Annotated in this window: 60 protein-coding genes and 1 tRNA gene; 21 read left to right on the top strand and 40 right to left on the bottom strand. The window is 52.2% G+C overall.

What is annotated here, in order from left to right:
* Positions 1–11: 11 nt before the first annotated feature.
* Both BLP53_RS09410 and BLP53_RS09405 read right to left on the bottom strand, forming a co-directional pair.
* The gene (locus BLP53_RS09410; protein WP_091471882.1) at positions 12–257 is read right to left on the bottom strand and encodes a hypothetical protein; all 246 of its coding nucleotides are present in this window, start codon (positions 255–257) and stop codon (positions 12–14) included.
* Positions 258–306: 49 nt separating this feature from the next.
* Positions 307–927: a ParA family protein gene (locus BLP53_RS09405; protein WP_091471881.1), complete on the bottom strand. Its 621-nt coding sequence runs from the start codon at positions 925–927 to the stop codon at positions 307–309.
* A 142-nt stretch (positions 928–1,069) separates the two neighbouring features.
* Here BLP53_RS09405 and BLP53_RS09400 point away from each other — a divergent pair, with 142 nt between their 5' ends.
* Positions 1,070–1,510, top strand: coding sequence for a hypothetical protein (locus BLP53_RS09400; protein ID WP_091471880.1), 441 nt, complete (start codon positions 1,070–1,072; stop codon positions 1,508–1,510).
* Between the two features lie 75 nt (positions 1,511–1,585).
* On the opposite strand, the gene BLP53_RS09395 is transcribed toward BLP53_RS09400, so the two are convergent.
* The 6 genes from BLP53_RS09395 to BLP53_RS09370 form a co-directional block, all read right to left on the bottom strand.
* A complete protein-coding gene (locus tag BLP53_RS09395; protein ID WP_091471879.1) occupies positions 1,586–2,050 on the bottom strand; it encodes a SixA phosphatase family protein in 465 nt (154 codons plus the stop codon).
* 8 nt (positions 2,051–2,058) lie between these two features.
* Positions 2,059–4,104: a polyphosphate kinase 1 gene (ppk1, locus tag BLP53_RS09390; RefSeq protein WP_091471878.1), complete on the bottom strand. Its 2,046-nt coding sequence runs from the start codon at positions 4,102–4,104 to the stop codon at positions 2,059–2,061.
* A 93-nt stretch (positions 4,105–4,197) separates the two neighbouring features.
* A complete protein-coding gene (tpiA, locus tag BLP53_RS09385; RefSeq protein ID WP_091471877.1) occupies positions 4,198–5,025 on the bottom strand; it encodes a triose-phosphate isomerase in 828 nt (275 codons plus the stop codon).
* Positions 5,026–5,149: 124 nt separating this feature from the next.
* Complete coding sequence (gene fba, locus BLP53_RS09380) at positions 5,150–6,184, bottom strand: class II fructose-bisphosphate aldolase (protein WP_091471876.1); 1,035 nt, start codon at positions 6,182–6,184, stop codon at positions 5,150–5,152.
* 9 nt (positions 6,185–6,193) lie between these two features.
* Positions 6,194–7,171 carry a class 1 fructose-bisphosphatase gene (locus BLP53_RS09375; protein ID WP_091471875.1) on the bottom strand — a complete coding sequence of 326 codons (978 nt, stop codon included), beginning with the start codon at positions 7,169–7,171 and terminating at the stop codon, positions 6,194–6,196.
* Between the two features lie 229 nt (positions 7,172–7,400).
* Positions 7,401–8,180, bottom strand: a complete 780-nt coding sequence (locus BLP53_RS09370) for a tRNA threonylcarbamoyladenosine dehydratase (RefSeq protein WP_091471874.1) — start codon at positions 8,178–8,180, stop codon at positions 7,401–7,403.
* Positions 8,181–8,289: 109 nt separating this feature from the next.
* Here BLP53_RS09370 and BLP53_RS09365 point away from each other — a divergent pair, with 109 nt between their 5' ends.
* The gene (locus BLP53_RS09365) at positions 8,290–9,222 is read left to right on the top strand and encodes a 5'-nucleotidase (protein WP_091471873.1); all 933 of its coding nucleotides are present in this window, start codon (positions 8,290–8,292) and stop codon (positions 9,220–9,222) included.
* Positions 9,223–9,232: 10 nt separating this feature from the next.
* Here BLP53_RS09365 and acpS read toward each other — a convergent pair whose 3' ends face one another.
* The 12 genes from acpS to rpoE form a co-directional block, all read right to left on the bottom strand.
* Positions 9,233–9,619: a holo-ACP synthase gene (gene acpS, locus BLP53_RS09360; protein WP_091471872.1), complete on the bottom strand. Its 387-nt coding sequence runs from the start codon at positions 9,617–9,619 to the stop codon at positions 9,233–9,235.
* 54 nt (positions 9,620–9,673) lie between these two features.
* On the bottom strand, positions 9,674–10,402 hold the full coding sequence (gene pdxJ, locus BLP53_RS09355) for a pyridoxine 5'-phosphate synthase (RefSeq protein ID WP_091471871.1): 729 nt from the start codon (positions 10,400–10,402) through the stop codon (positions 9,674–9,676).
* Between the two features lie 223 nt (positions 10,403–10,625).
* Positions 10,626–11,378, bottom strand: coding sequence for a DNA repair protein RecO (gene recO, locus BLP53_RS09350; RefSeq protein WP_091471870.1), 753 nt, complete (start codon positions 11,376–11,378; stop codon positions 10,626–10,628).
* Positions 11,379–11,405: 27 nt separating this feature from the next.
* Positions 11,406–12,308 (bottom strand): GTPase Era, encoded by a 903-nt coding sequence (era, locus tag BLP53_RS09345; protein ID WP_091471869.1) that lies wholly within the window; start codon positions 12,306–12,308, stop codon positions 11,406–11,408.
* Complete coding sequence (gene rnc, locus BLP53_RS09340) at positions 12,305–12,976, bottom strand: ribonuclease III (protein WP_091471868.1); 672 nt, start codon at positions 12,974–12,976, stop codon at positions 12,305–12,307. Before rnc ends, era begins: the two co-directional genes overlap by 4 nt.
* Positions 12,977–12,981: 5 nt before the next feature.
* Positions 12,982–13,347 carry a DUF4845 domain-containing protein gene (locus BLP53_RS09335; RefSeq protein ID WP_091471867.1) on the bottom strand — a complete coding sequence of 122 codons (366 nt, stop codon included), beginning with the start codon at positions 13,345–13,347 and terminating at the stop codon, positions 12,982–12,984.
* A 45-nt stretch (positions 13,348–13,392) separates the two neighbouring features.
* A complete protein-coding gene (gene lepB / locus BLP53_RS09330; protein WP_091471866.1) occupies positions 13,393–14,208 on the bottom strand; it encodes a signal peptidase I in 816 nt (271 codons plus the stop codon).
* A 34-nt stretch (positions 14,209–14,242) separates the two neighbouring features.
* Positions 14,243–16,036: a translation elongation factor 4 gene (gene lepA, locus BLP53_RS09325; RefSeq protein ID WP_091471865.1), complete on the bottom strand. Its 1,794-nt coding sequence runs from the start codon at positions 16,034–16,036 to the stop codon at positions 14,243–14,245.
* A gap of 138 nt (positions 16,037–16,174) precedes the next feature.
* Positions 16,175–17,605, bottom strand: coding sequence for a DegQ family serine endoprotease (locus BLP53_RS09320; protein WP_091471864.1), 1,431 nt, complete (start codon positions 17,603–17,605; stop codon positions 16,175–16,177).
* Between the two features lie 198 nt (positions 17,606–17,803).
* Entirely contained in the window at positions 17,804–18,757 is a 954-nt protein-coding gene (locus BLP53_RS09315; protein ID WP_091471863.1) for a MucB/RseB C-terminal domain-containing protein, read from the bottom strand.
* A 19-nt stretch (positions 18,758–18,776) separates the two neighbouring features.
* Complete coding sequence (locus tag BLP53_RS09310) at positions 18,777–19,250, bottom strand: sigma-E factor negative regulatory protein (protein ID WP_091471862.1); 474 nt, start codon at positions 19,248–19,250, stop codon at positions 18,777–18,779.
* Positions 19,251–19,344: 94 nt separating this feature from the next.
* Positions 19,345–19,974 carry an RNA polymerase sigma factor RpoE gene (gene rpoE, locus BLP53_RS09305; protein WP_091471861.1) on the bottom strand — a complete coding sequence of 210 codons (630 nt, stop codon included), beginning with the start codon at positions 19,972–19,974 and terminating at the stop codon, positions 19,345–19,347.
* Positions 19,975–20,184: 210 nt separating this feature from the next.
* On the opposite strand from rpoE, the gene nadB reads away from it, so the two are divergent.
* From nadB to BLP53_RS09290, 3 genes are all read left to right on the top strand, one after another.
* Positions 20,185–21,795: an L-aspartate oxidase gene (gene nadB / locus BLP53_RS09300; protein WP_091471860.1), complete on the top strand. Its 1,611-nt coding sequence runs from the start codon at positions 20,185–20,187 to the stop codon at positions 21,793–21,795.
* Between the two features lie 8 nt (positions 21,796–21,803).
* Entirely contained in the window at positions 21,804–22,277 is a 474-nt protein-coding gene (locus tag BLP53_RS09295; RefSeq protein ID WP_091471859.1) for a thermonuclease family protein, read from the top strand.
* A 62-nt stretch (positions 22,278–22,339) separates the two neighbouring features.
* Entirely contained in the window at positions 22,340–22,819 is a 480-nt protein-coding gene (locus BLP53_RS09290; RefSeq protein WP_176755244.1) for an FKBP-type peptidyl-prolyl cis-trans isomerase, read from the top strand.
* Between the two features lie 2 nt (positions 22,820–22,821).
* Here the strand turns inward: BLP53_RS09290 and BLP53_RS09285 are convergent, their stop codons facing one another.
* The 7 genes from BLP53_RS09285 to ybeY all read right to left on the bottom strand — a co-directional run bounded on the left by BLP53_RS09285 (position 22,822) and on the right by ybeY (position 27,236).
* A complete protein-coding gene (locus BLP53_RS09285; protein WP_091471857.1) occupies positions 22,822–23,475 on the bottom strand; it encodes an ATP-binding cassette domain-containing protein in 654 nt (217 codons plus the stop codon).
* Positions 23,475–24,164, bottom strand: coding sequence for a molybdate ABC transporter permease subunit (modB, locus tag BLP53_RS09280; protein ID WP_091471856.1), 690 nt, complete (start codon positions 24,162–24,164; stop codon positions 23,475–23,477). The genes BLP53_RS09285 and modB overlap by 1 nt, the downstream gene beginning before the upstream one ends.
* 31 nt (positions 24,165–24,195) lie before the next feature.
* On the bottom strand, positions 24,196–24,945 hold the full coding sequence (gene modA / locus BLP53_RS09275) for a molybdate ABC transporter substrate-binding protein (protein WP_091471855.1): 750 nt from the start codon (positions 24,943–24,945) through the stop codon (positions 24,196–24,198).
* Between the two features lie 118 nt (positions 24,946–25,063).
* The gene (locus BLP53_RS09270) at positions 25,064–25,426 is read right to left on the bottom strand and encodes a winged helix-turn-helix domain-containing protein (protein ID WP_425412903.1); all 363 of its coding nucleotides are present in this window, start codon (positions 25,424–25,426) and stop codon (positions 25,064–25,066) included.
* Positions 25,419–25,967 carry an SMC-Scp complex subunit ScpB gene (gene scpB, locus BLP53_RS09265; protein ID WP_091471853.1) on the bottom strand — a complete coding sequence of 183 codons (549 nt, stop codon included), beginning with the start codon at positions 25,965–25,967 and terminating at the stop codon, positions 25,419–25,421. The genes BLP53_RS09270 and scpB overlap by 8 nt, the downstream gene beginning before the upstream one ends.
* Before the next feature lie 11 nt (positions 25,968–25,978).
* Positions 25,979–26,764, bottom strand: a complete 786-nt coding sequence (locus BLP53_RS09260) for a segregation and condensation protein A (RefSeq protein WP_091471852.1) — start codon at positions 26,762–26,764, stop codon at positions 25,979–25,981.
* Between the two features lie 37 nt (positions 26,765–26,801).
* Positions 26,802–27,236, bottom strand: coding sequence for an rRNA maturation RNase YbeY (gene ybeY, locus BLP53_RS09255; RefSeq protein WP_091471851.1), 435 nt, complete (start codon positions 27,234–27,236; stop codon positions 26,802–26,804).
* A gap of 64 nt (positions 27,237–27,300) precedes the next feature.
* Between ybeY and tpiA (BLP53_RS09250) the strand changes: the two genes are divergently transcribed.
* Complete coding sequence (tpiA, locus tag BLP53_RS09250; RefSeq protein WP_091471850.1) at positions 27,301–28,083, top strand: triose-phosphate isomerase; 783 nt, start codon at positions 27,301–27,303, stop codon at positions 28,081–28,083.
* A 77-nt stretch (positions 28,084–28,160) separates the two neighbouring features.
* On the opposite strand, the gene BLP53_RS09245 is transcribed toward tpiA (BLP53_RS09250), so the two are convergent.
* From BLP53_RS09245 to phoR, 4 genes are all read right to left on the bottom strand, one after another.
* Positions 28,161–28,382 (bottom strand): hypothetical protein, encoded by a 222-nt coding sequence (locus BLP53_RS09245; protein WP_091471849.1) that lies wholly within the window; start codon positions 28,380–28,382, stop codon positions 28,161–28,163.
* 203 nt (positions 28,383–28,585) lie between these two features.
* Positions 28,586–29,749, bottom strand: coding sequence for a cupin domain-containing protein (locus BLP53_RS09240; RefSeq protein ID WP_091471848.1), 1,164 nt, complete (start codon positions 29,747–29,749; stop codon positions 28,586–28,588).
* A 16-nt stretch (positions 29,750–29,765) separates the two neighbouring features.
* On the bottom strand, positions 29,766–30,476 hold the full coding sequence (locus tag BLP53_RS09235; protein ID WP_245652763.1) for a hypothetical protein: 711 nt from the start codon (positions 30,474–30,476) through the stop codon (positions 29,766–29,768).
* Positions 30,477–30,502: 26 nt separating this feature from the next.
* Complete coding sequence (gene phoR / locus BLP53_RS09230) at positions 30,503–31,801, bottom strand: phosphate regulon sensor histidine kinase PhoR (protein ID WP_091471943.1); 1,299 nt, start codon at positions 31,799–31,801, stop codon at positions 30,503–30,505.
* Between the two features lie 315 nt (positions 31,802–32,116).
* Here phoR and BLP53_RS09225 point away from each other — a divergent pair, with 315 nt between their 5' ends.
* Positions 32,117–32,809 (top strand): SDR family oxidoreductase, encoded by a 693-nt coding sequence (locus BLP53_RS09225; protein ID WP_091471846.1) that lies wholly within the window; start codon positions 32,117–32,119, stop codon positions 32,807–32,809.
* A 19-nt stretch (positions 32,810–32,828) separates the two neighbouring features.
* Here the strand turns inward: BLP53_RS09225 and BLP53_RS09220 are convergent, their stop codons facing one another.
* Together BLP53_RS09220 and BLP53_RS09215 are read right to left on the bottom strand one after the other, a co-directional pair.
* The gene (locus tag BLP53_RS09220) at positions 32,829–33,992 is read right to left on the bottom strand and encodes a GNAT family N-acetyltransferase (protein ID WP_091471845.1); all 1,164 of its coding nucleotides are present in this window, start codon (positions 33,990–33,992) and stop codon (positions 32,829–32,831) included.
* Positions 33,993–34,065: 73 nt separating this feature from the next.
* Complete coding sequence (locus BLP53_RS09215) at positions 34,066–34,629, bottom strand: EF-hand domain-containing protein (RefSeq protein WP_245652761.1); 564 nt, start codon at positions 34,627–34,629, stop codon at positions 34,066–34,068.
* 472 nt (positions 34,630–35,101) lie between these two features.
* Between BLP53_RS09215 and ompR the strand changes: the two genes are divergently transcribed.
* Both ompR and BLP53_RS09205 read left to right on the top strand, forming a co-directional pair.
* Entirely contained in the window at positions 35,102–35,827 is a 726-nt protein-coding gene (gene ompR / locus BLP53_RS09210; protein ID WP_091471843.1) for an osmolarity response regulator transcription factor OmpR, read from the top strand.
* 64 nt (positions 35,828–35,891) lie between these two features.
* Positions 35,892–37,169 (top strand): sensor histidine kinase, encoded by a 1,278-nt coding sequence (locus BLP53_RS09205; RefSeq protein ID WP_091471842.1) that lies wholly within the window; start codon positions 35,892–35,894, stop codon positions 37,167–37,169.
* A 5-nt stretch (positions 37,170–37,174) separates the two neighbouring features.
* On the opposite strand, the gene cysG is transcribed toward BLP53_RS09205, so the two are convergent.
* Positions 37,175–38,563, bottom strand: a complete 1,389-nt coding sequence (cysG, locus tag BLP53_RS09200; RefSeq protein WP_091471841.1) for a siroheme synthase CysG — start codon at positions 38,561–38,563, stop codon at positions 37,175–37,177.
* A 110-nt stretch (positions 38,564–38,673) separates the two neighbouring features.
* On the opposite strand from cysG, the gene miaB reads away from it, so the two are divergent.
* Both miaB and BLP53_RS09190 read left to right on the top strand, forming a co-directional pair.
* Positions 38,674–40,011: a tRNA (N6-isopentenyl adenosine(37)-C2)-methylthiotransferase MiaB gene (gene miaB / locus BLP53_RS09195; RefSeq protein ID WP_091471840.1), complete on the top strand. Its 1,338-nt coding sequence runs from the start codon at positions 38,674–38,676 to the stop codon at positions 40,009–40,011.
* Between the two features lie 2 nt (positions 40,012–40,013).
* Complete coding sequence (locus BLP53_RS09190) at positions 40,014–40,967, top strand: PhoH family protein (protein WP_091471839.1); 954 nt, start codon at positions 40,014–40,016, stop codon at positions 40,965–40,967.
* A gap of 414 nt (positions 40,968–41,381) precedes the next feature.
* On the opposite strand, the gene BLP53_RS09185 is transcribed toward BLP53_RS09190, so the two are convergent.
* Both BLP53_RS09185 and BLP53_RS09180 read right to left on the bottom strand, forming a co-directional pair.
* Positions 41,382–41,996, bottom strand: a complete 615-nt coding sequence (locus BLP53_RS09185) for a glutathione S-transferase (protein WP_091471838.1) — start codon at positions 41,994–41,996, stop codon at positions 41,382–41,384.
* Positions 41,996–43,012, bottom strand: coding sequence for a quinone-dependent dihydroorotate dehydrogenase (locus BLP53_RS09180; RefSeq protein ID WP_091471837.1), 1,017 nt, complete (start codon positions 43,010–43,012; stop codon positions 41,996–41,998). The genes BLP53_RS09185 and BLP53_RS09180 overlap by 1 nt, the downstream gene beginning before the upstream one ends.
* Positions 43,013–43,177: 165 nt before the next feature.
* Here BLP53_RS09180 and BLP53_RS09175 point away from each other — a divergent pair, with 165 nt between their 5' ends.
* On the top strand, positions 43,178–43,303 hold the full coding sequence (locus tag BLP53_RS09175) for a DUF3149 domain-containing protein (RefSeq protein WP_091471836.1): 126 nt from the start codon (positions 43,178–43,180) through the stop codon (positions 43,301–43,303).
* 47 nt (positions 43,304–43,350) lie between these two features.
* Here BLP53_RS09175 and BLP53_RS09170 read toward each other — a convergent pair whose 3' ends face one another.
* A complete protein-coding gene (locus tag BLP53_RS09170; protein WP_091471835.1) occupies positions 43,351–47,220 on the bottom strand; it encodes a DUF3683 domain-containing protein in 3,870 nt (1,289 codons plus the stop codon).
* Between the two features lie 93 nt (positions 47,221–47,313).
* Between BLP53_RS09170 and BLP53_RS09165 the strand changes: the two genes are divergently transcribed.
* Genes BLP53_RS09165 through BLP53_RS09155 form a run of 3 tightly spaced genes read left to right on the top strand, consistent with a single transcriptional unit; the run spans position 47,314 to position 48,977 of the window.
* Positions 47,314–47,820: a peroxiredoxin family protein gene (locus BLP53_RS09165; RefSeq protein WP_091471834.1), complete on the top strand. Its 507-nt coding sequence runs from the start codon at positions 47,314–47,316 to the stop codon at positions 47,818–47,820.
* A 2-nt stretch (positions 47,821–47,822) separates the two neighbouring features.
* Entirely contained in the window at positions 47,823–48,233 is a 411-nt protein-coding gene (locus tag BLP53_RS09160; protein WP_091471833.1) for a CopD family protein, read from the top strand.
* A gap of 3 nt (positions 48,234–48,236) precedes the next feature.
* The gene (locus tag BLP53_RS09155; protein WP_091471832.1) at positions 48,237–48,977 is read left to right on the top strand and encodes a hypothetical protein; all 741 of its coding nucleotides are present in this window, start codon (positions 48,237–48,239) and stop codon (positions 48,975–48,977) included.
* Positions 48,978–49,038: 61 nt separating this feature from the next.
* On the opposite strand, the gene BLP53_RS09150 is transcribed toward BLP53_RS09155, so the two are convergent.
* On the bottom strand, positions 49,039–49,539 hold the full coding sequence (locus tag BLP53_RS09150) for an SRPBCC family protein (RefSeq protein WP_091471831.1): 501 nt from the start codon (positions 49,537–49,539) through the stop codon (positions 49,039–49,041).
* 144 nt (positions 49,540–49,683) lie between these two features.
* Between BLP53_RS09150 and BLP53_RS09145 the strand changes: the two genes are divergently transcribed.
* From BLP53_RS09145 to BLP53_RS09125, 5 genes are all read left to right on the top strand, one after another.
* Positions 49,684–50,250 carry a TetR/AcrR family transcriptional regulator gene (locus BLP53_RS09145; RefSeq protein WP_091471830.1) on the top strand — a complete coding sequence of 189 codons (567 nt, stop codon included), beginning with the start codon at positions 49,684–49,686 and terminating at the stop codon, positions 50,248–50,250.
* A 94-nt stretch (positions 50,251–50,344) separates the two neighbouring features.
* Positions 50,345–51,316 (top strand): carbohydrate kinase family protein, encoded by a 972-nt coding sequence (locus BLP53_RS09140; protein ID WP_091471829.1) that lies wholly within the window; start codon positions 50,345–50,347, stop codon positions 51,314–51,316.
* A gap of 15 nt (positions 51,317–51,331) precedes the next feature.
* Positions 51,332–51,790, top strand: a complete 459-nt coding sequence (locus BLP53_RS09135; protein WP_091471828.1) for an outer membrane lipoprotein — start codon at positions 51,332–51,334, stop codon at positions 51,788–51,790.
* Positions 51,791–51,937: 147 nt separating this feature from the next.
* Positions 51,938–52,726, top strand: a complete 789-nt coding sequence (locus tag BLP53_RS09130) for a GNAT family N-acetyltransferase (protein ID WP_091471827.1) — start codon at positions 51,938–51,940, stop codon at positions 52,724–52,726.
* Between the two features lies 1 nt (position 52,727).
* Positions 52,728–53,495 carry a lysophospholipid acyltransferase family protein gene (locus tag BLP53_RS09125; protein WP_245652760.1) on the top strand — a complete coding sequence of 256 codons (768 nt, stop codon included), beginning with the start codon at positions 52,728–52,730 and terminating at the stop codon, positions 53,493–53,495.
* A gap of 32 nt (positions 53,496–53,527) precedes the next feature.
* Here BLP53_RS09125 and BLP53_RS09120 read toward each other — a convergent pair whose 3' ends face one another.
* Positions 53,528–54,367 carry a symmetrical bis(5'-nucleosyl)-tetraphosphatase gene (locus BLP53_RS09120; RefSeq protein WP_091471826.1) on the bottom strand — a complete coding sequence of 280 codons (840 nt, stop codon included), beginning with the start codon at positions 54,365–54,367 and terminating at the stop codon, positions 53,528–53,530.
* Between the two features lie 76 nt (positions 54,368–54,443).
* Positions 54,444–54,947 (bottom strand): c-type cytochrome, encoded by a 504-nt coding sequence (locus tag BLP53_RS09115; protein WP_091471825.1) that lies wholly within the window; start codon positions 54,945–54,947, stop codon positions 54,444–54,446.
* Positions 54,948–55,139: 192 nt separating this feature from the next.
* Between BLP53_RS09115 and BLP53_RS09110 the strand changes: the two genes are divergently transcribed.
* Positions 55,140–55,216: transfer RNA gene (locus tag BLP53_RS09110), tRNA-Arg, on the top strand.
* The last annotated feature ends 384 nt before the right edge of the window (positions 55,217–55,600 follow it).

The following is a 55,600-nucleotide window of genomic DNA, read 5'->3' as shown; positions in this document are numbered from 1 at the left end:
CGCATGGCCTATCAATCTTTTTTCTTTTTCTCGCGTTTTTCGTCTTCTTCGCGCAGTTTGGTCATTTTTTCGCGCCACTCCTGTAACTGCTCTTCTTCGATCTCCAGTTGCAGGGCAAGTGCTTCTTCCTGCGTCAGTTTCTCCTTGATAAAACGTTTCGGCAGCTTGCCGCCCATGCGTGACAGGATACGCTCCGCCTCATCCGTACTCAACTGTTTTACCCTTTCCAGATAAACTGGATTTACCTTGTCTTTCATACGACTCCCTTTAGGCTTACTGTATAACACCTGTCAGCACAGGTATTGTTTAACTGTTCTGCAGAATCCAGTCAGTGACCGGGTTCCACTGTGCAATATCCACGTCTTTCAGCGAATGTGATAAATCAAAAATACTCAGGCCTTCTTCTGCTGCGGTCACGTATATCTGCGAAGAGCGCAACAACGACAGCACTGCAAAACCGGATTCATCCATGAAGGTCAGCAAACGCTCGGCAGATTTGGTACGTGGCATCACGCGCATCCCGACCAACCCCACAAACGTCTTCTGTTTGCGGATGGCTTTTTCTTCAGCCAGCAATGCCAGGAAATCCTGGGTCGCACCAATATCAAAGGCCGAAGGCGCAATAGGCACCAGCACCAGGTCGGCATCAGCCACTGCATCCGAAATTTTCCGGTCACGCAATCCACCCGGTGAATCAGTCACTACCCAGTCCGCCTTTTGCAATGCGGATTTGCCAAGGGCATCTGCATTGAATACGGGCGCCACATGGGGAGGGCGCCGCGCCAGCCAGGCCGCAGAAGACTGTTGCCGGTCGATATCTTCCAGCACGATTTTATGTCCCAATTGTGCCAGATAGCCGGCAAGATTCGTGCTTAGCGTCGTTTTGCCGCTACCGCCTTTGGTATTCGCTACCAATACCCTGCGCATCTCATGCTCCCTGATTAAAGGTGCTCAATTCTGTCATGGAAAACAGCCTCTATGACACCACACAAATGTGAAATTTTTATGACAATTGACGCAAACAAAAAACGGTATAAACTGTTTTCACACCTAATCCGAGGAGAATGAAATGTCCACCAAACCGGCCGTCAAAACTACGGCAAAGAACAAACCCGCCACGACAACAGCAGCAACCCCTGCTGCCAGCAAACCAGTGGCGGCCAAGCCTGTTGCCAAAGCCCCAGCCACCAGGGCAGCGGTGAAGAAACCTGCTGCAGCCCCGCTTAAAAAGGCGGCAGCGGCAACAAAACCTGTCAGCAAACCTGTCACACCTGCGGACAAGCCAAAAACCGCCAAAATCAAAATGGAACGTGATAGTTTCACCATCCCCAAGGATGAGTATGCCCAGATTGCCATCCTGAAAAAACGCCTGGAGGCCCTGGGCAAACCGGTCAAGAAAAGCGAATTGTTGCGCGCAGGCTTGAAGCTGCTGGCCGCCATGAACGATAACGCCTTGCAAGCTGCCGTGATTGCCGTGCCCATCATCAAGACCGGCCGGCCAAAGAAATAATACGCGAATGCATTTTAAATAAATCAGCCTGGCACGCCACGTCGTCAGGCTGATTCACTTTGACAGATTGGGAAGCTATTCCACCAAATCGGGTGCCTGCACGCTGTACAGCTTGTATGGTGGGCCCGCTTTTGGCAGGCACAACCACCAGACGGCACCTTTCCTGATGCTCAATTGCTCATCTTCCCTACCCAGGCAGTGCGCCGCCAGCTCACCTATCCATGGCTGGTGCCCCACCAGCATCATGTGCTCAAACGGGCTTTGTGCCAATAATTGCAGAATCGGCGGCAAAGGGCGTTCGGGTGCCAGCCGGTTTTCGTCCTGCCAGTCCCCCCCCCAATAAGCGACCGTTTCACGCGTACGCAAAGCGGGGCTCGTCATCACATACGTTTGTTTAGGCAGATATTTCCTGAGCCAGGCTGCCATCTGCTTCGCCTGCTTGTGCCCTTTTTTGGTCAGTGCGCGCTCAAGGTCAGATTGCCCATGCAATAATACTTCCGCTTCAGCATGACGCCATAAAATCAGGTTACGTACCGGCATGACTAACCTTACAGAGAATGATATTGCGTTAACAACACCTGCTGGCAGGATTGCAATGTCGCATCCTCGGGGGCCAACTCGCGCAGGGCTTTGTACACCCCTTGCTCGGCCAGTGCCCAGCCATCCAGGTTGTCATCCAGGTATAGCTGCAAACCTTCCTGCATAATGCGCTGTTGCATCCCGGAATCGGTAACCGGCCAGGCCAGTTCCACGCGGCGCACCATATTGCGGCTCATCCAGTCTGCACTCGACAGCCACATATGCACCTGCCCATCCAGTTCAAAATAGAACACGCGGGAATGCTCAAGCAGGCGGCCAACAATGGAACGGACGCGAATGCGGCCTTTGATCGCAGGTAAATCTACCGGCAGGATGCAGGCACCGCGGATAATCAGGTCGATTTCCACACCGGCAGCCGCGGCCCTGATCAAGGCTTCAGTCAGCGGGACATCGGTCAGGGCGTTCATCTTGGCAATCACGCGTGCCGGTTTGCCTTGCCTGGCCAGGCGCTGGGCTTTTTCCAGTTGCCGGATCATGCTGGCATGCAGGGTAAACGGTGCCACCAGCAAATGCCGCATGCGTGGCAAGGGCAGTTCACTGGTCAGGTGGCGGAATACCGCTTCCATTTCCCTGGTCAGGTCAGCATTGGCAGTCAGCATGCTCCAGTCTGTATACATCTTGGTCGTTTTCGGGTTGTAGTTACCGGTCGATAAATGGCCATAGCGATGGATCACCTTGCCTTCACGGCGCATGATCAGCAACATCTTGGCATGCGTTTTCAGGCCGACCACGCCATACACCACTTGCGCACCCGTGGCTTCCAGTGCCTCGGCCCAGTTGATATTCGCCTCTTCATCAAAGCGCGCTTTCAGTTCGACGACAACCAATACTTCCTTGCCTCGCCGTACGGCGTCCTGCAGCAATAACAGCATGCGCGGATCCGCGCCAGTCCGGTAAATCGTCATGCGGATGGCGAGCACGTACTCATCTTTCACCGCCTCTTCCAGTAGCTGGATCACGACCTCAAAACTTTCAAAAGGCTGGTGGATCAGTAAATCCCGCTCACGCATTTGCGCCAGCAGCAGGATATTTTTATTGATATGTTGCGGCCATTGCGGCTGGAAAGGCACAAACTTGAGATGATCCCCTTTTGCCATATCCGGCAACTGAATCAGGCGTCCCAGGTTCACCGGGCCATTGACGCGATACAGCGCCAGCGCCGGCAAATTGAACTGCCTGAGCAGGAACTCCGCCAGCGCATCATCACATTCATGCGTGACCTCCAGACGTACCGCTTCACCATACTGGCGATGCGCCAGCTCTTCGCGCAAGGCCATGCGCAAATTGCTCATATCATCTTCATCCACCTCCAGGTCACTGTTACGCGTGACGCGAAACTGCGAAAAATGCAGAATCCTGGCACCATCAAACAGCACATGCAGATTGGCACGGATGATACTGGTCAATGACACAAAACATTGCTGGCCTTTGCTGATGGCGTGTGGCAATTGCACCAGGCGCGGCACCACACGTGGCACACGCACGATGGCAATTTTCTCTTCATGGCCAATCGCGATGCGCACGATAAAATTGAGTGACTTGTTTGCCACCTGCGGGAAAGGATGCGAAGGATCCAGCGAAACCGGCATCAAAAAAGGCAGCACTTCACGCTTGAAATAATTGGCGACCCAGGTCGTTTGCTCAGGCGTTCTCACCCCGCCGGATACTAGGTGCACGCCTTGCTCCGCCAACGCCGGCATCAGGGCATCATTAAACAGTTGGTACTGCTTTGCCACCAGTGTATGCGCCATACTGGCAATCTGCTCGCAGCTGTTAGCCGTGACAGGTCCGTGCATTACCCGTTGCTGGTGTGCTTCCATCTGCAAGGGCATGCGCACTTCAAAAAACTCGTCCAGATTATTGGAAACGATGCACAAAAAACGCAGGCGTTCGAGCAGCGGGTAGTCGTCACGTTGTGCCAGGGATAATACCCGGGCATTAAAACTCAGGATACTGAGGTCGCGATCCAGCAAAGCGGGAGAGGTTATTTTCATAGGACATTATTGTATCGCTTCGCCTGCGGCCTTTTGTGACAGTTTTGTGACATCACCATGATGCAAAAACAGGGGTTTATGCGGCAATATGGCTCACACAATGACTGCAGGCGCAGCCGCTTGCGCGTGCAATTGCCGTTGCTGTTGCCAGCAATGCGAGGCAATGCGGCAGGTATCAATAAAATCCTCTGCCACCAGGGCCGCACGGCCCAGCAGACCGCCATCAATATCCGGCATGCTGAGCAGGCTTTCCGCATTTTGAGGGGCCATGCTGCCACCATAAACAATGCGTATCTGCTCGGAAAACTCACGGTCACGCTCGGCGATCATCATGCGGATAAAGGCATGCATGCGTTGCGCCTGCTCAGGCGAAGCATGTTCACCGGTACCGATCGCCCAGACCGGCTCATAGGCAATCACCATATTGAGTTTTTTTGCCAGGGCAAACGCCTGGCTATCCAGGCCGTACACTACATTGAGCATCTGGTTGCGTACAATCAGCTCCGCCATGCCGCCATCGCGTTCATCCAGTGTTTCGCCGACACAGAAAATCGGCGTCAACCCGGCATGCAACGCATTCAATAACCGCTTGGTGGCGACCTGGTTACTTTCCAGTTTGAGCGCGCGGCGTTCGGAATGGCCGACAATGGTATAGGTGCAGCCAAACTCGGCCACCATCTGTGCCGAGATACAAGAAGTATAAGCACCTTCCGTAAATTGGCTGACATTTTGCGCACCCCAGGCAATCGTCGAATCCTGCAGTGCAGCTTGTGCCTGGTAAAGATAAACATACGGCAGGCAGACAGCCGCATCAACACCTTCAATATCGTGCAACTCCTGCTTGAGCCGGTTAAGCAGCGCCTGGTTTTCCAGCAGGCTGCCGTGTAACTTCCAGTTACCAATCACTAATTTCTTACGCATGATGTGGACCTTTCTATCATGCCCCTCGATGGATTGTTATAGGTATGAGTGAGCAAGTACATGGCAATTGCCACACAAAGTATTTCTTTATGGCAGCGCGATCTTGCAAGCGTTCCCTCATTTTTTAATAAATCGCCGCCATTTTTTCCAGTGAAATGACTTTAATCTTACCTGCCTGCCCGGCGCTGCCAAACGCTTCAAACCGCTCTTTACAGAGCTGTTGTGCCGCCGTAATCGCCTCCTTGAAATATTTGCGCGGATCAAATTCTTCCGGGTGTTCAACCAGATAAGCACGAATCGCCGCCGTCATTGCCAGGCGGATATCCGTATCAATATTCACCTTGCGCACGCCACTCTTGATGCCCTCCACAATCTGCGAAACAGGTACACCATAGGTTTCCTTGATATTGCCGCCATACTGCCGGATCTGCTCCAGCAAGGATTGCGGCACACTGGAAGAGCCGTGCATGACCAAGTGCGTATTAGGGATTTTGGCGTGGATTTCGCGGATGCGGTCAATGGATAAAGTATCGTCTGACGGCGGGCGCGTAAATTTATACGCACCGTGGCTGGTGCCAATCGCAATGGCCAGCGCATCGACTTTGGTCGCTTCAACAAACGCTGCTGCTTCGTCCGGGTCGGTCAGTAATTGCGACTCATGCAATTTGCCTGCCGCCCCGACGCCATCCTCTTCACCGGCCATTCCCGTTTCCAGCGAACCTAGTACGCCCAGCTCGCCCTCTACCGACACACCGACCGCATGCGCAAACTCCACTACGCGACGCGTCACCTCCACGTTGTAATCATAACTGGCAGGCGTTTTACCGTCTTCCCGTAGCGAACCATCCATCATCACGCTGGAAAACCCGCTGCGTATTGCCATCTGGCACACCTTGGGCGAGGCGCCATGATCCTGGTGCATGCAGATCGGGATATGCGGATATTGCTCGATCGCCGCTTCCACCATTTTACGCAGGAAAGATTCTCCGGCATAACCGCGCGCGCCGGCCGATGCCTGCAAAATCACCGGGCTATCGACTTCGTTCGCTGCTTTCATGATGGAGAGGATCTGCTCCATATTATTGATATTGAAGGCCGGCAGACCATAGCTGTGTTCAGCGGCGTGGTCGAGTAACTGCCTGAGAGAAATTAATGCCATGCAAAACTCCTATGCTTGTGCCTGCTGGTGATATTCACGCAAGCGCCGGATTTCCTGTGTGGATCCCATCAATACCGGGACACGCTGGTGACAGGCCGTTGGCTGTAACGCCAGAATATCATCAAGACCTTCTATGCTTGCGCCACCCGCCTGCGTTACCAGCAAACTCATCGGGTTGGCTTCATACAATAAGCGCAAACGCCCGGCTCTGGCGGGTTGCTTGCTGTCCCGCGGGTAAAGGAACACGCCGCCACGTGTCAGGATGCGGTGCACATCCATTACCATGCTGGCACACCAGCGCATATTGTAATCACGCCCGCGCAGGCCATCCGCACCTTGCAGGCACTCGTTGACATACCGCTGTACCGCAGGCTGCCAGTAACGCTGGTTACTGGCATTGATGGCGAATTCCGAGGTTTCTTCAGCCACCGCCAGGTTCTGCTGCGTCAATTCAAACGCCTGGCTGTCGTGATTCAGGGTAAATACATGCGTCCCCTGGCCCAGAGTCAGCACTAGCAAAGTGGCAGGGCCGTACATGATATAGGCCGCGGCACGCTGCAATTGCCCAGGCTGTAAAAAGGCCTGCTCGCCCTGGGTCGCTATACCAGTATTCGGCAACACGGAGAAAATACTGCCAACCACCCCATTGATCGCCAGATTGGAAGAACCATCCAAAGGGTCCATGCTGACCAGGAATGGTGCATCAACCGTCTCAAACAACACAGGCGATTCAGCCTCTTCGGACAGTACCGCAGCGACCACCGCAGAAGCACGCAGCTGCGCCAGCGCCAGTTCATGGCTGCGAATATCCAGTTGCATCTGGGTTTCTCCCTGCACATTGGTGCTGGCCGTTTTCTCGGTAACGCCTTGCAAGGCGCCCTGCCTGACCAGCTCGGCAATCTCAATGCCCGCCTGGGCCAGATGCCAGATCAGCACATTCAGGGCATGGTTGAGTGACACCTGTTTCAGAAATACGTCCAATTGCATGACAAATACCCTTGATCGATGAAACAACACTGGCAGCAAGAAACTTTAACTGAGGCGCGTTTGATTCAAACGCATCAGCACAGGCTGAAAATACCCGCATTTAATCCTGAACCCTCAGTTTACATGCAATGTCTGTGCCTGTTTTCTACTAGACGTTGTAACGGCAGGATTGTTCAACAATCTTGTGACACGCAGACGTCAGTATGATGTCAGCATGCATAATGAAAGATCAGCGGGGAAGCAGCAGTTGTTGCAGGGCATGCTGGGCAGCAATAAAACCAAAACTGGCAGTGACGCAAATACTGGAGCCATAACCGGCACAATGCAGACCGGTCAGGCCGGCATCCGTGTCACACGCTTCCACCGGTTTTTCCACTGGCTCATCGGAATACACCGCAGTGATACCAAATTTAGCCGACTTTTTCACATCACTGGCTTTGGGAAACCCATGATCGCGTCGCAACTGGTTGCGGATTTTTGCCAGCATGCGGTCGCCGTGTACCTGCGCCAGGTCTGCCAGGCGGATACGTGTGGCATCCAGCTTGCCACCCGCACTTCCCACTATGACCAGCGGTAACCCTTGTTGTTTGCACCAGGCCGCCAATGCGATTTTTGCCTTGGTGTCATCCATGCAATCCACCACAATATCGGGTCTCACCTGCAAGATGGCCGCCATATTGTCAGCGGTGATAAAGTCCTCGACTTCCACCACCCGGCATAGCGGGTTAATCTGCGCAATGCGCTCATGCATCGCCGTCACCTTGGCTTTGCCGATATTCTTATCCAGCGCATGAATCTGCCGGTTGATATTGGATTCGGCAATATTGTCCAGATCCACCAGGGTTAACTGCCCGACCGCATTACGTGCAAGCGCTTCCACCGTCCAGGAACCAACCCCACCAATGCCGATCACCAGCACATGGGCATTTTGTAACCATGCCAGCCCCTGCTCACCATACAAACGGCGCACACCGGAAAAACGACGTTCAATATCAATCTCTGTTGTCATGCCTGGGAATATATCAAAATTTGGTTGATTTAAAAGCAACATGGAAAGTTCTGCGTAAATGAATAGTGGAAAGCGTCAAAACACTCATCACATAAGGTAGCATAGCCGAATGCAATCAAAACAAACCCAACCGCTCGTTGTTGCCATCTCATCGCGTGCCCTGTTTGACCTGACAGACAGCCATAACGTGTATGAAGAGCAAGGCGTAGAAGCCTATCACCAATACCAGATCGCCAATGAAGAAACGCCTTTGGCACCCGGTATTGCTTATAACCTGGTCAAAAAACTGCTCAACCTTAACGACCAGCGTGCTGAACCGTTAGTGCAGGTGATTCTGCTTTCCCGTAATAGCGCGGATACCGGTTTGCGTGTATTTAACGCCATCCAGCATCATGGCCTGGAAATCAGCCGTGCAGCGTTTACCCAAGGCCGCAGCACCCAACCGTATGCCAGTGCATTTGGCGCACACCTGTTTTTATCGGCAGATGCTGATGACGTAACACAGGCCCTGAACGAAGGCATTGCAGCCGCGACTATCCTGCCCTCCACGGTTTCGGCAAATAGCGGGGGCGACCTGCGCATTGCATTTGACGGAGATGCGGTTTTATTTTCAGACGAAGCCGAACGTATCTACCAGGAACAAGGCCTGGATGCGTTCACGCAAAACGAAATCGCAGCGGCGAAAACGCCATTAACCGGTGGCCCATTTAAACCTTTCCTGGAAATGCTGCATCTGATTCAATCGCAGTTCACCGCTGAAACCTCTCCCATCCGCACCGCCTTAGTGACAGCGCGCGGCGCACCCGCACACGAACGTGCGATCAGGACATTACGTGCCTGGAATATTCGGATTGATGAGGCAATCTTCCTGGGTGGCCTGGAAAAAGGTCCTTTCCTGAAAGCATTTGCAGCGGATATCTTCTTCGACGATCAGCGCAAGCATTGTGAGTCAGCCAGGCAGCATGTTGCAACCGGACATGTGCCAAGCGGCATCAAGAATGTTGAATCAGCAAACTCAAGGAAGACAGATATTAAAACTTAAATTGACTGCATCAAGTCGCAGCCGTTTCCAGCACCACATAAGCCAGCGCAAGATTTTTCTCATCACTGATGCTGATATGCGACTGGTGGATATGATGCTGTTTGAGAAAGGCCTGCAAGGTGGGAGCCAATTGCAGCAAGGGGCGGCCCAAGGCGTCGTGCGTGACAGTGATGTTCTGGAAGCTGACCTCACCGCGGATACCTGTGCCTATGGCTTTGGCAAAAGCTTCCTTGGCAGCAAAGCGCTTGGCCAGAAAACGCGCCTTTAGCTGGCTGGCCTGGTAATCCGCCCACTCGGCTTCTGCCAGAATACGCTTGGCAAATGGTTCGCCAAACTGATCCAGTGAAGACTGGATGCGTTCGACTTCTACAATATCCGTACCTATGCCGTAAATCATGTCATCACCTCGTAAAAAGCCTGCCTGCTGCCGTGATTATGCATGTTCAATCGGTTACTTCGGTGAAAACTCTTTCATCAGGGCTTTCATTTCACGCACTGCATTATCCCAGCCGACAAACAAGGCATGTGCCACAATCGCATGGCCGATATTCAACTCTTCAAATCCCGGCAAGCGTGCAATATGATGCACATTGTGATAATGCAAGCCATGGCCGGCATTCACTACCAGCCCGGCAGTTTCAGCGTGTTTAAGCGCAGTCTGGATACGGCTTAATTCTTCTGCCTGCGCCTTTTCAGTTCCGGCATCGGCAAACGTGCCGGTGTGGATTTCAATCACGGGTGCGCCAATCTTTGCCGCAGCATCAATCTGTGCCAGGTCCGGCGCAATAAACAGTGAAACGCGTATGCCTTGGTCAGACAGCTTTTTCACGGCATGTTCCACTTTTGCATATTGTGCCAGCACATCCAGGCCACCTTCGGTGGTACGCTCCTCGCGGCGCTCTGGTACCAGGCACACATCCTGTGGCTTGACCTGGATTGCGATATCCAGCATCTCGTCTGTAACGGCACATTCCAGGTTCATCTTGGTTTGCAGCAGAGGTCGCAAGGCAAAAATATCCGCATCCTGCATATGGCGGCGATCTTCTCGCAAATGCAAGGTAATGCTGTCCGCACCGGACTGCTCGGCACGCAAGGCGGCTTGCACTACGCTGGGGTATTTGGTGCCACGCGCCTGGCGGATAGTGGCGACATGGTCGATATTGACACCGAGTTTTAGCATAGTGGTCTCTTAAGGTTTAAGGCAGCATTTTAACTGTTGGTGAGGGTAATCGAAACTTATAGAGCAAAAAATAGAAACCTTATTAAGGTTTTTGGTAGGGATATACAGGTAAATGAAATATTTGTGCTTTGCTGGATCGATTTGTTTCACCTCTCGGCGAAACAAATCGCCACATCAAAACACAAACACCCACACAAAAAAGATCGTCCTTAATCACTCAGACTTAAAACCCTTGCAAATCCACCAACAACTGTCTTGTATGCAACGGCTTCTCCCCAAGATAATGCTGCAACAAATACCGCATCAGCTGCTTGCTCTGGGCCTGAGTGGTGACGTTCGAATAATTCCCGCGCGCCATATCCAGCAGGGAGCCACCCTGAATCAACACACCATTTTTGGTGGCTGATGGCGCACAGGCGCCGTAATCCGCTTCAAACCTATAGGTCTCATCCGCATGGATGATTTCCCCATTTTCATCATGGTTCAATGGCACGGCATAACCAAGCTCCTGCAACATTTTCAACTCGAACCGGCGCATGATTTCCGCCAACTGCCCGCTGGCTGGCACATGTTGCAAGGAAGAAAGCAGTTGTATTGTTTGAGCGTAATATTCGAACAGTTGCACATGTGCATCATCACGTGGCAACAGGCGCAATAGCAGCTCATTCATGTAAAACCCGCACATCAGGGCATCGCCCCTGAGCAATGTCAGGCCGGTCATCCACTCCAGGCCATGCAGAGTTTTCAATTCGTTTTTACCAGACCATGTACCGGCCAGTTGCTGAAAAGACTGCAGCATGCCACGCATGGCAGAAAGTGGTCTGCGTGCGCCTTTGGCGACTGCCGCAATCCGGCCCAGGTCGCGGCTGAACATCTCAACCACCAGGCTGGTTTCTTTAAAGGGATAAGTGTGTAGGATAAAAACCGGCTGCTGGGATTGCTTGTGGCTACCGGAATCGGAAGAACTTACTGCCATGATAATGCCAGTAGCGAATCAGCCTTGCTATAAGCCTAGACTTTTCAAGGCACGCGCATCATCTGCCCAGCCACCTTTTACCTTGACCCAGGTTTCCAGGTAGACTTTGGAGCCAAACAGTTTTTCCATATCCTGCCTGGCTTCGGTGGAGATTTGTTTGAGCTTTTCGCCGCCCTTGCCAATGATCATCGGTTTCTGGCTATCCTTGTCGACAATAATCGCGGCAAAGATACGGCGCAGGTTTTTCACGGTTTCAAATTTTTCAATTTCTACCGCAACGGAATAAGGCACTTCATCGCCCAGCAGGCGGAAGACTTTTTCACGCACCAGCTCAGCCGCCAGGAAACGCTCGTTTTTGTCGGTGAGTTCATCTTCCTCATAGATGGCGGCCTGCTCAGGCAAATGCTCGCGAGTAGCTTGCAGCAGCTCTTCCAGATTGAGGTTTTTCTTGGCGCTGACCGGAATAATGCCGGCAAAGTCGAACAGGAGGTCAAAGTCCTGGATCAGCGGCAACAGGTTGCCTTTATCCCCCATCAAATCCGCTTTGTTGACCACCAGTAGCACCGGTTTGTTTTTGGGCAGCATTTTGAGTACCAGTTCATCGGCCTCACCCAGCTTCATAGGCTCAATCACAAACAGCACCACATCGACTTCGCTCAAGACCTGCGTCACGGTTCTATTGAGCGTCTTATTCAGGGCGTTGATGTGTTTCTGCTGGAAACCTGGCGTATCCACAAACAGGAATTGCGTATCTTCCGTGGTATGTATGCCCAGCAGGCGATAACGTGTGGTCTGTGCCTTGCGTGAAGTGATGGCTAACTTCATGCCCAGGATATGGTTGAGCAAGGTGGATTTACCGACATTGGGGCGGCCGACAATGGCGACTGTACCACAGCGGAAACCGTCAGGAGATTGCGTTTGTTCTGTCATGATTGAATTTTTTCCATAGCGAGCTGGGCTGCTTGCTGTTCTGCCACCCGGCGGCTGGTGCCGACACCGGTGGTGCTCAGTTTGAGTTTTTTGATCAGGCATTGCACGGTAAAGGTTTGCGCATGCGCTTCACCTTCTATCGTTACCACCTGGTATTCGGGCAAATCCATTTTTTTGCTTTGCAGGTATTCCTGCAATTGCGACTTGGCATCTTTATCAATGACTTTCGGGTCTATCGAAGTCAAGGTTTCACGGTAAAGCAGAGCCACCACTTTTTCGGCGGCGCCAAAGCCACCATCCAGGTAAACGGCACCGACAATCGCTTCCAGCGCATCCGCCAGGATGGACGGGCGACGCCAGCCAGCACTTTTCAGTTCGCCTTCCCCCAGTTTGAGTGCGTCACCCAGATGCAGGCTGGTAGATATTTCTGCTAGGCTGGCTTCCTTGACCAGTTTGGCGCGCAGGCGGCTGAGATCGCCTTCAGGCAAGTCAGGGAATAGATTAAACAGCTGGTGGGCAATGATGAAATTGAGAACGCTATCGCCCAGGAACTCCAGGCGTTCATTGTTGGTACCAGAGAAGCTGCGGTGCGTCAGGGCCTGCTGCAACAGCTCGGGTCGCGTGAAGCTGTAGCCAATACGGGTCTGTAAAACGGGAAGTACGCTCATCTCACCTACTGCACGGGTTTGCTGGTTGCGTCAAAATCAATCAGCAGGCTGATGGATTCTGTCAGCGGTATGCGTTTCTGATAGCGGACAGCAATCACGCCGCTGGCAATATCGAGGTCACGCCCGCTCACCTCCGTAATCATGTCAACGCGCATCTGGCGGTCAAATGCGGCGCGGATATCACTATCGCTCTGCGGTACCGGCTCATGCGCAAGGCGATTGACCGTAGACTGGATGGAGAAGTATTCCATATAGGAGGGAAATGCCTTTAATGCCACCATGCCCAAAATACCGGCCACGGTAAGCACCAATAGAAACCCAAGCAAACCGAGCCCATGTTGTGCATGTGCTGAAATCTTTGCATGTTTCATCTGCTTCTCCTCACAAATACGCGGCGACCAATATGGCGAACCTCGTTAACCGATACTTTGCCCGATACGACGCCACTGGTCAAAGTTAAACCAGATAAAGAATGCCCGTCCAACCAGGTGCTTTTCGGAAACAAAGCCCCAGACGCGGCTATCCGAGCTGTTATCACGGTTATCGCCCATGGCAAAGAAATGACCGGCAGGCACGGTCACCGTTTCACCTTGCATCAGGCGGTAACCCGGGCTGCCCGGCATGTACTGGTTCATGATGTCGTGGATCAATACATCATGTTTGACGTCGCCCAGTTGCTCGCTCAGGCGGGAAGCCGTCACATCCACCTCGCGCGCACTGCCGCTGTCGTCGTTCACATTCAGCGCATATTTGTACGGTGCTATGAAATCCAGGTTGATGACTTTGTCGTTGATGGTGAGCTGTTTGTCTCGGTACTGGATCTGGTCACCCGGTAGCCCGATCACCCGCTTGATATAGTCGATTGAAGGATCAGGCGGATAGTGGAACACAAATACATCGCCACGTTTTGGCTCGCCCACCGGGTAAAATACATTATTCAGGATGGGTACACGCAGGCCATAAGTGAATTTGTTGACCAGGATATAATCACCGGCCAGCAACGTCGGCATCATGGAGCCGGAAGGAATTTTAAACGGCTCAACAATAAACGAGCGCACCACAAACACCAGCAGGATGACCGGGAAAAAGCTTTTGCTGTATTCCACATACCACGGATCGGGAACATCGCCCAGAGCGCCCGCCTGGCGTTGCTTGCGCAATATCAGAATATCCAGCAGCCAGATGATGCCGGACACCAGCAAAATCACCAACATAAAAATTGCAAAGTACATGCTTGTTTCCTAGTAAAGAGCCGGTGCCCGTTTTTTATTTGTCTTCAACACGCAAAATCGCCAGGAAGGCTTCCTGTGGAATCTCCACGTTACCCACCTGCTTCATACGCTTTTTACCTTCTTTTTGTTTTTCCAGCAACTTGCGCTTACGCGTGATATCCCCCCCATAGCATTTGGCAATGACGTTTTTACGCATGGCTTTGACAGTCTCACGTGCAATGATATTGGCACCAATCGAGGCCTGGATAGCAATATCAAACATTTGCCGAGGAATTAACTCACGCATTTTAGACACCAGTTCACGTCCGCGATAAATGCTATTGGCACGGTGCACAATCAGGCTTAATGCATCGACACGCTCGCCGTTAACCATAATGTCCAGCTTGACCAGGTCAGCCGCACGGAATTCCAAGAACTCGTAGTCCATGGACGCATAACCGCGCGAGACTGATTTCAATTTATCAAAGAAGTCCAGCACCACCTCATTCAACGGCATCTCGTAGCTCAACATGACCTGGCGGCCCATGTATTGCATATTGCGCTGGATACCACGCTTGTTATTACATAAGGTCATCACCGGACCCACATAGTCTTGTGGCATCAGCAAATTCACCACAATCATAGGCTCACGAATTTCCTCAACCCGTGAAGGCTCGGGTAAGCGTGACGGGTTTTCGATTTGTACCACTTCACCACTTCTGAGCAGCAACTCATAAATAACAGTAGGCGCTGTGGTGATCAGATCCATGTCGTACTCGCGCTCCAGGCGCTCTTGTACGATTTCCATATGCAGCAAACCCAGGAAGCCACAACGGAAGCCAAAACCCAGTGCCGTCGAGTTTTCCGGCTCGAACTGCAAGCTGGAGTCATTCAATCTCAGCTTTTCCAACGCAGTACGCAAGGATTCGAACTGGTTGGACTCTACCGGATACAATCCGGCAAACACCTGCGGCTTTACTTCTTTAAAGCCAGGCAAAGGCGCTGCGGCAGGTTTACCTGCCAGCGTCACCGTATCCCCCACTTTAGCCGCTGCCAACTCTTTAATACCGGCAATAATAAAGCCCACCTCACCTGCGCCCAACTGTGGTCGCTGCAATGATTTGGGCGTAAACACCCCTACTTGCTCACACAAATATTCAGCACCGGTCGCCATCAGGCGGATCTTTTCTTTGGCTTTCAACGCGCCATCCACCACGCGCACCAGCATGACCACGCCAACATAGTTGTCAAACCAGGCGTCGATCACCAGGGCTTTCAACGGCGCATCAATATCGCCCACCGGCGGCGGCACTTTAGCCACTACCTCTTCCAGCACGTCACGCACACCTTCACCGGTTTTGGCGGAGCAGCGCACAGCATCAGTCGCATCAACGCCAATCACATCTTCAATTTCCTGTGATACGCGCGCCGGGTCGGCAGAAGGCAAGTCTATCTTGTTCAGCACCGGCGTGACTTCCACGCCCAAGTCAATGGCGGTATAACAATTGGCGACACTTTGTGCCTCCACGCCTTGCGAAGCATCCACTACTAGCAACGCGCCTTCACAGGCCGAGAGCGAGCGGCTCACTTCATAACTGAAGTCGACGTGCCCAGGGGTGTCAATCAGGTTGAGGTAGTAAGTTTCACCGTTATTGGCTTTGTATTGCAGGGCAGCCGTTTGCGCTTTAATGGTAATGCCGCGTTCACGCTCGATATCCATACTATCCAGCACTTGCGCTTCCATTTCGCGATCTGCCAGGCCACCGCACATTTGGATAATGCGGTCAGCCAGTGTCGATTTGCCATGATCAATGTGGGCAATAATCGAGAAATTACGAATATTTTTCATGTGTCGCCAAGCGTTATTTACAAGCAAGAAAGGCGCCGGAAGCGCCTTTCAAATTTTCTGGCATTTTACAGCAAATGCCTGTTTATCAGGGATTTATTTTAACGCCGGCAAAATGCACCGGCATAAGAAAGCGCCTGGTTACTTGGCCACCTTGATGGGGACATACAAGGTATTTTCGCCGCGCTGTACCAGTACCGCGACCGTTTTGCCTGCAGGCACCGCATTGATCTGTTTGTTGAACAGGTCAACACTTTGGCTTTCGCTGTTATTCAAGCCCAGGATCACGTCACCACGACGAATACCAGCCTGTGCGGCTGCGCCGCTGCTTTCAACCACCAGCAAACCGTTCTTGCCATTCAGCTTTTTCTTCTGCTGTGGGGTCAGTTCACGCAGGAGCAAGCCAATTTTATTGGCTTCAGGCTTGGCAGATTCTTTGCTGCCTGTTTGCGCTTCAGCCTGCTCTGTCGGCATCTCGCCGATGGTCAACTGCAAGGTTTTGCCGTTTCCTTTACGGATAATCTCGACCGGTACGGTCTTGCCTGGCTTGGTAGCGGCGACGACTCGTGGCAAATCGCTGGAAGTGTTAATTGCCTTGCCATCGAATTTCAGAATAATATCGCCCGCTTCCAGACCGCCTTTATCCGCCGGGCTGTTTTTTTCGACGCCCGCAATCAGGGCACCGCTGGTTTGCTTCAGGCCGAAGGAGTCTGCCAGGTCTTTGGTCACTTCCTGGATACCGATACCCAGCCAGCCGCGGGAGATACGCCCGGTGGCTTTCAGCTGGTTGGAAATATCAATGGCGACATCAATCGGGATGCTGAATGACAAGCCCATGGAACCGCCACTCTTGCTGTAAATCTGCGAGTTGATACCAACCACTTCACCGCGCAGGTTAAACAATGGGCCACCTGAGTTACCCGGGTTAATCGCCACATCGGTCTGGATAAACGGCACATAATTTTCCTGCGGCAGCGCGCGGCCCTTGGCACTCACAATCCCGGCGGTCATGGTGTTTTCCAGGCCGAAAGGTGAACCAATCGCAGCCACCCACTCCCCGACTTTCAGCGTATTCGGATCGCCCACTACCACTTTGGGCAAGCCAGTGGCTTCAATTTTGATCAAGGCCACATCGGTACGTTTGTCGACACCAATGATTTTCGCCTTGAATTCGCGCTTGTCATACAGTTTGACCAGCACTTCATCCGCTTCATTGACCACGTGTGCATTGGTCAGAATATAGCCATCACTGCTGATGATAAAGCCGGAGCCCAGTGACTGGCTTTTGTAATCCTGCCCGCCATCCTGGCCACCTTCCTGTCCTGGCATTCCCGGCATGCCAGGAATACCGAAGCGGCGCAGGAATTCTTGCAGGTTTTCGTCATTCGGCATTCCGGGGAACCCTACGCTACCGCCATGCACAACCGAAGTGATGCTGATATTCACCACTGCCGGCCCCTGTTTTTCCGCCAGTTCGGTAAAGTCCGGCAAATCCTTGGCCTGTATCATTGTGGCCGGCATGAACGTCACTGCGCATGCCAGCAATACACCAGAAATCCACTGTTTCATCATAATTATTCCTATTATTTCAATTAACCACTGTTAAATAACTACCTAACTCTTTCGCTGATGCATGTTCCACACACTCCTTGCACATGGTGACGCGTGCCTGAAAAACAAGGGGCTAGTGAGATCACCGAAGCCGTCTGCCGGAGGAAATTGGATGATACATCAGATAAAAATGCGTGAAAGCGCCGTTGCAATGACGGATTATTTTTTAAAACTGACCTGTTGTGCAATCTGCTCCACGGTTTGCGCAGGCACTTCACCGACCACCACCAGTTGATAGCCGTTTAGTACATTGGCATAAACGTTGGTTGATCCCATGGTCTTTTTCCCTACACGCGGTTGCATGCCTTTGATTACCGGCTCCACAAACAGTGAAACAGATGCCAGGCCGTCCGAGAAAATCACCTGTTCCACGGGTGCTGTCCTGCCTGGCACACGCAACCGGATCTGGTCTATTTTTTTATACCCGGCAGGCAAATTTGGTACGATCAAATTATCATCCACATGGGTCAGGTCAGTGGTATCGTCCATGACATACGGTTTACTGGCGTCAATTTTGGGCTGGAACCAGTCCAGATTCCTGGTTTGCAGCAGGGATACCTGATTAAAGCCGATTTGCTCCAGCGTATGGCCCTGCATATCCATCATGCTCATTTTCAGCAGTAACCCATATTCGCTATCAGACCAGACGCGGTACTGGTAACGAAGGTTATCGTTTGGAATCATATCGATCACCTGGGCTGGGCGACCAGCAATACGCGCCTGACCGACAAATTTTAATGTGTAATTTTGTTTAAGGGAGGATAACTGGGTAGGCAGCATGGCCGGGAACAGATTCTGGCCACGGCGCTTTTCAATCACAATCTTGTCATTTTTTGCATTAAAAATAACAATATCGTCGCCTTCGCTGAAGACTTCACGCGGACGGCCATCAAGGACAACATTGCGCGTAAATTCGCGACCGTTTTCATAGATATGCGTAATTTGTACTGAACGAATAATCGCACCGTTATGGTAAACGAACAGACCCTGGTAATTGAGCTCCCTGGCGGCGGCGGCCGTTTTCTGCATGGTGTCCCATAAACTCTCGTCAGCCATGACCTGCTGGCTGGCCGCGAGCGCAACTAAGGTACCAATAACAAACCGCAATGACATACCGGACAACAGGGTGCGCTTATTCGCCAGCGTTAAAAGCTACGTCCTGGATATAGTAAGTCGCACTATTCGGCGCATAGTTATGATGCGCGACTACATACTGGTCGGTCTCGCTATCATTATCTGCGATCTGCGCAGCCGTATCGACAGCAACCGGCTGGTGTAATACAAACATGCCGACAAAGAATGCTGCCGCAATGGAAGCAGCAATGGACCAGGTATATTTACTGAATCGCGGGGAGGAAGAAACAACCTTCTGTGGGAAACTTGCTACGGATGGGGCAAAAATGACAGGCTCATCTTCAAGCCGGGCCATGACACGGCGGGTAAAATCGGACTGCGTCCAGCACTCATCCCGCATAACATCGCGAATGACATGATAGTCGCGCCACGCCTGTGCGACCTCTCCGGTAGACTTGGCCGCCAGAAACACATGTTCACAGCGTTCGACATCGGCCTCTCCGTCGATTAAAGCGGATAATTGCTGCTTCATAATAACCCCAAATTCACTAATGTTTTTATGTTAGCATCTAACAAATCAATTGTCATAAACACCTGAACATACCCAAACTGCATGACACCCACGTTTACCACCGCTTATGTTGTGGCGTGTCCAGTAACGGCCTCAACTTGGCTGCAATGGTTTCACGTGCCCGGAAAATACGTGAACGTACGGTTCCAATCGGACATTGCATGACCGTCGCAATATCTTCGTAGCTCAGTCCTTCCAGCTCACGCAGAGTAATTGCTGTACGCAGCTCCTCTGGCAAGGCGGCAATGGCATCATTTACCGTTTGGGCAATTTCCTTGGTCATGAGGGAGGTTTCCGGCGTCTCCAGTGTACGCATATCCTCACCCTCATCAAAATTTTCCACGTCTTCAATTTCGACGTCCTGCATTACCTGTGGCTTGCGGCCCATGGACACCAGGTAGTTTTTGGCTGTGTTGATGCCAATCCGGTACAGCCAAGTATAAAAGGCACTGTCACCACGGAAACTGTGCAAAGCCCGGTAAGCCTTGATAAAGGACTCCTGTACCACATCTTCCACTTCCGCCTGGTCGCGGATCATGCGTGACAGCAACCGCCCAAGCTTGCGATGATACTTTTCAACGAGTAATCCGAAGGCCCGTTTATCGCCCTGTTGGGCACGTTCAACCAGCATTTGATCGAACTCTTTATTCTCTTGCTGTTTGGCGTTGGGCGCCTGAACAGTCATATCGCGATGACTCCCTTGGGTAATTCTTTGATTGGGAGTAGTATACGCTTTTGTGTTGTTTTCGACGAACCCGGTGCGTGTTAACGCTTCTATATTTGCTGTGTGTAACATCGTCTCATCCCTTATTTTTGCCTGCGCTTGCAACACGCAATGCAGACAAGTGTCTGACCTGGTCTTTTCTGTAAAGTTCCATTCATTTCACAAATCCATATGAACAAAGTCTTTGATGTATTGATCATAGGCAGCGGCCTGGCCGGCCAATCACTGGCACTGCGACTGGCTGACGATTACCGGGTATGTATTCTCAGCAAACGCGAACTGTCCATGAGTGCCAGCAACTGGGCGCAAGGCGGCATTGCTGCCGTCGTCAATAGCGAAGACTCGCTGGAAGCCCATATCCAGGATACCCTGGTCGCGGGCGCAGGCCTCTGCGACAGTGAAGTCACCCGCATGGTCGTCACCAATGGCCGTGCGAGTATCGAGTGGTTATTACAGCAGGGCGTCAACTTTACCCGCGAAGCCGAAGACGACCGTTTGCATCTGACACGCGAAGGTGGCCATAGCCACCGGCGCGTGGTTCACGTAGCGGACGCCACCGGCCAGGCAGTACAGACCACGCTGACTGAACGCGTGCGTGAACACCCCAACATTACGATTCTTGAACACCATATTGCGGTAGACCTGATCACTACGCATAAATTATTCAAGCAAACCATGAGTGATGGCCCGAATCGTTGCCTGGGTGCATATGTACTCAACAACCAGACAGGCAAAGTGATCACGCTCTCATCGCAATACACCGTAATGGCGACGGGTGGCTCGGGTAAAGTCTACCTGTATACCACCAATCCGGACATCAGCACTGGCGATGGCATTGCCATGGCCTGGCGGGCAGGTTGCCGGGTAGCCAACCTGGAATTTGTGCAATTCCACCCGACCTGTTTATACCACCCACATGCCAAATCCTTCCTGATCTCGGAAGTATTGCGCGGCGAAGGCGGATTACTAAAACTGCCGGACGGCACCCGTTTCATGCCATGGCATGATGAAAGGGCTGAGTTGGCCCCGCGCGATGTGGTGGCCCGCGCGATTGACTTTGAAATGAAAAAACGCGGCCTGGATTGCGTCTACCTGGACATCAGCCACAAACCGCTTGCATTTATCCAGTCACACTTCCCCAACATTTACCAGCGCTGCCTGCAACTGGGCATAGACATCAGCAAACAGCCTATTCCGGTTGTTCCCGCTGCACACTACACCTGTGGCGGCGTGATGACGGATATGCAGGCACGCACAGATATTGACCGCCTGTATGCTATTGGCGAAACGGCTTGCACCGGCCTGCACGGTGCCAACCGGCTGGCCAGCAACTCCCTGCTCGAATGCCTGGCGTTCAGCAAAAGCTGCGCAGAAAATATCCGGGCCTCGGGCCAGCAACCGACGATTACCTTGCCAAACTGGGATGAAAGCCGCGTCACCGACGCCGATGAAGAAGTGCTGATTACCCACACCTGGGACGAGTTGCGCCGCTTCATGTGGAACTATGTCGGCATCGTACGCACGACCAAGCGGTTAAGCCGCGCCCTGCACCGCATCCATATGCTGCGCGACGAAGTACATGAGTTTTACAGCAACTTCAAAGTCAGTCACGACCTGATTGAACTGCGTAATTTATTGCAGGTGGCCGAACTGATTGTGCGCTCGGCCATTGAGCGCCACGAAAGCCGCGGCCTGCATTTCAGCAAGGATTATCCTGATTTGCTTGCAGAAGCCATCCCCACGGTACTGACACCGGAAAACTACACCAGCCTGCTGGATTAATGCACCCCATGTTCAAAGGGTGGCTGGTATTGCTACTGGGCATCACCAGTCTACGGGTGCATGGTGAGCCGATGTTGCAGGCAGTCCTGGATGGGGATACCGTAATCATCCGCGACCAGGCGCAAACATATCGCTTACGGCTCCTGGATATTGATGCGCCGGAATTGCAGCAGGCCTATGGCAAACAGGCAAAGCGCAGCCTGGCCGCGCTTTGCAACGGCCCGGTGACAGTGCAGCCAAGCGGCAAAGATCTTTACGGACGTACCCTCGGTCATCTGTTCTGCAACAATACGGATGCCAGCCAGTACCAAATTGCACAAGGTATGGCCTGGTTCAGCAGCCGCTACTCAACACGTGCGGAATTAGCGTCCCTGCAACAACAGGCCCAGCAACAAGGACGGGGACTGTGGCAGCAGGCCAACCCGCTACCACCCTGGGTTTGGCGCAAGCGCTATGGCCAACATTATCAACAGCGAGAATGACACCATCCTGTCAATATCCTTTAGAATAACGATTTATCACCGAATAATTTAGGACATTTCACATGCAAGTAGCAATGAATACCGTGGTCAGCATGACCTATAAACTGCAAAACAGCGATGGCGACATTCTGGAAGAAAGCCAGCAGCCTGTTGCTTATCTGCATGGCGGTTACGACAATATTTTCCCCAAAGTGGAAGAGGCCATGCATGGCAAGAATGTTGGCGACCTGGTAGAAGTCAGCCTGGATCCGGAAGATGCCTTTGGCGAGTATGATGACGCGCTGGTACAGATTGAACCGGCAAGCGCTTTCCCAACCAAAGATCTGAAAGTTGGCATGCAGTTTGAAGGTGAAGACGAAACGGGTGACGTCATCCTATACAGCATCACGGATATTGCCGATGGCAAAGTCGTGGTCGATGGCAATCACCCATGGGCCGGTCAACGCCTGCTGTTTACCGCCACCATTAAAGATGTACGTTCTGCCAACAAGGAAGAAATCGAGCACCAGCATGTACACGGTGCCGGCGGCCATCACCACTAAATTCAAATTGGCTGGCGCAACTGACCTTGCGCCAGTATCAACATCTCATCGGCAATTTCAGCCACCTCTTCCCGCACATGGCTGACATACAGGGTCGGCAAGCCAAACGTAGTCATCACTTTTTTGATGTAAGGCAATACCTGCTGTTTCAATGCCTCATCAAGGCCACTTAATGGCTCATCCATCAGCAACACGACGGGCTGGCTTAGCAATGCACGCCCAATGGCAACGCGCTGTTTTTCACCGCCGGACAACTGGCCGGGCCTACGCCTGGCTAAATGGCCGATTTCCAATACAGCAATCACCTCTTCCAGTGAGATGCGGCCACCTGACGGCATACCATAAGCCAGATTTTGCAGGACACTCAAATGTGGAAACAAGCGCCCGTCCTGGAACACCATGCCTACATGGCGTTGCCAGGGCGGCCACTGTATGCCCCGTTCGGCGTCGAACCAGCATTGATGGCCACTGTGGATAGTTCCCGAGGCTGGCATTAACAATCCGCTGATAGTATGCAGCAAGGTTGTTTTGCCGGAACCGGAAGCACCCATGATGCCAAGGCAATGCCCTGGCCTTAACTCAAACCTGGCCTGTAATGCGAATGCCTCTGCATTGGCCGCATACGGTTGGCGTATCTGGATATCAACCTGCAACATTAGCGTTGACTCCTGATCAGTCGCCGCTCCAGCCATTGGCTGCCTAACAATGCCAATACAGACACCAGCACACTGAGAACCACCAGCCTGAGGGCTGCGGCATCTCCTTCGGGTGTTTGTGTCAGACTATAGATCGCCAGCGGCAAGGTCCGGGTTTCCCCTTCCAGATTACCCGCAAACGTAATGGTCGCACCAAACTCGCCCAGACTGCGGCTGAACGCCAGAATAGCGCCCGTCAGCAGTCCGTGATAAGACAAAGGCAGGGTAATCGTAAAAAATACTCTTACCGGGGAAGCGCCTAATGTCTGCGCCGCTTGCTCAAGTAAAGGGTCGACTTGATACAACGCTTGCCGGATTGCACGTACCATCAGCGGAAACGCCATCACTGCCGACGCAATCACTGCGCCCCACCAATGGAATGTCAGTTGAATATGAAACTGCTCATACAACCAGCGCCCTATCCAGCCCTTACGCCCCAGCAGCACCAACAACATATAGCCTAAAACCACAGGCGGCAGGACCATGGGCAAATGCACGAGCGCATCCAGCAATGCCTGGCCCCAGAATCGTTGCCTGGCCAGGATCCAGGCAACCATCATGGCCGGCAATAATAGTACGATGACGCAACATATAGCCACTTTCAGCGAAAGTAGCACAATCGTCCACTCGGCAGGCGACAAGGTCCACATAGTTGCGGTGACAGCAGTAATCGGCAGTGGATTATTCCAGCGGTTTGAACCCGTAGGAAATCAGTGCTTTTTTAGCCTCTGGCGATTGCAGGTAGTGGTAAAAAGCCATCGTGGCAGAAGATGCATTAGGTAGCAAGGCCATGGGATACACAATCGGCACATGGCTGTTTTCCGGGAACTCGCCAGCCACATTTACTTTACCGGAAGCTTGCGCATCACTGGCGTACACAATCCCCACGTCACACTCATCCCGCTCCACCAGATTAAGGGCAGCGCGTACGTCCTGCGTACTGACCAGCCGGTTCTTGAGCTTATCCCACCAGCCTAAACTGGTCAGCGATTGTTTGGCATAAATACCCACGGGCACAGACAAAGTATCGCCTGTGCACCAGTAGCCAGGTACTTGCTGGTTCACATCGGTAGATGCTTCAGCCTTGATCGTCAATGGCTTGGCTGGTGGCGTGATCATGACCAGGCGGTTACCCAGCCAGGATTTGACGGTGGCGTTTTGCACCAGGTGCTTGTCTTTCAGATACTGCATCCATTTTTCATCGGCAGAAATGAAGAGGTCTCCCGGTGCGCCTTGCTCCAGTTGTTTCGCCAGGGTGCCGGAACCACCGTAAACAGGCACCACCTGCACGCCCGCCTGCTGGCTGTATTGCCTGGCCAGTATATTCATGACATCGGTCAGGCTGGCTGCGGCAAACACTTTGACTTTCCCTTCTTCTGCCTGCGCCCATACGCTGACCAAACACAAGCAAAGCAAAGCCCATTTCTTCATGATTTCGATCCCTGATATTGTTTATTTGCCAACCACTGGCGCGCTGCATTACACATGCAGCAATTTCGGTCATGCTACCATCGTTATACCCATTCACGCATGACGATGGCTAAAAAAATCAGTTTTTTTTCAAATGCCGTGTAATCAGGTGTAACTCATTAGCCGCTGCCTGCGCCGACTTCTCCAGAATCTGCTGGTAGGCGGCGATCAATGCCTGCCCAAACTCGGTCACTTGGGCGCCACCGCCATGCGTCCCGCCAGCGGTACTGACCACCACCGCCTGGTCAAAACAGCGATTCATGACATCGACCAGCTCCCAGGCGCGGCGGTAGGACATTTTCATTTGCTTGGCTGCTGCCGAGATGGAGCCATGCCGCGCAATCATCTGCAATAGCTCGATTTTTCCGGGTCCCAATGCAGTATCGCCCGCATGATTAATCCTGATTCTCAGCAAGGAGGGAGGCATGGCGGTTTTACTCAAGCGGGATCTCACTCTGGGCAAATGCTTCAAACGGCGGCAACTCCGCCAGTGAGCGCAGATTCAAATCATCCAGGAAATGTTTGGTCGTGGCATATAAGGAAGGCCGTCCCGGCACTTCACGTTGCCCGACCACGTCAATCCAGTCACGCTCCTGTAATTGACGGATCACGTTAGGATTGACGGCCACGCCGCGAATCTGCTCAATATCGCCACGCGTCACCGGCTGGCGGTAGGCAATAATCGCCAGCGTTTCCATCACTGCCCGTGAATATTTCGGCTGGCGTTCCGGATTCAGGCGGGAAATATATCCACTGTATTCCGGCTTGGCCTGGAAGCGATAGCCGCTCGCCACCTGTACCAGGTCCAGTGTTTTATCCAGCCAATCCGCTTTCAGTTCATCCAGCAACATGCGTAAGGTCGCACGTTCCATGCGTCCGGCAAACAGTTTGAGCAAGTCATCCAGTGACAATGGTTGCGGCGTGGTCAGCAATGCCGCTTCCAGAATGCGCTTCATTTCCTGGATATTGTCCGGTTCATGCATACCGCTTTGCCTTAATGACTGGAGTTCGCTTGCACATAAATGACGCCAAAGGCTTCCTGCTGGGTAATACGGATCAAGCCTTCTTTTGCCAGTTCCAGTATCGCCAGGAAGTTCACCACCAGCTTGGGAATGCTTTCCATTGCAACATCAAATAACTCGTCAAAGCGTAGCACCGGCGTGGTACTTAGCCGCCGCAATAACAGGCTCATATGTTCACGTACCGACAACTCTGCCCGGCCAAGCTTATGGTGCTGGTTGAGTTTGGCGCGCTTGAGGACATTGCGCCAGGCATCCACCAGGTCATCCAGGCTGACCTCGGGCGGCTTGACCTGGCTGATATGCTGGTAATACGCGGCAGCCACATCAATCTCGTCACCCACTTTAGGCATGGCATCCAGCCGTTGCGCCGCCAGCTTGATCGCTTCATATTCCATCAGGCGCCTCACCAGCTCGGCGCGCGGGTCTTCCTCTTCCTCCACTTCGACCGGCTTGGGCAGCAGCATGCGCGATTTGATTTCTATCAGCATGGCTGACATCAATAAATATTCCGCTGCCAGCTCCAGTTTGATGGCTTTCATTTTTTCTACATAGGCCATGTACTGCAGGGTCAGTTGCGCCATGGGAATATCCAGGATATCCAGGTTATGTTTGCGTATCAGATACAGCAATAAATCCAGCGGGCCCTCGAACGTTTCCAGGTACACTTCCAATGCATCTGGTGGAATATACAAATCCTGCGGCAGCTCGGAGAGCGGCTCACCTTTGATTTTGACCTGACTGTTTGCCAAGATGTCCATGGGAGGATTGTAGCGGGTTGCGCTGCCGGATTAAAGCTTATCCGGCATAAGGGTTGGCAAAACCCAGTTTCTGCATGACTGCAATTTCCATGGCCTCCATCAATTCGGCCTGTGCCTCCACTTCATGATCGTAGCCGTGCAAATGCAGTACGCCATGCACGGTCATATGTGCGTAATGTGCCAGCAATGGCTTGCCTTGCTCAATGGCCTCCCGGGCCACCACCGGTGCGCAAATTACGATATCGCCCATCAGATACGGCTCTTCAGTGAGCGGGAAAGTCAGCACATTGGTCGCATAATCCCTGCCGCGATACGCCCCATTCAATGCCCGCCCCTCTTCCGCATCGACAATGCGGATGGTCAGGCTGGTATCCACCCGTAGCGCGGCACGCACCCAGCGCCTGAAGGTAGCCGCAGCGGGAACATCCGTTACCTGTGAAACCAGTTGCAGGGAAAAATCAAGTTGCGGCATGTGGTCAAGTTTTCCGAAAAATATCCGTCATTATAAGAATAAAACCTGTTAAGGAAACCGTGGGATGTTAGATCGCCCGAAACTGGTGGTGGCCAACCGCAAAATGCACGGCAACCTGCCGGATAACCGTCAATTCATGCAAAGCTTGTTGCAGCAAACGCAGCAGCATAGTGCCCGCTATGCGATTTGCCCACCACATCCCTATCTCTATCAGGCACAGCAGCTTCTGCAAAACAGCCACATTGCCTGGGGCGGCCAGAACATGAGCCGCTTTGAACACGGTGCATATACCGGTTCAGTCTCACCGCTGATGCTGAAAGAATTTGGCTGTACCTATGTGATTATCGGCCACTCGGAACGCAGGCAGCGTGGTCATGAAAATGATGAAACCTGCGGTGAACGCTTTGAGGCCGCGTTAAAAGCCGGGTTAACACCTATTCTGTGTATCGGTGAAACACTGGAGGAATATGAGCGTGGAGAAACTGACCTGGTGGTGGTACGCCAGTTAAATCCGGTGATTGCACACGTAGGTATCCAAGCATTATCCCAGGGCGTCATTGCCTATGAACCAGTCTGGGCCATAGGCACGGGTAAAGCGGCAACACCGCAACATGCACAGGCCATCCTGTCATTTATCCGTGGGCATATCGGGTTGCTGAATGAGCAGGTATCAGAAAAGATTGGCTTGCTCTATGGCGGTAGCGTTAACCCCGGCAACGCCGCACAGCTCTTAGGCATGCCGGACGTCGATGGGGGCCTGATTGGCGGCGCATCGCTCGTCACCGAAGACTTTATTCGTATCTGCCAGATTGCCAATGCCTTAACTGAACTTAAAACCGCAGCCTGACTGTAAAAGCGTCCGACAATAAAAAAGCCGACTGCTGCCGGCTTTTCTACAACCAGGTAAAGATTACCTCTGCCTGATTATTTAGCTTCTTCAGCAGGTGCAGCTTCTGGAGCAGCTTCAGCAGGTGCAGCTTCAGCAGCAGGTGCTTCTTCAGCAGGAGCAGCTTCAGCAGCAGGAGCCTCGGCAGCTGGCGCTTCAGCAGCAGGAGCCTCAGCAGCAGGAGCTTCTTCAGCTGGTTTTTCACCACAAGCAGTCAAAGCCAAAGCCAACAATGCAGCCAACAATGCAGAACGTGTCATCTTTATTTCCTTAGTATGTATGAGCAAAAATTTGGGGACGGCATAATTCTGTATGTACGAGAACCCACCGTTGCAAAAATTGTATCAGTAATTGATTAAAAAAAGAATGTACACACAATCAAAAACAGAGGATTTTTTGCGTCAGAACAACAAGTCTTGCCTTTTTTGACAAAAACAGGCCGAAAATGGTTCGCTCACGCCGGTCAGGCCTTGTTTTCAGGGAAGTGTAAGTAGCCTAACAGGTACATCTCGCGTAACCAGGGCAGCAAACTCTGGGCACTGTCGGTTCGGCATAGTTGCGCACTCAATTCCCGACTGTTCGCCAGCACGTTCAGCAGGCACTCTCCTGCCACAGGAACGCTGACCTGCTCACCATTGATAAAATACTGTCCTTGCCAATGCAGTATTTGCGTCTGCAAATCAAGTGCCACGCCATGCTGCATCACCTGTTGTGTAAACTTCCCCTCTGCCAGTTTCCGGTTAGGGGTGAATACCACGTAGGGCTTGGGTTCAGTGAAATAACGTGCCAGGAACGGCCCAAGCTCTGCCGGCTGCCACGACAAGCGTTGCAACATGTCACTGACCCGGCTGACCATCCCTCCATCAATCGCCGCCGCATCCGTCACCGGATGTAAGTCAGGATCCTGATACAGTTCGTCAGGCATGCCATCCTGACGGCAGGTTTCCAGGAACTCTATCGCCAGCTCCCTCGCTGCTGGTGCACGAAAGCCTATCGAATACGTCATGCAGTCGTCATCTTCGGCAATTCCCCAATGCGCGACCTGAGGCGGCAGATACAGCATATCGCCAGGCTCCAGTACCCATTCCTGCTCACTGGCAAAATGCGAAAGTATGCGCAGAGGTGCATCTGGGATCAGGCGTAAATCAGCTTGCTGGCTGATACGCCAGCGCCGTTTGCCAGCCCCCTGCAACAGAAAAACATCATAACTGTCTACATGCGGACCGACACCACCACCGGCCGGCGCATAGCTGACCATCACATCATCCAGCCTGGCATTGGGAATAAAATTAAACTGGGCCAGCAATGCCTGTGCTTCCGGCAGGATATGATTAACTCCCTGCACCAGCAACGTCCAATGCCGTGCTGGCAACACAGCAAAATCTTCTTCATCAAACGGACCCTGGCTCACTTGCCAGCCCGCACCTTGCTGCGCACGCCCAGGATCAAACTGGATCAGCCGCGCAGGTACCTCTGTTTCGCAGGCCAGCCCGGCCAGCTCGTCAGGGTCGAGCAAGCCAGTAAATCCGGGCATGGCACCACGAATCAGTAATGGTTTTTTTTGCCAGTATTCCGCCATGAATTGTTGTGGCGTCAAACCGTTCAGTAAGGGTAAGGCATCTTGCATGGCAGGAATATAAAAGTTATCTGAATGGAAGGAAAGGCGCTGCGGTAATGCTTTGTGTTAAGCGGGAAATAAAACGCTGTGATTTTTCGGCCAGCGCCAGCGCCAGTAAATCCATACGGCCAATGATTTTGCTGAATTCACGTTCAAAACTCAGGTTCTGGCCATCGGCCTGCATGCTGTTGGTCAATAATAACGGCCCGCCATGCGTACTTTTGGCAGTACTGAGTTTCCAGACGGCAATTTCAATATTACGGGCCGCATTATACAAATTTTGCGGTTCTATGCTATCGGTCAGGAAAAAAGCGGATTTGTTCCCATGTGCACGGTACAGCATGGACTGCATACCGACAATCAGCGCCAGTACACGGTCGCCGCTGAATTGTGCATTCAGCGCCAGCTTGATGGCAGCAGTATCTTGCGCGCCTCCCAGCGCATCGAAATGCCACTGGTGCGTATCGGCCTGCTCAAACACATAGGTGGCAATCTGGTCCGGCGTGCCCAGCCCTGATTTATGTGCCTCGATCGGGTTTCGCTTGTAGAGTTTCAGCATGAGCAAACGCAAACTGGCGGCATTTTCAATATATTCAATATCGGTCAGCCGGTCCAAATCTGTCTTGACCAATTGATGCAAGGCATTGCGGTCCTGCCGCATCGGTAACGGCCGGCCATTGGGTGAATCAATATAGCCGCCCTCCGGCGTCGTACTGCAAGCGGCGAGCAATATCATGCTAACGATACTGCAGCCTATCCCTTTCATGCAGCAAGCACCCGCGAGGCCGGGAATACAATGCTGAACCGGCTACCCTTCCCTGATTCGCTTTCCACCTGCAAACCGGCCTGATGATGATGCAGGATATGCTTGACGATAGACAAGCCCAGCCCCGTTCCACCGGTATCGCGACTACGGCCGCTATCCACACGGTAGAACCGCTCCGTCAGCCTGGGCAAGTGCTGTGCCTCAATGCCGATACCGGTATCCTGCACGCTGAAAACCACCTCATCTCCCTGCCTCTGCCAGAAGATATCAATCTTCCCCTGTGGCGGCGTATAGCGCACCGCATTGCTGGTCAAATTACTCATGGCACTGAATAGTTCATTATAGCTACCGCGCAGGTTGGTCTCGGTATCCACATGCAATGCAATCGTGTGCTGCCCCTGGCTTAAGGCATTGGCATCCTTCAGCAACTGGTGCAGCAAGGGCTGCATGGTGATATCCATTTCGTCTTTCAGCGTGGCATTGCTCTCCAGCCGGGACAAGGTCAGCAAATCCTCAATAATGCGCCGCATCCGTGTGGTTTGTGCCTGCATCATGTCAAAATAGGGCTGGATATCTTCGGAAATTTCGCCCTGCATATCGCTGATGGTTTCCAGGAACCCCCCAATCACCGTCAATGGTGTACGCAGCTCATGCGACACATTGGCAATAAAATCACGACGCATGATGTCTGTTTTCTCAATGGCTGAAATATCGCGGCAAATCAGCAATCTCTGCTTGCTGGCAAACGGGATAATCTGCAACTCCAGTGTCATCTCCGGATTGCGCGGGGACTTGAGCTTGAGCGGCTCGCTATAATTTTCACTGTGCAGATAATCGACAAATTCGGCCTGGCGCAATAAATAATAAATAGGCTGGTTTTCGTCATGGTGACGCTTCAATCCCAATCGTTGCACGGCAGGCTCATTAAACCACTCAATCTCGTTCCTGTGATTAAGGACCACCACGCAATCAGGCAGGGCACTGGTCGCATGACGCAAACGCTCCAGTGTACTGCTTAACTGGCTCTGACTGCGCGAATGACGACGCATTTCATGGTACAGATTGGCAAAGATATCTTCCCAGACACCCTTACCGTTAGGAATAAAGTTGAGGCCGGGCTTTGAAGCCCACTGATATAACCGGTGAATCCAGTAAATATGGCCTGCCAGATAAGCCAGCAATCCACCAAAATAAACCAGCCCGGCAATCTCGGCATTGGTCACCCAACCGACGATCAGGCAGCAAAAAGACCACGAAACCAGTAACCAGAACGCCTTCCAACGAATATCTTGCACAGGCAATACTCAAAAACCAAGTTGCTGGGATTATACGACACATCCGTAACCTGTCCATGACAGGGCGATGAAGCGACTCTCACGATTGATCCTGCTGCGGAATCGCGCACTCCTGCATCCGTGCCTCCCCCTTACAAACTATTAAGTATGCCAGCCACGGACATGACCAAACATCACCAGCACTTCTCCGTGTTTTACCATCCTCCAGACAGGTAATGATGCCCATGAGATGAGTGGTTTACATATATAACAGGCAAAAGAAACCGCGTAGAATTCCTCAATATCCAAGACCGCAATATCCAAGGAGATGTACAGATGAGCTCTCAAACCATTTTGATTACCGGCGCAAACCGTGGCATTGGCCTGGAGTATGTCAAGCAGTATGCTGAACAGGGCCACACGGTGTATGCCACGGTGCGCGACTTGCAAAAAGCGGAGGCATTACAGGCCCTCGCCAGGCAACACCCGCATGTGCATCTTCTGCAGCTGGACGTGGCCGATGTTTCCGCCATCCACGCGCTTGCAGATCAATTTTCCACGCTCACGATTGATATCCTGATCAGTAATGCCGGTGTTTATCCACCTAGCCACTTTGGGGACACTGATGCGCAGGCCTGGCTGCATGCGTTTCAGGTCAATACATTAAGCACTTACTATCTGGCGGAAGCCTTTTTGCCGCATATGCAACGCGCAAAACAAGCCAGGCTGATTGCCATGACCAGTAAAATGGGCAGCATTACCGACAACGGTAGTGGCGGTGAATATATTTACCGTAGCAGCAAAACGGCACTCAATATGGTGGTTAAAAGCCTGGCCTTAGACTTGCGCAAATTCGACATTGCGGTCGCCATGCTACATCCAGGCTGGGTACGTACCGATATGGGCGGGCCGAATGGTTTAATCGACACCGAAACCAGCGTGGCCGGCTTACGTAAAGTGATTGATACGCTAACGATAGCGCAATCCGGCGAGTTTATTGCTTACGATGGGAAAAGGGTGCCCTGGTAACGGATCACCAGCAGATGCTTTACTCCGTAGTCCCTGCCGGATGTTTATAGGGACTACGCTCCTCCAGCTCATTGACATAATCCTGCATCACGCCTTCCTCCCTGGATAAAAAGCGCGCCACACTCTGGTGAAAATTTTCATCCGTCATCCAGTGGTAAGAACACGTTGCATAAGGCACAAATCCACGTGCCAGTTTATGCACGCCTTGTGCACCACCTTCAAAATAGCGAATGCCGCGAGCGATGCAAAATGCTTGCGGCTGGTAATAGCACAATTCAAAATGCAGGCAGGAAATATCCCGCAGGCTGCCCCAGTAGCGCCCATATAATGTATCCTGCCCTGAAATGCACAGGCTTGCCGCCACATCTTCGCCGTGCTGTGATGCAATAAATAATTGGATATGCGCCGGCATTTGTTGGACAACCTGTTCAAAAAATGCCTGTGGCAAATAAGGCTGGCTACCATGCCGGTGATAAGTGTCGCAATAACATTGATAAAACAAGGCAAGCTCTGCCGCCGTTATTTGCTGCCCGTCCACCACGCGGCAGGTTACTCCTTGCTGGCTGACTTTGTTACGTTCCTGGCGGATTTTCTTGCGCTTGTCGCGACTGAGCATGGACATAAAATCCTCCCAGTCGGCATAACGCTGGTTTTCCCAGCGAAACTGGACGCCATCACGCCGCAACCAGTTCTGCGCTGCGCAGAACCCGGCTGATGAGGTATCCGGAAATAAGATATGCGTTCCTGACAAGCCATGCTGCTGGCAAAGTGCCTGCATCTGCAACAACATGGCACTCGCTAATGGTGCAGGCTCAGGAAATTCGGGGTGTACCAGTAACCGCGCCCCGGGGACGGGTGAAAACGGAATAGCAACCACCAATTTGGGATAATAGTCACCCCCTGCCTGCTCGTAAGCGTCTGCCCACGACCAGTCAAAGACGTATTCGCCATAAGAATGTGTTTTAAGGTAACACGGCGCTGCCGCAACCAGTTGCTCACCATCAAATACGGTCAAATGGTAGGGGATCCAGCCCGTCTGCCGGTCAACCGCAGCAGCCGTTTCAAATGCATGCAGAAATGCATAATCCAACAAGGGATGGGAACCTGCCAGTGCCTGCCAGGCAACTGGGGAAATTTCATGCAGTCCCCGATGCCAGGTAAAAGAGAGGTGACTGAGGTCCATGCGCTGGTTAAATCAAGCTATCGGCCTGACTGTATCATTTGGGACTTGCATGCAAATTGCATGAAAAACAGGATTAGCTAGGGCGCTTGCGAAGTGCCGACATGTCCTTGCCGGAGGAGTTTGCCGAACTGCTGGTAGGAATGACCGGGGAGAGGGGTTTTAATTTGGCTTTTTTGGCTTCGGCCTCAGCCTCTGCTGCAGCGGCTTGCTGCGCTTCTGTCCTTGCTTCTGCTTCACGCTGACGTTCAACCATCTTGGTATAAGCACTTTCAAGCTCTTCCAGTGTAATCACTCCATCCCCATCCAGATCTACATAGGAGAAATGCCGTGCCACCTGCGGCAGGCACAATGTAGCTTCTTCACGATCCAGGGAGTCATCAGTATCACGGTTACACTCATTGAATCTCTGTGAAATACTGTCATGCATGGCTTTGCGCTTCTGCACCATCAACTGGTGATCGGGATCAGTATTGCGCGCATATTCTTTCAATGCCTTGCGCAAACGGGCACGGTCGTCAGGGCTGAAGTTATACTCGAGTGTCTTGTTGAGGCCGGCATCGTCGTTATCCACTGACTGGTTATCAGTGAGTTGCAGCGGTAACTTGAGATCAGCAGACACAGGCATAGTCAACAACATGGTTGTTGTCAGCAAAAAAAACCCGTTCAAATGTTTGATCGTTCTAAAACCCATCGCTCTAAAACCCACAGATTACTTTGTTTTTATATTGCCAAGCATACTTGGACAGATTGCCCAATATCACCAACACCACGTTAATTTAACCAACGCCATCAGACCGCAAGGTCAAGCTGCATAACATAACGCAACTGCGGTCACCCCATCAACCGATTTAACACAAAATAGCGTATTTCAGCCCATTCTGTTTGCGGAACGTGACACATCATGCCTCACGATTGTAACTGCAATATTTCACTGCTTCCGCTATTTGTAACCAAGTTGTAACTGCCCCACTTCATGCCAGGGAAGGCTTGGAGTATAATATCTCGCCTCACGATGAATCATTTCAGCCGTTTTATCATCCAGTCTCATGTAACCGTTATTCGGCTTAACGGGTAACAAGGACGCCAGTGTCTGTGTGTAAAGGTTCTTAATGGCAGAGCAACTAAAAAAAATATTGATGGTCGATGACGACTTGCGTATGCGCGAGCTTTTACAGCGCTACCTGACAGAACAGGGATTCAATATCCAGTCAGTGTCTGGCGGCAAGGAAATGGACAAGGCCATGGCCAGCGAAGAATTTGATTTGCTGATTCTCGACCTGATGCTGCCCGGCGAAGACGGCCTCGCGATTTGCCGCCGCTTGCGTGGCGCCAACCATATGACGCCCATCATCATGCTGACGGCGCGTGGTGATGAAGTGGACCGTATCGTCGGCCTGGAAATGGGAGCGGATGATTATCTGCCAAAACCATTCAACCCACGCGAACTGCTGGCCAGGATCAACGCCGTATTGCGCCGCCATGAAATCACGCCCAAGCATATCGTGGAGGAAAAAAACCCGGCGTTCCAGTTTGGCGAATTTGTGTTTGATATCAATACCCGTAGCCTGACCAGAAACGGCACGCCAATCACCATCACCAGCGGCGAATTCACCTTGCTGAAAGTATTTACCGAGCATCCGCGCCAGCCCCTGTCACGTGACCGGCTGATGCAACTGGCGCGAGGACGCGAACTGGACGTATTTGATCGCAGTATTGATGTACAGGTCTCCCGTCTGCGCCGGATTATTGAACCGGACCCGGCTCACCCACGCTACCTGCAAACCATGTGGGGCTTTGGGTATGTGTTTATTCCCGATGGCGAGTCTCCGCAATAAACTGCGGCGGTGACTGCCTTAACCTTTCGTGCGCATACTGCCCCGCAGACTACTGTCCCGTATCATGCTATTGATTGCCATCCTCTTGGCAGTCAGTATCTATGCTTCACTCAAGATTTTCGATTATTTTGATCGTGAACCACGCGCGACCGCTGCCGCCCTGCAAGCGGTGACGATTGTGAATTACACACGCGCCTCCCTGATTGCATCACATGAGAATCGCCGCCTAGCCTTGCTTTCTGAACTCTCAGGACGTGAAGGCGTGCGCGTTTATGCGGCAGATTTCCTGGAAGATATCGAACCCCTGCCCGCCGATCCGTTTATCAACCTGATGGCGCAAAAAATTCGCGAGAAACTGGGTGAGGAAACCATTATCACCGTCAACCATTATGACATTCCCGGCTTATGGATCAGTTTCAACGTCGGCCAGGATGATTTCTGGGTGGTCATCCCCAAAATCCAGGTTGACCGCCCTTTCCCCTGGCACTGGCTGGGCTGGGCGGCAGTGGTGGGCCTGTTGTCACTGGTCGGGGCCTACCTGCTGACGGCCCGCATCAACCGGCCGCTGACCATGCTGGTGCATGCGGCACAGCGTCTGCGCAATGGCGAACCCGCCCCCAAATTACCGGAAGACAGCGTGGAAGAGCTGCGCGAAGTGACACATACTTTTAACGAAATGGCGGAATCCCTGGCGCGGCTGGATGCCGAGCGCACCTTGCTGCTGGCCGGCGTCTCGCATGATATCCGCACGCCACTGGCCAGGTTACGCCTGGCGGTGGAAATGCTGCCGCCGGACGCCGATTACATGAAGCACGGCATGATTGAAGATATTTCCGACATGGACAATATCATTCACCAGTTCCTGGATTTTGTGCGCGGGGTAGAAGGGGAACCTACGCGCATGATGGACATCAACGACTTGTTACGTGCGCTGGCTGAGCGCCAACTGCGGGCAGGTCGCGAACTGAAAATCTCGCTGGGTCCCAAATACTTTATTCCTATTCGCCCGCTGGCCATGCAGCGCTTGCTGGATAACCTGGTCGGCAATGCCTACAGCTATGGCAAAGGCAAAGTAGAGGTACGTAGCCAGGTGATGGCGGACAAAATTGTGGTCAGTGTACTGGATAATGGTTCAGGCATCCCGGCAGAGCATGCCGAACGACTGTTGCGTCCGTTTGAACGCATGGACAGTGCCCGCAATAAATATGAAGGCGGTAGCGGCCTGGGACTGGCGATTTGCAACCGCATCGCCAAACTGCACGGCGGTGAACTTTCGCTGTTGAACCGCCCCGAAGGCGGCCTGGAAGCCAGGCTGTCACTGCCTATCCTGCCGAACACCTGATACTTTTATGCGCCTGGCGTAAACCAGTGCAGGCGGGGGCGCAGTTTCACCACTTCACCAACAATCGTCAGGCTGGGCGGTTTTAATCCTGCGGCCGCAACATCCCTCGCCAGATTTTCCAGCGTAGATTCAACCACACGCTGCTTGTGCGTCGTGCCTTGCTGAATCACAGCCGCAGGCATATCTGGCGATACGCCATGCGCAACCAGTTGTGCACAAATCTGCGCCAGCCCGACCAGCCCCATATAAATCACCACCGTTTGCCTGGGGCGCGCCATGGCCTGCCAATCCAGGTCTATGGTGCCATCTTTCAAGTGGCCGGTAATAAACAGGCAGGCCTGCGCATAATCCCGGTGCGTCAGTGGAATCCCGGCGTAACTGGACACACCGTTGGCAGCGGTAATGCCAGGCACCACCTGGAACGGAACGCCATGCTGCATCAGCGTTTCAATTTCCTCGCCACCGCGGCCAAAAATAAAGGGATCACCACCTTTCAGCCGCAACACACGTTTTCCCTCAAGCGCCAGCCGTGCCAGCAAAGCGTTGATTTCCTCTTGCGGCAACGTATGCTGGTCGCGTGATTTTCCGACATAGATCAGTTCGGCATCACGACGCACCAGTTCCATCACCTCTTTGCTGACCAATTTGTCATACACGCACACATCGCATTGCTGCATCAGGCGTAACGCGCGGAATGTCAGCAAATCAGGATCGCCCGGACCGCCGCCCACCAGATACACCTCACCCCGTGAGGGTGCATCCTCGCTTTTTGCCAGCAACTCATCCAGCAAATCCCGCGCCGCCTGTTCCTGGCCAGACAATACGCGCTCGACCAAGGGGCCATTTAATACCTCTTCCCAGAAGCGGCGGCGTAACTGGGTGGTAGAGAACCTGGTTTTTACCTGGTCACGGAACTCACCGGCAATCGCCGCGATCCGGCCATACGCGGCAGGCAGCATGGTTTCAATTTTGCTGCGGATATGCCGCGCCAGCACTGGTGCGTTACCTTCGCTGGATACCGCAATCACCACCGGGCTACGGTCAATAATCGAGCCCATGGTAAATGTACACAAAGCAGGTGCATCCACTACATTCACCGGGATATTCAAGCGCCTGGCAGCAACAGATACTGCTTCATTCACCGCTGTGTCATCAGTCGCGGCAATCACCAGGCAAGCCCCCGTCAGTTGCTCGGGAGAAAAACTGGCTGCCAAATATTGAATCTCACCAGCGGCCAGCATGGTTTGTAACTCACCACCTAACGCGGGTGAAATCACTGTCACCTCCCCTTGCGCTTTACGCAACATCCCCACTTTGCGCGTAGCAACATCCCCACCGCCAATCACGATACACGGGCGTTGCGCAATATTGAAAAAAATCGGTAAGGCTTGCATGCAGTCGGTGTTCAGTTCAAAGAATGCTATTTTACCGCAGTCCCCGTATGCGCTGGGTGTTAACCTGCAAATACGCTAAAATACTGTTTTTGTAAGAAAATTAGCGTTTCATGAAGCAGGACAGCGGTAAAAAAATATTCATCAAGTCGTTTGGTTGCCAGATGAACGAATACGATGCTTCACGCATGGTCGATTTGATGCGCGAACACGATGGCATGACCCAGACCGATAATATGGAAGAGGCTGATGTCATCCTGCTCAACACTTGCTCCGTACGCGAAAAAGCCGAAGAAAAAGTATTCAGCCACCTGGGCCGCATGATCCCGCTCAAGGAAAAAAATCCCAACCTGGTGATTGGCGTAGGCGGTTGTGTCGCCAGCCAGGAAGGCGACGCCATTATCAAACGGGCACCTTATGTGGACGTGGTATTCGGCCCGCAAACTTTGCACCGCCTGCCAGACCTGATCAAAGCCAAGCAGGCCGAAAACAAACCACAGGTCGATATCACCTTCCCCGAGATTGAAAAGTTTGATCATTTGCCACCTCCGCGCATTGAAGGGGCGACTGCCTTCTTAAGCATTATGGAAGGCTGCAGCAAATATTGCAGCTTCTGCGTGGTGCCTTACACACGCGGCGAAGAGTTTTCGCGCCCGTTTGAAGATATCTTGACCGAAGCCATTCAACTGGCAGAGCAAGGCGTGAAGGAAATCACGCTGCTGGGACAGAACGTCAATGCCTATCGTGTGCAATATGAAGGCATTGAAGCCGACCTGGCCCTGCTGATTGAAACCGTGGCCGAGATTCCGCAAATCGAGCGCATCCGCTACACCACCAGCCATCCCAACGAAATGAATGAACGCCTGATTGCCTGCCACGCCAATGTGCCCAAACTGGCGAATCAATTGCACCTGCCCGTGCAAGCGGGCAGTGACCGCATTTTGATGGCGATGAAACGCAACTACACGGCGCTGCAATACAAAGGCCTGATCCGCAAACTCAAAGCCGCCAACCCGCAGCTGACCATTACCAGCGACATTATCGTCGGCTTCCCCGGCGAAACCGAAAAAGACTTCCAGGCGACACTAAAACTCATGCGCGATGTCGGCTTTGATTACAGTTTCAGCTTTTTATACAGCCCGCGCCCGGGTACGCCTGCCAGTTATTTACCGGACGAAACGTCTCAAACCGATAAAGCCGGATGGCTCAAGCAGTTGCAAACAGAAAACGAAGCCAACGGCGATGCCATCAGCCGCGCCATGTTGGGGTCGGTACAACGCGTATTGATTGATGGCCCGTCCTGGAAAGACCCTAATTTGCTGGCAGGCAAAACCGACAATGGCCGCGTAGTGGATATCGCTGCCGATGCACGCTTTATCCACCAAATGGTCCAAGTCAGAATCACCGACGTCTATAATCCGAAACGCCTGATTGGCGAAATAGTGAATTAAGCATGGAAATTACCCTCAGCCCCGAAGACAACCTGATGCTGGCCAACTTGTGTGGCCCGCTAGATGAAAATATCCGCCAACTAGCTAACGGCCTGGACATCGATATCAACCGCCGCGGTAGTACGTTCTACCTGAGCGGCAGCCAAACCAATATGCGGCTGGGCGCGCAAATGCTGGAAAATTTTTATGCACGATCTAAAAAGCCGATTGAGCTGGAAGACATACAACTAGGCCTGGTGGAGATCGATAAACTCAAACCGGAAGAAGTCGCCAGTAGTGCCATGCCGGTACTCATGACCCGCCGTGGCGACCTGCATGGCCGCACACCACGCCAGGTCAGTTATCTGCAACAAATCCAGGACCATGACATCACCTTTGGCATCGGCCCGGCCGGTACCGGTAAAACTTACCTGGCTGTCGCCAGCGCCGTCGATGCCATGACACGCGATCGTGTTAAAAGAATCGTGTTAGTACGCCCGGCTGTCGAAGCTGGTGAAAGATTAGGCTTTCTGCCTGGTGACTTGAACCAGAAAGTCGACCCCTACTTACGCCCGCTGTATGACGCACTGTACGACCTGGCGGGTTATGACACCGTCAACAAAATGTTTGAACGCGGCGCGATTGAAGTCGCCCCGCTCGCCTATATGCGTGGCCGTACCTTGAACCAGAGTTTTATTATTCTGGATGAAGCACAGAACACCACGCCAGAGCAGATGAAGATGTTTTTAACCCGCATCGGTTTTGGCACTAAAGCGGTGATTACGGGTGACGTGACGCAGATTGACTTGCAGCGTCACCAGAAGAGCGGCTTGGTAGAAGCACAGAAAATTCTTAAGGAAGTGAAAGGGATTGCCTTTACCCAGTTTATGTCGCAAGACGTGGTGCGGCATCCGTTGGTGCAGAAGATTATTAATGCTTATGAGAAGTTTGAGCAGTCTGCACAGAAAAGTGACTAGCAAACGCTAAAACAGAAACTCACCCTTTTCGCCTCTCGGCGAGGCACTTTCTGGTGCTTGTCCCCCAGAAAGTAACCAAAGAGGACGACACCCAGCCATCACGGCCTTCGGCTCCCTTGCGTTGCTCAACATGATGGAATGGGATTTATCTCGCCAAACTACCAGCGTAAAAGTTTGAAAAGTAACTCGCCTACAGGTGAAATGAAACCTATCAAACTCAAAAACAAATGCAATTGACCACCGATGAACACAGATACACACCATACACACCGATAAACGGATTAAAAAGAAACCTGGTATTTCATTGCAATCAGTTGTGCAAATTGCACCCTGCCTGGATGGCTACCCCTCGAAACGACGCTACGCTTCGTTTTCTGGCCCGCGCCAGAATGACGTCAGTTAATGCAGCTCGCCCTACTCAATATAAGTAGGAAATTTCTGCATAATCTCCCCAAACAATGGGCTTTCCAACCATACTTCTAACCAGGCCCGCAGTTTCGGATATGGACTTAAAGCAAACCACTCAGCATCCACCGCCGCAAACTGGCGGATAAATGGAAAAATTGCTACATCTGCCACACTGGCAGAGTCCCCTAACAAAAAGCGCTGTTGCTCCAATGCAGCCTCTAATATCCGCAAAAACTGCTCACCTTGCTGCCTGTAAAATACCTGCAATTGTTCAGGGTAACGCTCGGGATATTTGTAACGATCGAGCGCTTTTTTGAAATCGCCGTCATTGATCGCAATCAAGCAATTCACCGCATCATGGTCTTTATTTAACCAACCCTGCGGATCACGCTGCGCCAACGCCCACCATATAATATCCAGACTTTGCTCAAGCACAGTACCATCCGGCAACTGCAATACTGGCACGGTTCCTTTAGGTGATAGCTGCAACAAATGCGCAGGCTTGTCGCGCAAAGAAACTTCGCGCACTTCAGGCTGGATATTAGCTGCCCATAACGCCATCCGTGCACGTATGGCGTACGGGCAACGGCGATAGGAGTAAAGGATAGGCAAAGCAGCCATTACAGCAAGGCTTTGCGGCAGTCTTTAATGAGTTGCGGGCCCTTATAAATCAGGCCACTATATAACTGCACCAAGCTGGCGCCCGCAGCTATTTTCTCCCTGGCATCATCGCCAGACAAAATGCCGCCCACGCCGATGATGGGCAAACTGCCTTGCAGTGACGCGGCCAGGGCTCGAATCACGCGTGTGGAACCGGCTTTGACCGGTGCACCTGACAGGCCGCCAGCTTCTTCTGCATATTGCAAGCCAGCCACAGCATCACGTGCCAGGGTGGTATTGGTCGCAATGACACCATCCATGCGGTGCTGCATAAGCAGGCCGGCAATTGCCCCAACTTGGTCAGCGGTCAGGTCAGGGGCAATTTTCAGTACCACGGGCACATATTTGCCATGTACTTGTGACAGGATTTTCTGCTCGGATTTGAGCGTCGCCAGCAATTGCCCCAGCGCATCTTTTTCCTGCAAGGCACGCAGGTTCTTGGTGTTGGGCGAAGAGATATTCACTGTGATATAACTGGCATGGCTATATACCTTGCGCATGCAAATCAGGTAATCTTCTGCAGCCCTTTCGTTAGGGGTATCAAAATTTTTACCAATATTGATACCCAGGACACCTTTAAACTTTGCTGATTTGACGTTCTGGATCAGTTGATCCACACCCAAGTTGTTAAAACCAAAGCGGTTGATAATGGCTTGGGCAGCTGGCAAACGGAACAAGCGTGGCCTGGGGTTTCCAGGTTGCGCGCGCGGCGTGACCGTGCCGACTTCAATGAAGCCGAATCCCAATGCAGCCATGCCATCAATCACAGCCGCATTCTTATCTAACCCTGCAGCCAGGCCGACCGGGTTAGGAAAAGTTAATCCCATCACTTGCCTTGGTTGATCGGGCAACCGCGTGCCAGCCAGTTTCAGCAGGCCCAATTTTTCCGTGCGTTTGAGCGACTGCAAAGTCAGGTCATGTGCCTGCTCGGCATCCAGTTGGAACAGCAGTGGCTTGAGTAGCGGGTATACATTCATTGCTTATTTTCCTGAAAATCTTGTATGTGACACGGCAACAAAACGCATTTCACCGTTAATTGCCTGCACCACTTTTGCGTTACATCAAAAACCCTGTTTTGAATAGGGCTCAAAATCATCTCCAGGATCAGTGCTTGCCACATCATTTGCTTACAGGGAGACGTTATGAAAATTTTGATTGATTTATTATCGACTGACTATGGTTTGATGAGTTTTATCGTGATTGCCATTATCTTTGTGGTCATGACCTGGGCCGGTATTTACGTCTACATCAAGGCGCGGCAGCAATAATCACACCAGGCCATTTAGCATAAACCCCGCTTGCGCGGGGTTTTCTTTTACAGCAGCACTTTTTCAATGCCGCCATTATTGGCTTTCTGGATATAGTTTTCCATCCAGTTTTCGCCCAGCACATGCTTGGCCATTTCCACCACAATGTAGTCGGCTTCAATACCCGTATCATCACCGTAACGTGACAGGCCTTGCAAGCAGCTTGGGCAAGAAGTCAAGATCTTGACTGGCTGCTCGGGCGCACCCACAGTCAGGCCCATCTTGGCCATGCCTTTTTCCAGCTCTTCCTGCTTGCGGAATTTCACCTGGGTGGCAATGTCAGGACGTGCCGCCGCGAAGGTACCAGACTCACCGCAGCAACGGTCATTCAACGCCACCTCGGTACCCATCAGTTTATTGGTGACTTCCAGTGGCTTGTAGGTCTTCATCGGCGTATGGCATGGGTCATGGTACATATAGCGCGTACCAGTCACGCCTTGCAGGCGCATGTCTTTTTCCATCAGGTATTCATGGATATCGAGCAGGCGGCAGCCCGGGAAAATTTTCTCGAACTCGTATTTCTGCAACTGATCCATACACGTACCGCAAGAGACGATCACCGTCTTGATATCCAGGTAATTCAGCGTATTGGCCACGCGGTGGAACAGTACGCGGTTATCGGCGGTGATTTCCTGGCCTTTGTCGTGATTGCCAGAGGCCGTTTGCGGGTAACCGCAGCACAGGTAGCCTGGTGGCAATACGGTGATCGCGCCCACTTCGTACAGCATGGCTTGTGTCGCCAGGCCGACGTTGGAGAACAAGCGCTCGGAGCCACAGCCCGGGAAGTAGAACACGGCTTCGGAATCTTCGGTCACTTTTTGCGGATTACGAATGACCGGGATCATGGTGTCGTCTTCCACACCCAGCATGGCGCGTGAAGTCTTGGACTGCATTTTCTTCGGCATCGGGCGATTGATGAAATGAATCACCTGCGCCTTGATTTCTGCCTTGCCAACGGTGGCTGGCGGTGCTTTTTTATCCTTGAGCAGACCGAACTTCTTGGCCAGGCTGTTGGCCACGTTAATCGCCTTGTAACCCATGCCTATCATGGTGCCGCGCAACAATTTAATTGTCGCCGGGTCCTTGGCGTTCAGGTACAACATGCCTGCCGCGGTGCCAGGATTGAATTTCTTTTTACCCTGTTCACGCAGGAAATTACGCATCTTGACCGACACGTCGCCAAAGTCGATATTGACCGGGCATGGCTTTTCGCAACGGTGGCAGATCGTACAATGGTCAGCCACATCGTTGAACTCGTCAAAATGCTTGAGTGAAATACCGCGGCGCGTTTGCTCTTCGTACAAGAAGGCTTCAATCAGCAGCGAAGTGCCCAGAATCTTGTTACGTGGCGAGTACAGCAAGTTGGCGCGTGGCACATGCGTAGAACACACCGGCTTACACTTACCGCAGCGCAGGCAGTCAGAAATATCATCGGCAATCTCGCCAATGGCAGATTGCTCCATAATGATGGATTCTTGCTCCAGCAAACCAAAGCTAGGCGTGTAGGCGTTTTCCAGCCCGGAACCCATCAGCAGCTTGCCTTTATTGAAGCGGCCTTCGGGGTCTACCTTGTTTTTGTAGCGGGTAAATGTATCAATGGTGGCTTGGTCGAGAAACTCCATCTTGGTGATGCCGATCCCGTGCTCGCCAGAGATCACACCATCCAGGCCACGTGCCAGATCCATCACGCGCGCCACGGCAGCATGCGCATCCTGCATCATGCCGTAGTCATCGGAGTTGACCGGGATATTCGTATGCACGTTACCGTCACCGGCGTGCATATGCAGCGCGATAAACACGCGGCTCTTCAACACGGTCTTCTGGATCTCGTCCAGCTTTTCCAGGATTTTCTGGTATTCTCGGCCGGCAAAAATATCCGCCATCGGGCGCTTGAGCTCACGCTTCCAGGATACCCGCAGATCATACGATTGCACGGCACGGAACACATTTTCATATTGCGCAAATGGCTTGCCCATTTCGCCGAGCACAGCGACTGGCTCATCCAGCGTATTCAAAAGCAAACGCCATCTTGCCCGCACATCATGCAGCAACTGCAAGGCAATATTACGCTTGGATTTCGCACTTTCAGGATCAGCATTGCCGTCTTCATCCGGTTGCAGCGGCAGATCACCCTGCACAAAGGTTTCCAGTTCATCCACCAGGCGCAGTTTGTTCTGGATAGACAGCTCGATATTGATGCGCTCGATACCGTCAGAGTATTCGCCCAGGCGTGGCAATGGAATCACCACGTCTTCGTTAATCTTGAAGGCGTTGGTATGGCGTGCAATCGCGGCAGTACGTGAACGGTCCAGCCAGAACTTCTTGCGTGCCTCGGCCGAGACCGCAATAAACCCTTCACCGTTGCGGGCATTACACATGCGCACGACGGCAGACGCAACTTCGCCGACGGCATTTTCATCGTCAGAGGCAATGTCGCATAACAACACCATTTTCGGGCGCTGCTGGCGCGCAGCCTTGGTTGCATAGCCGACTGCTTTCACATAGCGCTCGTCCATGTGTTCCAGGCCTGCCATGATCACGGCAGGGTCCTGTTTGGCAGTTGAATCAAGGTAATCCTTGATTTCAACAATGGCAGGCACGGCGTGCGATACGTTGCCGAAAAATTCCAGCGCAATCGTGCGCACATGCTTGGGCATGCGGTGCAGGATAAACGTCGCCGAGGTAATCAGGCCATCGCAACCTTCTTTTTGTACGCCAGGCAGGCCAGACAGGAACTTGTCAGTCACGTCTTTACCCAACCCCACCTTACGGAAGCTAGGGCCCGGAATTTCCAGGATTTCCGGCTCCGCCAGCAGGTTCTTGTGGTCAATGTCATAACGGCTGACTTTAAAGCGTGCCACGTCGATATCGTGAATCTTGCCGAGGTTGTGGTCCAGCCGCTCCACTTCCAGCCAGGTGGCATCTGGCGTGACCATGCGCCATGAGGCCAGGTTATCCAGCGCAGTGCCCCACAATACGGCTTTCTTGCCGCCGGCGTTCATGGCGACGTTACCACCAATACAACATGCATCGGCAGAAGTCGGGTCACACGCGAACTCCAGCCCAGCATCAGTCGCCGCTTCCATGGCACGGCGGGTCACCACACCGGCACCACATTCAATGGTAGCGACCTGGCGTGCCACACCAGGCAAAGTACGCATTTGTACGCCGGTATGTTTATCCAGTTTTTCGGTATTGATTACGGCTGACAAGGGCGTCAGCGGCACTGCACCACCGGTATAACCTGTACCACCGCCACGCGGGATAATGGTCAGGCCAAGCTCGATACAAGCGCGCACCAGGTAGGAAATTTCAGCTTCAGTATCCGGGTTGATTACCACAAACGGATACTCGACACGCCAGTCAGTCGCATCAGTCACGTGTGAAACGCGCGCCAGGCCATCGAACTGGACATTATCTTTACGCGTAAATTTGGTCAGTTTGGCCAACGCTTTTTTACGCAGTTCGGCAGTCTGCTTGAAATCATCCGCAAACTTCTCAACTGCCTTGGTCGCAGCAGCCACCAGTTTGAGCACTTTATCGTTACCACCACTGCGCTCGTTAATCGCAGCAATCCGGTGATACAGCGCATCAATCAGGGCTTTGCGGCGCTTTGGGTTTTCCAGCAGGTCATCCTGTAGGTAAGGATTACGGGAAACCACCCACAAATCGCCCAGCACCTCAAACAGCATGCGTGCACTACGCCCTGTTTTGCGCTCGGCACGCAAGGTATTCAGGATTTCCCAGATTTCCTCGCCCAGAAACCGAATCACGATTTCACGGTCCGAGAAGGAAGTATAGTTGTACGGAATTTCGCGCAAACGCGTAAGAGGAGTAGAATCTGATTTGAGCAATTCTGCAGGCACAGGTGCGTTCATTGATAGGTTTATCAAAAGCAAAAGTCAATTATATCATGCTGAAGTCAGCACAAACACGTTACCCACGCTGGGGTCTTTAATCTCACGAACATCATGTCGAACTCTACTTTCTCATTAAAAAAATGGTTGCTGCCTTTGGTTGGGCTCGTTTTATTTGCCAGCCTGGCTGTGGTTGTCATGCAAAGACCCCAGGCACCGGATGTCACCTTCACCACACTGGATGGCAAAAAAATCAGCATGCAGTCATTGCGCGGTAAAACGGTACTGGTGAACTTCTGGGCAACAGATTGTCCCGGCTGTATCAAGGAGATGCCGACACTGATTGATACTTACAAGCGGTACAAGGACAAAAATTTTGAAGTGATTGCGGTGGCCATGCCCTATGACCCACCCGCACAAGTGCTGAATTACACGAAAGAGAAGGCACTGCCATTTTCCGTGATGCATGATGGCCTGGGTGAAATGGTGCAGGCGTTCGGCAATGTCAACCTGACACCCACGGCCTTTGTGTTTGACCCGCACGGCCGCCGCCTGCAAAAAGTGATAGGTGAACTGGATTTCAACCAGTTGCAGAAACTGATAGAACAGCAAGGCAAATAGGCATGTTGTGGGTGAAAGCACTACATCTCGTATTTGTGGTCAGCTGGTTCGCCGGGCTGTTTTACCTGCCGCGCATTTACGTGAATCTGGCAATGGAGCCGCAGCCACAAGCGTACGCCCGCTTGCTGCTAATGGCACAGAAACTGTATCGCTTCATGCAACCGCTCTCCATCCTGGCACTCGCCTTCGGGCTATGGCTATGGCTGGGATTCGGCTTTCATGGTGGCTGGCTACATGCCAAACTGACACTGGTTGCCTTGTTGCTTGGATACCATCATTACTGCGGCAAATTACTCAAGCAGTTTGCTGCCAGGCAAAATCGCCACTCGCACCGCTGGTACCGCTGGTTTAACGAGATTCCGGTACTACTATTGTTTGCCATTGTGATTCTGGTCGTCACCAAGCCCTTCTAAAACATGCTGGAAGCATTGTTGCAATCCGAATGGCTGGTACGCATGCTGGATAAAGCCGGCAAGCAACCGGCGCAAAAACTGCTGGGATTGTTTTCCATCCTGGATGACTTGCTTTCCAGCCCTCTGGCCAGTCAATATGCATTTCCACAAAGCGCAATAACGCATGATCGCCTGCAGGGCTACCTGACAATTCAAGCTGAAAAAGCAGGAGTGCGCCTGCCGGAAATGCTGGCGAACCAGTTATATTTCATGGCGGTCAGTGCCTGCCAGGAGAAGCTGGCCCACCCGCATTCCACCGCATTGCAACATGCACAACTTGCCGCAAAGGCCCTGATCGCAGAACAGACCACACGTGACATTAACTGGCTGGCAGTACGCAATTACAGCATTGTGGCTGTCGCATTAATGAGCGGTATTCTGGCAGGCCATTACTGGCCTGGCCCGCAGGCAGTCGAAACGGCTCCCGCAAAAGTGGCAGCTCCTGAATCGGCGCCGAACCCGTTGTCGCTGGAAGCCAGCCCCGCTGAAACAGCGGCCATTTATGGCCGTTTGGAAACGATGAAACATGGGGATTGCCGCTTGCTTGAAGCCCTTCAATTACCGGAAAGGCTCAAAAGCGTTTATATCGAAAATGTGGTTCACGGTCATGTTACCAGCAACCGGGACGAACAGGTGCTGGTTAACCAACTGCTGGATCAGGTGCAATGCAATTACACTCCCAAACTGATGGCAAATTCCAAATAAAAAGCCACCGTAGTTACACCACGATGGCCCTTTCACCTTTTTAACCCAGTGTGGTTTGTTTTTATTGAAACAGCGTTTTCAGCTGATTCAAACCACCATCATAAACGCCTTTAATCGTATCTGAAGCGGCTTTTTCATCAGCAGGTGCCTTAGGCAAGAAGTGGCTTTCCCACACAACCACTGATTTACCTGCGCCATTTGTATGCACTGAAACTGTCGATGCATATTCATTCACCGGCAATACACCATCGATAATTTTGTATGAATATGTTTTCGCTTTAACATTGTAGGCGGTCAAAGCTTCATGCACTTTGCCACCATCTTGAAGCGTCAATTCGCGCGTGGCACCGACATGGTTACGCTTGCCAGACAAAATCTCCGTTTTAGCCACTGCCGGATGCCATGCGCCCAAATCACCAAAATCGGCAACTTTGTTCCATACCACTTCAGCCGACTGGTTCAACTCCACCGACTTCACCACATATAAGGGCTCTGCCGCCAACACCACCGACGCACTGCAGCCTAAAGCAATTGCCAACAATATTGATTTTATTTTAGCCATACTTTTCTCCTTTGATTAACTAACCATCTTAAAATATACTATACAGTATAGTATATACAAAATAACAAGCAAGTATTCAATAGGAAATATTCACGACTTCTCTAAAAACTATACAAACAGGTATACAGTGCTATAATTATTTTCATGACTACGCTCAAGCAGAAAATTCTGCAAGTATCGACAGATCTGTTCCAGACCCGGGGAATCAACTCTACCGGCGTGGATACTATTGTGGCGGTCGCCGGCACCACAAAAATGACACTGTATAAATACTTCGAGACCAAGGAAGAGCTTATTCTGGCGGTATTGCAGCAAAGTCATCAGGATTTCCAAACCTGGATGAATGACAAACTGGGCGTATTTAACGATAAGCCTGACGAAAAAATCCAGAAGTTATTTGATTTTATTGAAGAATGGGTGACATCCCCTTCATTTGTCGGCGTGGCATTTATTAAAGCCTCGGCTGAATTCCCGAACGAAGAAAACCGTATTCACCAGCTTTCTTCGCAACAATCTCGCGAATTCCGCCAATTTATCAGTAAGCTGGCGCAAGAAGCACAAATTAAAGATGCTGATGGTTTAGCCATGCAACTTTCTATTTTGTTTGAAGGTGCAGTTCAGGCAGAACAGATCAAACGCGGCTCCGGTGCTATCAAGTCTGCCAAAAAAGCGGCCAAATCCCTGATCGATCTCGCCATCAAGCAATCCTGAACGGCGTTATATCTCTTTGCACTTGCCAGCCATACCGCTGGCAGCAATAATACTCGCTGTTTCTATATCAACTTTCACCACAACGTACATATCCATGAAGATTTTAATTTGCGGCTCCCTAGCCTATGACACCATCATGGTGTTCCCCGACCAGTTTAAAAATCATATTTTGGCCGATAAAATCCATAAGCTAAGCGTGGCTTTCCTGGTCCCGGAAATGCGTCGTGAATTCGGCGGCACTGCTGGCAATATCGGCTATAACCTGCAACTGCTGGATGGCCAGCCACAAATCATGGCAACCGTCGGCGATGATTTTGCGCCTTACCAGGCCTGGCTGGCGCAAAACAAGATTGACCAGCAATATATCAAGGCCATCGAAGGTACCTATACCGCCCAGGCCTTTATTACCACGGATATGGATGATAACCAGATTACCGCCTTCCACCCGGGTGCCATGCAGCACGCACATGCCAATAGCGTGAAGGATACAAAAGAGGCCGTACTTGCCATTATTGCCCCGGACGGGCGTGATGCCATGTTCCAGCACGCAAAAGAGTGCCATGACGCCGGTATTCCATTCATGTTTGACCCAGGTCAGGGCCTGCCCATGTTCAATGGGGAAGAATTGATGCACTTTATCAATATGGCCGACTATCTGGCTGTGAACGATTACGAATCCCAGGTCATCCAAGATAAAACAGGCTTGACACTGGAACAACTGGCTGGCAAAGTCAAAGCACTGATCGTGACGCTGGGTAGCGAAGGTTCTCACATCTATGCCGATGGTCAACGCCATGAAATTCCATGCGTTAAGGCAGATGCCGTGGTAGACCCGACCGGCTGTGGTGATGCCTATCGCGCCGGTTTACTGTATGGCATCGCGCGAGGCTGGGACTGGAAAACCTGTGGCCGGCTGGCCGCTACGATGGGCGCCATCAAGATCGCCCACCGCGGGGGGCAGAACCACAAACCCGGCAGGGAAGAGATCGAACATATATACAGCCATGCGCTGGTACAAGATGCGATTAAGGAAGATCCGTCATTGGGTCAACCTGCATCCAGTTAAATAAGGAGAATATCAATGAAAATACGCACATTGCAGTGGATTACAATCATAGCAGTCATTGGTTTTTTGGGCGCTTGCGCCAGCTCTAATTCCGGTAGTGTTTACTCACGGGATGAAGCGCGCAAAACCCAAACGGTGAAAACCGGTGTCGTTGAAAGCGTACGCAGCGTTAAATTGGAAGGCACCAAATCTCCGGTTGGCACTGTTGCTGGTGGTGCAATTGGCGGCATTGCCGGCAGTACAGTGGGTCATGGTGCTGGCAGCACCATTGCAGCAGTAATTGGTGCGGTAGCTGGTGGCCTGGCAGGTTCAGCGGCAGAAGAAGCCGTCACCCGTAAAGATGCTTTCGAAATCACCGTCAAACTGGATGGCGGTGGCCTGGTGTCCATCGTGCAGGAAGCGGATGAACCGTTCGCAGCCGGTGATCGTGTGCGGATTGTTGAAAATAGCGGCACCTCACGCGTGACCCACTAAGTCATCCCCCTTAAAAAAAGAGCGGCCTGGTCGCTCTTTTTTATTGCCCGTGGTTCGTTGATGTCGTCATATAACTGTCACATCAGCGTCACCAATCGTTCACATCCCCCTCCTATCATCTCGCTAAATCACATAAGGAGACGCGTGATGTTTGAACGCAACCTGCAGCAAACCGACCTTCACTCACCTGATATTCAAACCAGTATTCATCCCCCTCGCAAACAAAGTTCCACCCTCAGTGTTGCACTGGCCACCTGCGCAGAAGAAATTGCCGAAGCACAACGGCTTCGCTACCAGGTGTTTGCCAAAGAAATGGGCGCGCACATCAAAAGCCAGAATGGCCTGGATATTGATGGCTTTGATGCTTTTTGTGACCACTTGCTGGTGCGCGATGACGCGACACAGCAAGTCGTGGGCACTTACCGTATCCTGAACCCGCTGCAAGCCATGCTGGCTGGCGGTTATTATTCGGCAGGTGAATTTGACCTAAGCCGCCTGTCACCGCTGACTGACCGTACCGTAGAAGTGGGCCGTGCCTGCGTACATGCGGATTACCGGACTGGTGGCACCATTACCATGCTGTGGGCAGGCCTGGCTAAGTACATGATGGCACGTCAATATGAATACATGATCGGCTGCGCAAGTATTTCCATGCATGATGGTGGCCATGCCGCCGCCTCATTGTTTAACCAGCTGCGTGAAGAACATCTTTCCCCGGCGGAATACCGCGTATTCCCGCACAACCCGTTGCCGATTGATGCCCTGGACCAATCACTCTCTGTCACCTGCCCGCCACTGATTAAAGGCTATCTGCGCCTGGGGGCTTATATCTGCGGTGAACCGGCCTGGGATCCGGCTTTTAATACGGCAGATATGCTGGTATTGTTACCACTTTCCCGTATCAATCCCCGATATGCTGCGCATTTCCTGAAATAACTTGCCCACGACCTCTCTTCTTATCCGCGGGTGGCGCATCACCCGCACTGTCATCCATATTCTGATCGGCATCACATTGGCGGCGCTCGCGTTGCCGGTATGCGGTCGCCGCATACGCCGGGTGTTGATGCAATGGTGGTGCCGGCGCTTGCTGCACTGTTTCAATATTACACTCACCACCAGCGGCGCATTGCCAGATAAAAATACCCACAGGGCGTTATTTGTAGGCAACCATATTTCGTGGGTGGATATTCACGCCATCAACAGCGTCCTGCCGGTACGCTTTGTCGCCAAAATGGAAGTAAAAGACTGGCCGGTGTTTGGCTACTTGGTAAGAAAATCCGGCACGATTTTTATTAACCGCGGCCGTCAGCGTGATGCAGCTCGCGTAATACAGGTCGCGAGTGACGCCTTAACACAGGGGGATAATTTATGCGTCTTCCCGGAAGGCACCACGACAGAAGGCCTTGGCGTGCTACCGTTCAAAAGCAGCCTGATACAGGCAGCCATTGATACCCATGCCACGGTGATTCCTGTTGCTATCCGCTACCCGCTGCCGGATGGCAGTCCCAACCTGGCAGCTGCCTACGCCGGCGACACCACCATGGCAGAATCCATGCAGGCGTTTCTCAACATGCGCAAGCCCACCGTGCATTTGCATTTCTGCCAGCCAATATCCGCCAGCAACATGACGCGCCAGTCCCTGGCAGAACAGGCGCAGGCTGAAATCGCCAGCCTCCTGGCAATGCCACCACGTCCACACGGCTAAAACACATCAACAATCTGTAGCGCAGGAAGAAGCTAGTCACCACCGCTGTTTGCCGGACGGTCACGCGCATCCAGCCCAACCTGCATGATACGCCCGTCATCCAGGTTATACGCCGTGAGTTGCCGTCCCCATAAACAGCCGGTATCCAGGCCAATCACTCCATCATCAAGGTGTAATCCCAGCGCCGACCAGTGACCAAACAATACAGGCTGAGCCCCGGCAAATCGCCGGGCAGGCAATTGAAACCATGGAAAGTACCCGGCAGGCATATCGGGGACTTCCCCTTTAAAGGTAAACTCCATTCCCCCTTGCGCATCGCACAAGCGCATGCGGGTAAATGCATTCACGATGGCGCGCAATCTATCCGTCCCTACCAGCGCATCATTCCATTGGGTCGGCATATTGCCATACATCGCAAACAGGAAATCCGCATACGCCGTTTCATCACGCAACACCGCCTCGACTTCCTCGGCCAGGCGCCTGGCTTTCACCAAGGTCCATTGCGGATACAAACCGGCATGTATCATGGCATAGTCATCCTCCAGCACCATCAAAGGTTGCTGGCGTAGCCAGTGCAATAATTCGCCACCATCCGCTGCTGAAAAAATGGCAGACAAAGTATCAAAACGGTGTGGTGGACGCACGCCATGCGCCACGGCAATCGCATGCAGCTCATGGTTCCCCAGCACCAGCTTGATGTTGTCACGGTGTGCATATACCCAGCGCAATACCTCCAGCGAACCATTGCCGCGATTGATAATATCGCCGACCAGCCACAACTGGTCTCGCCCGGCCTGGAAATCAATCCCGCCCAGTAACTGCATCAGCGAATGGTAACAGCCTTGAATATCCCCTATTGCGTATCTCGCCATGGTTCAGCCTTCTGTATGCTTCCGCACTATCAATAAAAAAGCCGCTTGTCACAGCGGCTTTTATACATCGTATCGTTTACTTCTTCAAACTGGCTGCATCAAACTTGGCACCGGCCTGGTTGGCCATATAAGCTACCGCGTCGGCCACTTCGTGATCAGTCAGATCCGCATTACCCCCGCGAGGCGGCATACTGCGGATACCTTCAGTCGCATGTTTCACCAAGGTCTCATAGCCCTGGGAAATGCGTGGACCCCAATCACCGGCGTTACCAATTTTTGGTGCGCCCAATGCACCTATGCCGTGACAGGCAGCACAAGTAGCCTTCACAATTTCCTCACCACTTTTCTCAACGTGTTCACCCGCAGCTTCCGCCACTTCCACAGTCGCAACCGGCTGGATATTGGCAACCACTTTCTGTTCAGCGGCGTCTGTGACCTCTTTGCTCGGTGCAGGTTTCTCGCTACCGAATACCCCGAACAGGTAAGCCAGCACTGCCACCAGCACACTGAACCCGATAATTACGCCTGGTATCGCAATAATTAATTCCTTTATGCTTGAATACTGTTTATTTCCCGACATGTTTTTTTGCCCCATTGAGTATGAAATACCTGCGCGATTATAGCGCAGAACGCCTCCCGCAGAAAACACGTAAAGCTTGCTACCCGATAAGCATCCATATCGGGCAACACAAGCACAAATTAAAGAATGACCTTTCAAATTTGCCTCCTGACTGCCAAGGCAGCGCGACTTATTTGCTATAATGGCAGGATTGCGCCCGTAGCTCAGCTGGATAGAGTATTGGTTTCCGAAGCCAAGGGTCGTGGGTTCGACTCCCGCCGGGCGCACCATTTATTTATAATCAAAATACTTGTCACTAGACTGATATCTTGGCCGAACTGGCCACATTATTCTTCAATTTAGAGGCCGCCATTTTATACTTCCGGTCATCGGTTTGCGGGAGTTAGGCTGCCAACTCGGTCAAGGATACTACTTTGCAAAACCAATGAACGAAGCGGATACTTTGATATGGCTTGAGAATTGGAACAAAATCTTGGCCTTCCAATATAAGAGTATGGCTTTTTCCTTGATTAAATCCGACTTCTTAGGCCAAGCCTAAAGGCCAGTCTTTCCATCACAATCAATCAGCCAGCCCCTGATTGCTCGCCTATGACTCATAGTCATGCTACTAAGAAAATTCATTAGCTATTATCAATGAGTTCTTTCAGTTCATT

Source organism: Methylophilus rhizosphaerae (genome assembly GCF_900100975.1).
In the GTDB taxonomy this organism is placed as follows: domain Bacteria; phylum Pseudomonadota; class Gammaproteobacteria; order Burkholderiales; family Methylophilaceae; genus Methylophilus; species Methylophilus rhizosphaerae.
This window is presented reverse-complemented; position numbering and strand designations above follow the sequence as displayed.

What these genes read in the sequence shown, in the direction of transcription:
- BLP53_RS09410 (WP_091471882.1), bottom strand. Translation starts at nt 257, where the DNA reads ATGAAAGACAAGGTAAATCCAGTTTATCTGGAAAGGGTAAAACAGTTG.
- BLP53_RS09405 (WP_091471881.1), bottom strand. Translation starts at nt 927, where the DNA reads ATGCGCAGGGTATTGGTAGCGAATACCAAAGGCGGTAGCGGCAAAACG.
- BLP53_RS09400 (WP_091471880.1), top strand. Translation starts at nt 1,070, where the DNA reads ATGTCCACCAAACCGGCCGTCAAAACTACGGCAAAGAACAAACCCGCC.
- BLP53_RS09395 (WP_091471879.1), bottom strand. Translation starts at nt 2,050, where the DNA reads ATGCCGGTACGTAACCTGATTTTATGGCGTCATGCTGAAGCGGAAGTA.
- ppk1 (WP_091471878.1), bottom strand. Translation starts at nt 4,104, where the DNA reads ATGAAAATAACCTCTCCCGCTTTGCTGGATCGCGACCTCAGTATCCTG.
- tpiA (WP_091471877.1), bottom strand. Translation starts at nt 5,025, where the DNA reads ATGCGTAAGAAATTAGTGATTGGTAACTGGAAGTTACACGGCAGCCTG.
- fba (WP_091471876.1), bottom strand. Translation starts at nt 6,184, where the DNA reads ATGGCATTAATTTCTCTCAGGCAGTTACTCGACCACGCCGCTGAACAC.
- BLP53_RS09375 (WP_091471875.1), bottom strand. Translation starts at nt 7,171, where the DNA reads ATGCAATTGGACGTATTTCTGAAACAGGTGTCACTCAACCATGCCCTG.
- BLP53_RS09370 (WP_091471874.1), bottom strand. Translation starts at nt 8,180, where the DNA reads ATGACAACAGAGATTGATATTGAACGTCGTTTTTCCGGTGTGCGCCGT.
- BLP53_RS09365 (WP_091471873.1), top strand. Translation starts at nt 8,290, where the DNA reads ATGCAATCAAAACAAACCCAACCGCTCGTTGTTGCCATCTCATCGCGT.
- acpS (WP_091471872.1), bottom strand. Translation starts at nt 9,619, where the DNA reads ATGATTTACGGCATAGGTACGGATATTGTAGAAGTCGAACGCATCCAG.
- pdxJ (WP_091471871.1), bottom strand. Translation starts at nt 10,402, where the DNA reads ATGCTAAAACTCGGTGTCAATATCGACCATGTCGCCACTATCCGCCAG.
- recO (WP_091471870.1), bottom strand. Translation starts at nt 11,378, where the DNA reads ATGGCAGTAAGTTCTTCCGATTCCGGTAGCCACAAGCAATCCCAGCAG.
- era (WP_091471869.1), bottom strand. Translation starts at nt 12,308, where the DNA reads ATGACAGAACAAACGCAATCTCCTGACGGTTTCCGCTGTGGTACAGTC.
- rnc (WP_091471868.1), bottom strand. Translation starts at nt 12,976, where the DNA reads ATGAGCGTACTTCCCGTTTTACAGACCCGTATTGGCTACAGCTTCACG.
- BLP53_RS09335 (WP_091471867.1), bottom strand. Translation starts at nt 13,347, where the DNA reads ATGAAACATGCAAAGATTTCAGCACATGCACAACATGGGCTCGGTTTG.
- lepB (WP_091471866.1), bottom strand. Translation starts at nt 14,208, where the DNA reads ATGTACTTTGCAATTTTTATGTTGGTGATTTTGCTGGTGTCCGGCATC.
- lepA (WP_091471865.1), bottom strand. Translation starts at nt 16,036, where the DNA reads ATGAAAAATATTCGTAATTTCTCGATTATTGCCCACATTGATCATGGC.
- BLP53_RS09320 (WP_091471864.1), bottom strand. Translation starts at nt 17,605, where the DNA reads ATGATGAAACAGTGGATTTCTGGTGTATTGCTGGCATGCGCAGTGACG.
- BLP53_RS09315 (WP_091471863.1), bottom strand. Translation starts at nt 18,757, where the DNA reads ATGTCATTGCGGTTTGTTATTGGTACCTTAGTTGCGCTCGCGGCCAGC.
- BLP53_RS09310 (WP_091471862.1), bottom strand. Translation starts at nt 19,250, where the DNA reads ATGAAGCAGCAATTATCCGCTTTAATCGACGGAGAGGCCGATGTCGAA.
- rpoE (WP_091471861.1), bottom strand. Translation starts at nt 19,974, where the DNA reads ATGACTGTTCAGGCGCCCAACGCCAAACAGCAAGAGAATAAAGAGTTC.
- nadB (WP_091471860.1), top strand. Translation starts at nt 20,185, where the DNA reads ATGAACAAAGTCTTTGATGTATTGATCATAGGCAGCGGCCTGGCCGGC.
- BLP53_RS09295 (WP_091471859.1), top strand. Translation starts at nt 21,804, where the DNA reads ATGTTCAAAGGGTGGCTGGTATTGCTACTGGGCATCACCAGTCTACGG.
- BLP53_RS09290 (WP_176755244.1), top strand. Translation starts at nt 22,340, where the DNA reads ATGCAAGTAGCAATGAATACCGTGGTCAGCATGACCTATAAACTGCAA.
- BLP53_RS09285 (WP_091471857.1), bottom strand. Translation starts at nt 23,475, where the DNA reads ATGTTGCAGGTTGATATCCAGATACGCCAACCGTATGCGGCCAATGCA.
- modB (WP_091471856.1), bottom strand. Translation starts at nt 24,164, where the DNA reads ATGTGGACCTTGTCGCCTGCCGAGTGGACGATTGTGCTACTTTCGCTG.
- modA (WP_091471855.1), bottom strand. Translation starts at nt 24,945, where the DNA reads ATGAAGAAATGGGCTTTGCTTTGCTTGTGTTTGGTCAGCGTATGGGCG.
- scpB (WP_091471853.1), bottom strand. Translation starts at nt 25,967, where the DNA reads ATGCATGAACCGGACAATATCCAGGAAATGAAGCGCATTCTGGAAGCG.
- BLP53_RS09260 (WP_091471852.1), bottom strand. Translation starts at nt 26,764, where the DNA reads ATGGACATCTTGGCAAACAGTCAGGTCAAAATCAAAGGTGAGCCGCTC.
- ybeY (WP_091471851.1), bottom strand. Translation starts at nt 27,236, where the DNA reads ATGCCGCAACTTGATTTTTCCCTGCAACTGGTTTCACAGGTAACGGAT.
- tpiA (WP_091471850.1), top strand. Translation starts at nt 27,301, where the DNA reads ATGTTAGATCGCCCGAAACTGGTGGTGGCCAACCGCAAAATGCACGGC.
- BLP53_RS09245 (WP_091471849.1), bottom strand. Translation starts at nt 28,382, where the DNA reads ATGACACGTTCTGCATTGTTGGCTGCATTGTTGGCTTTGGCTTTGACT.
- BLP53_RS09240 (WP_091471848.1), bottom strand. Translation starts at nt 29,749, where the DNA reads ATGCAAGATGCCTTACCCTTACTGAACGGTTTGACGCCACAACAATTC.
- BLP53_RS09235 (WP_245652763.1), bottom strand. Translation starts at nt 30,476, where the DNA reads ATGATATTGCTCGCCGCTTGCAGTACGACGCCGGAGGGCGGCTATATT.
- BLP53_RS09225 (WP_091471846.1), top strand. Translation starts at nt 32,117, where the DNA reads ATGAGCTCTCAAACCATTTTGATTACCGGCGCAAACCGTGGCATTGGC.
- BLP53_RS09220 (WP_091471845.1), bottom strand. Translation starts at nt 33,992, where the DNA reads ATGGACCTCAGTCACCTCTCTTTTACCTGGCATCGGGGACTGCATGAA.
- BLP53_RS09215 (WP_245652761.1), bottom strand. Translation starts at nt 34,629, where the DNA reads ATGTTGTTGACTATGCCTGTGTCTGCTGATCTCAAGTTACCGCTGCAA.
- ompR (WP_091471843.1), top strand. Translation starts at nt 35,102, where the DNA reads ATGGCAGAGCAACTAAAAAAAATATTGATGGTCGATGACGACTTGCGT.
- BLP53_RS09205 (WP_091471842.1), top strand. Translation starts at nt 35,892, where the DNA reads ATGCTATTGATTGCCATCCTCTTGGCAGTCAGTATCTATGCTTCACTC.
- cysG (WP_091471841.1), bottom strand. Translation starts at nt 38,563, where the DNA reads ATGCAAGCCTTACCGATTTTTTTCAATATTGCGCAACGCCCGTGTATC.
- miaB (WP_091471840.1), top strand. Translation starts at nt 38,674, where the DNA reads ATGAAGCAGGACAGCGGTAAAAAAATATTCATCAAGTCGTTTGGTTGC.
- BLP53_RS09190 (WP_091471839.1), top strand. Translation starts at nt 40,014, where the DNA reads ATGGAAATTACCCTCAGCCCCGAAGACAACCTGATGCTGGCCAACTTG.
- BLP53_RS09185 (WP_091471838.1), bottom strand. Translation starts at nt 41,996, where the DNA reads ATGGCTGCTTTGCCTATCCTTTACTCCTATCGCCGTTGCCCGTACGCC.
- BLP53_RS09180 (WP_091471837.1), bottom strand. Translation starts at nt 43,012, where the DNA reads ATGAATGTATACCCGCTACTCAAGCCACTGCTGTTCCAACTGGATGCC.
- BLP53_RS09175 (WP_091471836.1), top strand. Translation starts at nt 43,178, where the DNA reads ATGAAAATTTTGATTGATTTATTATCGACTGACTATGGTTTGATGAGT.
- BLP53_RS09170 (WP_091471835.1), bottom strand. Translation starts at nt 47,220, where the DNA reads ATGAACGCACCTGTGCCTGCAGAATTGCTCAAATCAGATTCTACTCCT.
- BLP53_RS09165 (WP_091471834.1), top strand. Translation starts at nt 47,314, where the DNA reads ATGTCGAACTCTACTTTCTCATTAAAAAAATGGTTGCTGCCTTTGGTT.
- BLP53_RS09160 (WP_091471833.1), top strand. Translation starts at nt 47,823, where the DNA reads ATGTTGTGGGTGAAAGCACTACATCTCGTATTTGTGGTCAGCTGGTTC.
- BLP53_RS09155 (WP_091471832.1), top strand. Translation starts at nt 48,237, where the DNA reads ATGCTGGAAGCATTGTTGCAATCCGAATGGCTGGTACGCATGCTGGAT.
- BLP53_RS09150 (WP_091471831.1), bottom strand. Translation starts at nt 49,539, where the DNA reads ATGGCTAAAATAAAATCAATATTGTTGGCAATTGCTTTAGGCTGCAGT.
- BLP53_RS09145 (WP_091471830.1), top strand. Translation starts at nt 49,684, where the DNA reads ATGACTACGCTCAAGCAGAAAATTCTGCAAGTATCGACAGATCTGTTC.
- BLP53_RS09140 (WP_091471829.1), top strand. Translation starts at nt 50,345, where the DNA reads ATGAAGATTTTAATTTGCGGCTCCCTAGCCTATGACACCATCATGGTG.
- BLP53_RS09135 (WP_091471828.1), top strand. Translation starts at nt 51,332, where the DNA reads ATGAAAATACGCACATTGCAGTGGATTACAATCATAGCAGTCATTGGT.
- BLP53_RS09130 (WP_091471827.1), top strand. Translation starts at nt 51,938, where the DNA reads ATGTTTGAACGCAACCTGCAGCAAACCGACCTTCACTCACCTGATATT.
- BLP53_RS09120 (WP_091471826.1), bottom strand. Translation starts at nt 54,367, where the DNA reads ATGGCGAGATACGCAATAGGGGATATTCAAGGCTGTTACCATTCGCTG.
- BLP53_RS09115 (WP_091471825.1), bottom strand. Translation starts at nt 54,947, where the DNA reads ATGTCGGGAAATAAACAGTATTCAAGCATAAAGGAATTAATTATTGCG.